Here is a 57,671-nt window from a genome sequence, read left to right on the forward strand (position 1 = left end):
TATCAGCAGGGGATATTCTGTTAATTGATCGTGATGCACCACACAGCATTGAGGATACTGAAAAAGATGATATTATTCTAAATGTGTTGCTGAAAGAGGAGACGATTATGACAGACCTCATCTCCAATCTTGCCAATAGCAATAATTTGGTGACACAATTTATGCTTTTAGCGTCAAAAGAGAATGAGCAGCATGACCGCTACCTTATTTTTGCTAATTCTAGTAGCGATGTGTTGACCGGGCTATTGAATAATTTATTCTGTGTGTATTTCTCCGAATATTCCTTTAAAAAGAAGGCACTTAATTTATATCTATCACTAATACTGATTGAATTAACTAACATCCTTGAAAAAAATAACCTAGAGTCTATAGATAAAGATGTGAATCATGAAGTGGTCTCAATATTGGCGTACATCGATCACCACTATAATTCGGTTTCACTAGATGATCTATCGAAAATCTTTGGATACAACAAAAGTTATCTAAGTTTGAAGCTAAAAAAGGAAACCGGGAGCAGCTTCAAAGACCTATTAAACAGAAAGAAGATAAATGTTGCAAAAGAATTGTTGAAAGACACAAATATGTCGGTTGAAGAAATTGCGTTGAGTGTCGGTTATAACGAACCCTCGTCATTCTTTAAGTTGTTTAAAAAATATACACATATGACACCTAGGGAATTTCGTTAGCAAGACTAGGCCTACTTTTTGAAGCAGAACTGGCATCTGCACAAATCCCGACAGCAGAAGTGACTTAGGGAGGTGATCAAATCAAATGCTAAAGACGGCGGAATAGATGTGCGTGTTGAAGTGAAATCAATAATGGATAATGATGGTTTCATCCCGAGATCAAACACGGCATTCCAAGTAAAGAAACTGAAAAGTATGCTTCAGCTTTTGGAAAACCAGCATTAACCGTGGATTCTCTGAGACATTCATTTGCAACGCGTTACCACTTAGAGAACAATGATGTGCCTAGATTGAAGAACCAATTAGGACATTCTCAATACAAACGACCATGATCTATACACATTTAACAGATGAGGAAATGAGGAAGGCAGTCAATAATATGGATAAGTGATGTAGAGCTCGTCAAGTAAGTGACACAAAGTTGCCAACCTGACTGGGAGAATGACACAAAGTTACCTACTTAGTTTGATAATTAAAAAAATCACTTCATTCGCTTGGAGAAAAAGAACTAAGTCACTCAAAAGTATGATTTAACTACTAAAGTAGGGAACTTTGTGTCAATTGTCGGATGATAAAAACATTATCTCATTTTCGATTTTGACAAGAATATTATCTTATTCCCAACGAGCCAATTCGGGTTATTGAGCCATTTCACGATAGGAGCAACCTTAAAATAACGGGCTTGATCGTTCATAGCCGAGAGTGAAGATATATAATCTTAGGATGTATTGAGAAGCGCACAGACGATGAAGACTTTAAACATTTTTGCAATAAGAAACGCACCAGTTGTCTTCTGTCGAAAACCTATAAATTGTAAAACAGAACATAATCTCATCGAAAGTCGCTATCTTAACGACTTTTTTTGTTTTATCGGTGCAAGTTCTTGTCCCGAGTCGAGGACAAACACTTGCAATATTGCTGAAAAGGACAAGAACACAGTATCAATGTTGATTTGGTATTTGTCTAAACAGGTTAATTCAGCTCATGTGTAAGAAAAATGGACGTATCAGCAGTTATTAATAAGTATCTTTTCCGATGATTTCCTTAGCAGTATCATAAAGATTATCATAATGCAGAAGTTCAAGACTGGTCTGATTGGCTCGAATCGTACTATACATCTTTTCAAGAAGCTATTTTGGTCGCTTGCAGACTAAAGGGCAGGATAGTCAATTTGAACCAGAATGGAGAGATTATCTATATAATTCAACTCAATTGAAGATTCATTTCAAAATGGAGGTGGTTTACACTAGTTTCACTTTTACTTGCAGCAAATGAATCTACATCTGCACTGAACAGCTTTTTTTTAAGCAATGATGGTAGGGTTTTTACTTATTGACTCTGCGAAAGTTGAGTTATTGATAATAAAATACGCAGACGATTGGACGTTCTCGCAGCGGAGTCAGCAACCTCTGGTGAATGATATAAGTAGATAGTTTGGCTAAGCCCCTATAAAAATGATTTGTCGGTTTGCAATTGCGCTGACTAATGAAACCGCTTTATTGACCATAGGCATTCCGGCTTCTCTCGATACTGTAAACTGACAACATAGACGAACTATATCTATGAGTGGGAAGCTTGTGGCAATTACCACTTTTAAAAAATGCTGCCGGGCTTTGATCGACCGACTGGTATATCGTCGCCCGGCATGTTTCGTATATGTCATCTTTACGCTTTCTGACTGATGCATTGAGTGTGTGGCACAACACTCTAGTTAACGGGAGGAGTTATTGATATGTACCGTCGTACACCAATTATATTCGTTTTGATTTTGATGCTGCTGATCACCTCGTCCTGCGAGTTTGGTGAAGGAAAGCAGTATCAAGTGATCTACTCTTCGGATACAGAGCAGCAGCTCGCTTCCGATACGAAGGAAGAATCTTTCGTGTATACCATTGGTATGGTCCCTAAAGCAACTGAGAATTCGTACTTTAACCAGGTGGAGGACGGTGCCCGTGAGGCGGCAAAAGACCTTGGCGTCCAACTACTTTATGAAGGCTCTCCGGTTGCTGATACGGACCAGCAAATTCGCTCCATCCGAAATCTCATGGCAAGGGGTGTCGATTTGCTGGCAGTTTCGGCGAACGATTTGCAGAAGCTGGCTCCGATACTTGAGGAAGTCCGAGCACGTAATATTCGGGTAATTACATGGGATTCGGATGCTGTACCAGAAGCCAGAGAATGGTTTGTCAACATGGTTGATCCAGAAACACTGGGCCGACATCTTATGGATTCACTTGCACTTCAGATGGGAGAGCAGGGACAGTACGCCGTTCTAACCGGTATGAAGGGAGCGTCAAACATGGACGAATGGACGAAATGGATGAAGATTCAGAATGAGGAGTATTATCCTCACATGACGCTGGTACAGACGGTTGCAACCGATGACGACTCGCAAAAGGCTTACAGTGCCTCAGTGAGACTGCTGCAAGATTATCCGCAATTAAAAGGTCTAATAGGAAGCTCGGCAGTAGCGACGCCGGCAGCCGCACAGGCGGTTCTCGACGAAGGAGAGACGGGTCAGGTTCGCATCGTCGGTTTGTCTACCCCTAATTTGATGCGCTCCTACCTGCACAATGGGATCGTAGAAAACGTCACTCTTTGGAGTCCGAAGAAGTTGGGTTATTTGACCGTAGTATTGGCCAAAAACCTACTGGATGGAGTGAGTCCCACTAACGGGGAAACCATCCACAATGTGGGGGAAATACGGGTAAAGAATGACACAGTAATCATGGGTGAGCCGCTGGATTTTACGAAAGCGAACGTGGATGAATATGATTTTTAAAGGAAGAAACTTTCGCTTCCGGGACTTCAGTCTAAGCATAAAGTTGATTATCGTGTATATCGTCCTGACAGTAATCCCCATATCCGTTCTCGGCGTAATTGCCTACCGGCAATATACTACCTCCATTGTAGAGCAGATCGGGGAGTATATGCCGAGATTTCTCGATCAAGCCAATCTGATGATCGAACAGCGAATCGACCAGTTGACGTCGCTCCCAGAGCAGCTGTTCAACTCGGGAGAAGCAGTTCGAATTTTGAGGAAAGGATCGTATCAAAGCAGTTCGGATCTGAATAACGATAAATATGTAATGAACAATTATCTGTCAGCAACTTATCTGGAAAGAAGCAACCCAGACGTGCTCGGGGTCTTTATCTATTCGAAAAACCGTTTGTTTTCTGCAGCGCGGATGGACTTTTCAGGAATGAATGAAGACAGCCCACTGATCCCTTATGGCCAGGATCTTGACTTTCGGGGAAAAGTAAAAATGCTACTCTCGACCGACTTCAGCCTGAAGTTTCAAAGCGGCGAACCATTTCTCATTATCATGAAAGAGATTGGGGATGTGGAGAACAGAACTGACCTAGGTACCATGTTTATTGCGGTAAAGTTGTCCTTTATTGACGACGTTCTGCTCGGATTCGAAAAGAACGAAAATGCAGTGTTCTGGCTGATGAACGATCAGGGAGAAATTTTTTACAATACCGACCGAAAGTTGATCGGAACGTTTGACCGCGATCTAAAAAAATACCCGATCCTTGAGGGAAGTTTTCTTCAAACGCTCGCCGAAGAAAGCACGATTATGAGCATTTCCCGATCCCCTTCTTATAAATGGCTGCTCGTACACAGCACTCGTCTTCAAGACATGACCCGAAGATCAGAGCTCGTATGGAAGGTGACCAAATACCTGTACGTTGGTTTAGCTATCATTACCATTGTTATTTCCATTTTGTTTTCGCTGCGTGTTACCCGACCCTTGGAGAAGCTGAGCAGGCTGATGCGCGAGGTTGAACAAGGACACTTTAACGTCGATCCTGGCATTCATACTAAAGACGAAGTAGGCATGCTGGCGAGCAGCTTTATTTCTATGGTGACGACGATTCAAGACTTGATCCAGCGCAATGTTCAGATTGAGTTGAGTCAGAAGGAAGCCGAGCTGTATGCTCTGCAGTCTCAGATCAATCCTCACTTTATGTACAACACGCTAGAAATGATCAGTATGGCCGTCGAAGAAGGCGAGCGGGAGAATGTGGTTAAGATGGTAGCACTGCTCGGACGGATGCTTCGTTTTTCTGTATCCAATAAAGCACGATTTGTTCCCATTGGGGAAGAGATTGCCCATGTTAGGGATTATCTGACGATCCAGAATTTTCGATTCGAAGATCGCCTGTCGTTCGAAATCATCGAAAAGGGAGAGGTTGGTCTTTATACACCAAAATTTATTCTTCAGCCCTTGGTTGAGAACGCTATTAAATATGGAATGGAAACAAGACAACAGCTGCACATTCGAATTGAGATCATCAAGACAGGTGAATGGGGAGATGTCGGTGCCAACACGGAGTTTAGGATCATCGACAACGGTCCGGGAATTCCCGAAGACAAACTGGAGGAACTGCATCGTCAGCTTAAGCAGTCTGTAACCGAGCGGAAGGATTCCGGATTCGGATTGAAAAATGTGCATGCCCGCATTCAGTTTATGCTTGGCAAGGAGTATGGACTGCGACTAGAGAGCCAGTACGGTCAGGGAACGAATATTATCGTGCATATTCCGGTACTTGATCTGAATTCAGCTTACATATTGTCAGAAGGTAAGAAATAAGACACAAGGAGCACGAGTTATGGACCCTATTAAGGTGTTGATCGTCGATGATGAGCCTCGTATCTGCCGAGGGGTAGAACGTCTGGTAACTTCTCTAGGGAAAGAGTGGGTTGTCACGGGGGCTTTGGGAGATGGAAGACAGGCACTGGCATTTTTGGACAGTTGCGGTGGAGATATCGATCTGCTGATTACAGATATCCGCATGCCGGAGATGGATGGATTGACAATGTTTCGAGAAGCGATGAAGCAATATAAATTTTTCACGATTTTCCTCACCGGCTACGATGATTTCGAGTACATGCAATCCGCCCTCAGGAGCGGTGCAGCCGATTACCTGCTCAAGCCGATCGACCGCGAGCAGTTTGCCGTTTGTCTTGAGACGATGAAGACCAAAATCAAAGAGCACAGTCTGGAAAGGTATAAGCGACTCGACCTGGAAAAGAAGGGAGAACTGCTGGTTCAGACGAGGCAGACCCAGACTCTAGCCTATATCACGGCAGCGGATACGGATCTGACTCATCTCGGGTATTGGGTAGATATGTTTCCAGAAGGGTGGTTTTTGCTTTTATACACTAGCCTTGACGCCATGCCAGTCAAGACGAGAGAGTTCGTTGATAGAGATTGGAAAGCGTACTTTTACGCACTTGAGAACATCATTACGGAAGTGACCGAAGAATCACAAAAAGAACTCGGCGGATTAAGCTGGGTATGGAAAGGGCAACATTCGGAGTTCTGGGTGCTACTTGCTCTGCCAGATAAGGAACCAGCCGAATGGATACGTGAACGGGTAGAAAAAGCTGCCGAAAGAATATGTCAAGCGGTCAGAAAATTCACGCCGTTTACCGTATCGATTGCCTACAGCGATTGGATCGAAGATCTGTATGTGCTGCCCATAATTAAGAGGCAGTGCTTGGCGGCCATTCAGCAACGTCTACTTAAAGAAGGAAATAGGGTTTTTCGCTTTGAGAACAGTGGAGAGAAGACCTGTATTCGAAATGAAGGAGAAGACCTGACCTCTTTGTTGCAAAGGATCAAGCGAAGCATCGAACAGGCTGACGTAGAGCGGACAGAAAGCGAATGCCGGCAGCTTTTCAAGCGAATTGAAGAATACTCTTCACCATACCGGATTAGGGAGACAGCAGCCAATCTTATGCTGTTGATTCACTCAACTCTGCTGGAAACCTGTGGAGAGCAGAACTCTGCAAAATCGGTCGAAACCATCCTGCAGGCAATACAGGATGCAGTCAATCTGTCGGAATTGCGCCGTTTGATAATTATGGAAGCATGCTGGGCCGCAGAAGTGCTGGCTGAGGCACGTACTAAGCAGAACGTGAATCCACTCGAAGCGGCCAAGGCATGGATTCAGGAGAACTTAGGGAGTAATATAACGATCAAGAAAATCGCTGATGCTGTCCATATGAATCCCACCTATTTCTGCGAATATTTCAAGCTGCAGACTGGAGAGACAGTGCTTGAATATGTGACCTGGATACGAATGGAGCAGGCGGCAAAGCTACTGCAGGCACCGAAGAGCAAACTACAGGAGGTTAGTTGCAAAGTCGGCTATCAGGACGTCAAGTATTTCAGCCGGCTGTTCAAACGGCATTTCGGACTACTGCCGTCACACTATCGTGATTCTAGAGCTTATGAAATAGGAGAAACAGCAGATTCAGGCGAACAGATGTAACTACTTTTTTAGTTTGGTAACAGGCATTTCGCCAATAGCGAATTGCCTGTTTAGTCTGAGGAAACCTCCGAAAAATGTCTACCCTAACTGAAAATCCTCTCCTAACCGCATTAAGGAAACCGTTTTATAATACTATGTAAGCGGTACCAAATATAAGGGAATTTTACACATGAAGAGGAGTGAATGAATTGATACGCAAAGCCTCAATAATGAAAGTTTTTGCAAACTGTCATGAAGAATACCGTAAGCGTCACGATGAGCTTTGGCCGGAGATGGAGAAAATGTTACTCGCACATGGGGTAAACACCTATTCCATATTCCTGGAATCTAATTCTAACACCTTATTTACTTACTTGGAGATTGAAGATGAGGGCCTATGGGCGAAATCCGCTGACACGCCAGAATGCCAAAGATGGTGGGATTATATGAAAGATATCATGGAGACAAATCCGGATCATAGCCCGGTGTCAACTCCGCTTCCAGAAGTGTTCCATTTGGAACAGCGGTATCAGGTAAATAGCGGAGGTGTACGATAATGCCAGCTCATGCAGTAAAAAGTAAAAAATCAAATATGAAATCGACCGTAACTGTTGCAATGTCGAACTATCTCGAAGCAGGTTCTATCGTTGCAGGAGCGGGAGGATTATCTCTGTGGGTTGAGTATCTACACCTAGACGATTTCAAGGTCGGTTTGTTGGGTGCGCTGAGTGCAAACGGCTTCGGTTCGGCCATTGGCGCTCTCATTGGGGGTTATCTGGTCGATAAATACGGTCGCAAGTTGATTTATAAATACGATCTACTCGTTTATATGCTGGGTGTACTGCTAGTAGCTCTGTCATTTAACTTCCCTATGCTGCTGATCGGTTACGTTATTACAGGAATCGCAGTAGGTGCAGCTATACCAGCCGCGTGGACCTATATTTCTGAGGAAGCGCCAGCGGACGCCCGAGCATCCCGGGTCGGAATGGGACAGCTTGCCTGGTCGGTCGGCCCTGCCATCTCGCTGCTGCTCTCAGTTGTGTTGGCCCCGTTGGGTCTTTTGGGCAGCCGTATTATTTTCGGACAGCTCTTTGTTATCGCTCTTATTACCTGGATCATGCAACAGCAAATCAGTGAGAGTAAAATTTGGGAGGAAGAGAAGGCGAAAGCGAACAAGCTACAGGCCAAGGGAGTACATGTATCGAAGAGTTCCGTCAAAGAGCTGTTTATGAACAAGGCTAACTTGAAAGCAATTATCCTGCTAGTCGGAATCTATTGCTTCTGGAATCTGGTTGCTGGTGTAATGGGATATTTCATGCCTTACATTTACCAACAAGTAGGTGGGCTCACCGCGGCTCAGGCCAACCTGCTACAAGCCTTCCTCTGGGTATTGACCATAGCTTCTACTTACTTTGTCTTCATTAAACTTGGGGACAAGATGAACCGTAAGCTTCTTTTTGCGATCGGCGCATTCATGGGCATTGTGGCCTGGCTTGTTCTGGCATTAGGCGGTATGGGCTTAGCCGAGTTATTCATCTTTGTCATACTATGGGGCATCGCGGCTGGTTTCGGCGCGCAGGCTTTCTACGGACTGTGGGCTGGAGAACTATTCCATACCAAGTATCGGGCCAAGGCGCAGGGATTCCTATTTAGTGTAGCACGCGTAGCGGTCGGTTTAATCTCACTGGTCGTACCTGCAATGCTGACTTTGATTGGTTTTCATATGTCGGGATTAATAATGGTTGCTTTCCTGCTCATATCCGCTGTGATTGGCATTGTGATGGCACCGGAGACGAGAGGAAAGACATTAGAAGAAATTCAACATGAACGCTACGGTGAAGAAGGAGTAATAGTTAAGGAAACAAACCGACCGATTGATTCGGCAACATAAAGTATCCGGTAAAATCCATTCTATCATTTTAAATTCGCCTACTATAGGCGAATTCTTTTATTTTTGACTGTAATAATACTCATCGGATATAATTACAATTATATGGGGAATGAGATAATGTTCTTGTCATTTATGAGATAATGTTCTTGTCATCCGACAATGGATGAAGAATCCACGTTGCTATGCGGGTTTTCTAAGACATCTTCACAAAACCCGTATTTTGTACATATGTATATATAGATAATGTGGACTTCTGTTGTACATTGACACAAAGTTACTGTTGATTGACACAAAGTTACTGTTGATTGACACAAAACTTCCCTTGTTTTTGACACCAAAGCACCCTTTTTAACTTTATTCTTTGTGCTAATCATTGAAAAATCATTATATAATTACATGTTGGATATAAAATTGCGTAGTTCTCACTTAATCACTTATTATAGTGGGAGTTTTGTGTCAAAGCATCCACGCATAATGGTTGATTTGTGTCACTAATTTTGTGTCACTAATTTCGTGTTTCTTTACGTTGGAAGTTGGTCATTTATCCATATTATTAACGGCAGTTCTCATTTCTTTGTCAGACAAATGTGTATAGATGTCCAGTTACACAAAGATGCACCCCTTAATGACACAAAGTTGATCCCTTTATAAGTTATTGACACAAAGATTAACCCTTCTAACATTTATAGAAGGCACAAATAAGCCATGTTTAAGAAAGTTGTGTCACCGTATCCTTCAACGGGTCAAACTTTGTGTCAATTTCCCCCAAAGGGCCAAACTTTGTGTCATTTTAATATTCAAACTTATCCATATTATTAACGGCAGTTCTCATTTCTTCATCAGACAAATGTGTATAGATCATGGTTGTTTGTATCGACGAATGCCCTAACTGATTCTTTAACCTAGGTACGTTATTGTTCTCCAGGTGATAACGAGTTGCGAATGAATGCCTCAAAGAATGCACCGTCACTGCAGGTTTGCCAAATGCCTTTGCATATTTCTCAACAAGCTTTTCAATGGACCTAGGTGTTAGACGTCTACTTACTCCTTTTCTACCAATTGGCGCAGCTATAAAAAGATAGTTTTCTGATTTTTCAGGCATATATCTAATGGCCCTGATTTTCAAGTAATCCTGCATATCAAATAAAGCTTGCTGACTAAAATATACGTATTGTTCTTTATTTCCCTTACGTAGAACGCGTACGAGGGCTTTATTCATATCAATATCATCGAGATTAATACCCGCTACTTCTGACAAGCGAAGTCCAGATCCAAGTATCAGGGATACTATGGTTGTATCTCGTTCACGATTAAACTCATGGAAATGGATTAATCTTTTATTTGCTCTATTGACCTCACCGAAATCATGGGCCACAAACTGACGAAATTTCTCGAAATCGTCTTCCCGAAGTATTTTTCCTTCTATACGATTGGCAACTGTTTCTTGAGTCTCCTTACTGGTATTAAACTCAATCTTAGCCATCACATTCCGCTGAATATATGGTTTGAGATCCTGAGTCTCAGCCTTGTTTTGCAAGTAATTAAAAAGGGATTTTAATGCCGATAGCTTCCGGTTAATTGTAAGTTTTGTATTTCCCAAATGATATTCCAAAAAGGATAAAAAATTCTCTACTTCACGAACAGTTAGCGCTTCTAAAACTGAAAGTTCAATTTCCTTACGACAGTCAGCTGCAAATTTCTCAGAAACGAGCCAGTCAAAAAAAATGATGAAATCATGGCAGTAGTTCAGTAAGGTTGTGTGTGACAGCTTACGTTTACGAGTATCTATGTATTCAGTAACATACCAGGGTAGCTCTTCACATTTTTCATCAATACGTTTTATGTAATGAAGTCGCATGTCTTTATTCATTTGATAATCAACCTCCTTAATATTAAAATAACCCATCCCTAAATATTCGTCAAATTATTATTTTACGTAATTATATTATACCGCGGGTGCTACTGTGACCCCCTCTATAATAATTTTTAGATGATCCGTATCTTCCGTTTATTAAATTTAATATATGTATTGGACCGATCTTATCACGATATGAAAAAATCGACCAATCGAATCTTCACATTAGAGTAAAGCTGCTCACTAAGCTATAGTTATTTATCTTCTTCAAATATGCTGAACAAATCTCGGGCCTCATGAAGTGCTCTTATGTTCTTTTGAAACTCCAAAGCCTTTTCATACGTCTTAAAGTATCTCATCGATCGAAAGCTTTTCTAATCGGACTTATTTTCAAGTATACATTCCAACTTACCTGGCTCTTTTTTACTAGGAATTATATCTGAAATACGCAAATTATATACGCCTATCACTGCAAACAATTCCAGATCTACACCGAGTAAATTGATATTCTCAGGCTGGAAAAATGTAAAACCAGCGGCTTGACTAATTAACCGATCTTTATCAAAATTCTCAGGAGGATCGAATGTAATCGAAGTATACTTAATATTTTCTCTGAATGGCTCTTCCTTAACAAAGGATGAGTACAGTTTCATCAACCAGATGTCTTCCTCATCACTTAGTGGCAAATCTAATGGGCTAGCCGAATTCATCCCAAAGAGCCCATGCCGTTTCTGGAATTTCAGCCGAAGGTATACCACCTTTAGGATCATAATCGATACCAGGTATCGAAAATTTTCGATTTCATAAGTGGTTACTGTATTGCGAATACAATGCAAAACATCGTCTTTGTTATATTCTTTATTTACACAGAGGTGATGACCTAATATTGCTCGAGTTGCTACATCAACTATTACAAGAAGCCATACCCGCTCCACAACTTCAGTAAATAAGTCTCCTTCAGGGTTTTAAATGTGATAGTAAACATCGCATCAATCTTATGCCCATCAAACTGAACGCGTTGAAAAGGCCTTTTTAATATCAGTTCGTGTGTTGGCGTTGTTCCCATCCGTGCTTGTCTTGCTGCTTCCTTTCCGTAACGTTTTGCACCTTCTGAAAAATAATTATTCTCAATTTTTTTAAAGAAACGATATAGTGATCGGTATCCTTTATCATTGGTATTAAAAGGATAGTCATGTAATCCTAGACCATTCTTTTCGCATAAACTTAGGAATGATCTATGGATCCCATCAGTTGAGATTATGGGCATCGTAGAACTTTTTCCTTTCCGTTTTAAATATGCTGAAGTGATCTTTTCCTTAATCTCTGGATATTGTTCAAGGAGTTGGTTGAAGGCCCCACTGAATCTTGGTCTTTGCTGTTGTGGTAAAAAGGTTGTGCTCGCACTCCTATCATATTTTTTAGTTCTCTTATGAGGGATTAATGCTCTAAATCCCCAGATTGCTTCAGTTATTGGCTCGAATTCTAAACATTTTTTAATAAATATGATCAATTCTTTCTTACTTACGCCGGTTTGTTCTGTGATTTTTTCCAAAGTTACTTCTTCATGAAGCATGTATAGCTTTACTGCAGCTTCTCGTTTTTTGAATATCTCTCTATCTTCAGGTTCAAGTTGCATGATATTAACAATTGGCCAATTTGAGATGTCTTTATGTTTTGGATCGATATTTATACTATCTAAGATACGTCTTCTCGACATTCAACTGCACCTCCGTCAAACCACAAAGTAAGTCCCTGTCTTGATTAAAAGTAAGAATCCCATGGAGGATTAATGCAAAAATAGAATTTCTAATTGTGACAGGATGATAGTTAGATTGAATGGATTTTTCTAAATCACGAATTGTCATAGGGCCCTTTAAAGATGATCTATAAATCAGCTCATATACTTCTGGCTTTATCTCAGAAAGCGGGATGAAAAAAGGAAGCAAAGTTTTTTATTTTCAATAATAGTAGGGTTATGTCGTATATCTTCTTCAGTTAGAACACAATGGGTCTTATTATTCTCTGCAAACCATATTTTTTGAGCATACATTTCATAAATCGCTTGTTCGCTTGAACGTTTAATATCTGGATCTATTTCATATGAGTAACGTATAAACACAAATTTTTCTTCAATTTCTGATTTAATCCACATATCAAAAACTGTTTCAACAACTTTACCAGCAACAGACACTTTTATCTCTAACGGCCTTTCACAGTAGTTCATCACTGAAACATCAGATTCCGTTAGAACCCAATGATCATATTTCAGTGAATTGTAAAGTCTAACTTCTCTATTCAGCCTTCTACTAAAAACAAAAAATCTATTCCTGCCCATTTCATTTTTTTATCCTAATGATTGGTGAATACAAGTGCTAATCCTCCAAAAATTATAATATTGCTACAATATTTTATATTCAACCTCATATACTGTATTCCTCTGTCTAAAAAACGCTTGTTTTGTCGAACTATAAATGGATTTGGAATTGTTTTCTCATACAAGTGAAACAATGAATAGATTTCTTAGTTCTTTCCTCAATCCTTACTTATCTCACTGTTGTTGGCTCAGTGAAACTACAAAGAACTTGAGTTAAAAGTAATTCTAGGATAAACATGCTACTGTACGACATTATCCTTAAGTCTACCGACAGTTCAATGAAAAAATGAGCAGTCTGCAACCCTGCAGACCGCTCATTACTCATATCAGTTTAATGGACTAAAGTAGTAAATGAAGGAGGTGTTTAAAAATAGAATGCAATTATATGCGTCTCATCACACACTGTTTATCTCAATCAGAAGTCTAAAAGAGTAAAAACGTGCATTTAGATTTCTGTTATTGCTTTGGATGCGGCAATCGCTATTGTTCTGAACTTGCCAGCAAGTGATATGATGTTATCCGGATGACTTGGTCGAATGCACAGTAAAAATGATATAATGTGCCTTCATGATAAACAACAGACGGTTTATGGGCGTAAATACTATCCAAACTCTCGTTTGGACCAGGTTCGATAATAGGATTAGGCTGCTTGATCCAATGAACTGTCTTCCCGTCAAAGTCAAAACAAGACATCACCCAGTGATCCCGATGCTTTAGTACGCAGGGATCACTGACAAATTTACTTTCCCATGAATTTGGAGTGACTTTCAGTAACAGATTTTTTACGGGATTTCCTCTTGGGAAAGCCGGTAGCCCGGCGTTTGAAGAATTGTTGGTACGCCTTGTTCAAATTACACGTTAGCGAGTGCCCAGTTGTCGACCTCTTTCAGAAACGGAAAATCGTTTTTGTATCGAGCAGGCGTAGGAAACTTGATTTTCTAGCCGGTTGCGCTTTAGATTGAATTTGATGGGTGACCTCTAATTATCAAATACTTACGCATATAAGTCTATTTGCGACATAATTTCATAAAGTCTTTGTTCAGAGAGATCTCTTTCGAAATTTTTTAAAGAGTCTTTTATTGACTCACCAATTTTTTTTAACTCTGTACCATGTTTTTCTTTTAAGACTTCAGTAATAATTCGAGCGTTATGCTTTTTGCACTCATCAAAAAAGTAGTTCGAAAATTCCTCAAGGAAATAATCATATACCTCTGAATCAATTTTGTGGAATCGTTCACGGAAGTTTGAGCGATCATTAAGCCAATCACTCCTTTGCTTATCATGTACACTCTCTTTGAGCTCATTATCCTTATAACTAGATAAAAGTATTTGCTTAAAGCATTTATCTAGATTACATTCTAAACATAACGTTGGTTCAACTGGAAATCTAAACAGTTTATGTTCTGGACAACTCAAAAAATGCGTAGAAAAATTATTTAATAGTTGCTGTATTGCTGCAGCATCATTCATTTGAGGATCAGTGTAAAAGAACAGTGCAAAATCATCAGAGGACAACTTAGAAAATACTTTGTTATATGCATCAAAAAATCTCCAGTTCCATACATCTCTATAGGTGCCCCAATATCCAAGTACATTTCGATTTAAACGCTCAATGTTAGCGGTCTGTGTTCTCCAGTGCCCATGTCCCGAGCTCCCAATAAACCATGTAATACTTGCAACATCAAACATTTCTTCCAATAGAGACATTAATCTATCTTTCAGTTGTGGAGGTTGAGTGTTGGCGTTAAAATTGTGTTCCATTTTTTTAATATTAATGTACCCAGTACCCAAATACTCTTTTCGAATAATAGACCTCAATAACTCTTTTATATGAAAAGTATTATTTCTAAGATACTGAGAACGTTCACTATCATTCTCATTTGAACAATACGGTATTAGTTTATCCTTGATTACTTTATAAATATTATCCGCTAGTTCTGTCGAGACACCGTTGTCTTTTAAAGCCTGTTGAATAGGATGATCTTCGTCAAAAAATCCTGTAATTCTAGAATTAAAATAATTAACAACATTTATTTTGTTTTTTTTATTTAATGCCCAGAGATCTACAACAGGGTCTTTGCTCATACTGTTAATCACTGATTGATTCGCATCTATGTCAGTAAAAACCATATAAATTCTGAAGTTTGGATTAATATTATATATGGTTGGAATTGCTAACTCTAGATCAGAGGGAGAATCAGACCCTAGCTTTCTTAAATAGAACACCGTATTCATTTTGGGGTAATCTTCCATTAGCTTAGGCAGTCTTTTTTCTAACAGGTCCTTACTCAAACTAGTAGCATGATCTAACCCATAAGTATCCACTAAAGTTATCTTGGAAATATGTAAATCCTTAAAAACCTTAATGTAATCATCGCTTACTCTATCTTTCACAATGACTTTTTCAATGAATCCCGTATAGGATAAGTACTTCTCCCCTTCATTTTCCATCACCTTTAATGAACATTCTAAAAAATCTTTTTCCTGCTCATTCATATCAGGATGAAGTTTAATTGTGACTTGATTTTCCTTTGAAAATAAAATGCTATGTTTTTTCTTTAATGCGCTAATTACCACATCGTATACTTTTTCAAATAAAACTCTAACTACATCATCAAGATCATAATCATTCTTACTTTTTTCTGGATCTTTTTCAATCCCTAAATGTCTAATTAAGTGAAAATATTGATCTATTGTATATTTTACAGGAATGGTATTATCTGGATCACCGCCAAACAGGGTCTTAAAAATATATTTTATCTGATCAGGGATGCTCTCTTCTGTGCAAAAGTCCAGCTCTTCATAATTGAAAAAGTCCGGATTACGAATGGTACTGTTTAAAAGTTGAGTTGGTTTTATTGAATACTCGGATAAGTGAAGGATGCCTTCTTCTTTAGTTTTTGTTTTTTTATTATCAGTTGTTTCATCTAAAATTTGATAGCACTGAGTAATGCGAAATTTAACAAAATCCTCTTTATTAAAAAAATTAATTTCAACATTAGGCATTTTTAGATCCTGAAAAATTTCATATTCAGTACTTGATCGTGTAGTTCGGCCATTTCCGGTAGAATTAATTAGATCTGAATGTTTTAAAAACGTTTTAATGAAAGCAGATTTTCCGGCGCCGCTTCTACCAATTAATAGAGAATAAAGTTCATTATTACCCATAATTGCAGCAGAATTCTCTTCTTTTATTTTCAACCACGACATCCCATTTTCAAAACTCCCGTCTTCAAAATAAACAATATCGAGCTCTCGTAACTCATCAATTATTGCTCTTACAGGAATAACCTGAACTTCGCTGTAAGCACCATCAGGAAGTGAAGTTCCAATAAAAATGCCGACAAGCGCCTTATTCTTTGAAACTAGAAGTGGGGAGCCGGACATACCTTCAAGCAACTCTTTCTTAGAACGATCGAAGCTATCTGAAAAATCGATGTTATAGGTCATTCTTTTACTCGTTAAGCTCGTATTCCCCTTAAAATTTGTCTCTATGCATTCGAAGGTTGCGTCAGTATCTTTTTTTAGATACGGAAAACCACAGAGTAATGAATTCTCATTATTAAAATCTCCTAGCTTAAAAGGGACATTACTCGCCATTCCTTCTGGAGCTTTTTTAATAATTATGGCTCCAATGTCCAAGTTATTAAGAATATGTATAGCAATTACTTCTAAATCAATGCCAAAAAAATCAAATTGTCCTTCAGTCGCATTGAACAAACAATGACCTGCTGTTAATATCATGTCATACTTATCACTGTTCATTTGAATTATAATTCCGCTTCCATACTTAGATTCTGATTTGTATGTATAGTTGTAACGGATGCAGTGTGGTAGTTCCTTTGACGTGCACATTCTCTCTATTCCTCCAATGCAATATTTGATGTCACATATTCGTATAAGTTATAGAATGTTTTTTCTTCAGTATTAAAAAGCCCCGGGTGCTCGTAATTATAATAAAAAGAAACCCTTTGTTGAGAATTAATAATCTTTGCCAAAGTCTCCTTGTGTGGACGATTACTTTTATTTGTTGATATTAAATAACGGGAACAATCCAAAATTGATAGTAACTCCTCGGAAGTATTGAACTTACTTCCGTGATGAGATAGCTTTACACAATCTAATTTAAGTTTATTTTTGGTTGAGTACCCCATGCTCTTTAAAGAATTCGCTATTATTAAAGCATGAGCATCACCTAACATTAGAATGTTTTTATCAGAGTATTCAAAAAGAAAAGCAATACTAGATTTATTTGCAAGTGATCTATCTTCACAAAATGGTTTTTTGAATAAATCTTCTAAAGTGTAGTTATAATCATTATTATTACCACCACACTCGGTATCGCTGTTTTCTTCTAGTTCCCAGTTCTTATTTAATTCTTTAAGTGTATCAATCGTCGGAGATAAAATGGTAAGTTTAGCCCCAGATAAAAGAAATTTATCTTTGAATTTTATTATTTCATCATTCCAAATGTTATTTTTTTCAAGATAGTCTTCTAAACTTTTCCCCTCTCGATAAGAACACTCAGAGTTTAACGGCGATAAGGTCAGTTCTCTACTTTTTATAATATCTGTGTTGAAGTACTTTGAGAGAGAACTAGCCGAATTGAACAGAACTTTTCTTATCAAGTGGTGGTTCATGTCTTCATCTTGAAAATATTTTAGTATACCACCGATATGATCACTGTCTGTATGAGTTAAAATGAGTAAGTCTATTACTTCATTTCTTTTTTCAATGTCCTTTATTTCTTTTTTTAAAGTACGATATGTTCTAGCAATTCCACCGTCAATTAAAATATTTGTATTTCTACCATCTCCATTATTATATGAGATAATAAAACTATCACCACTGAATGCTTTTAACATTCTTATATTAAGCATTGCACTCATCCTCTTTATGGCTTTTTAATTATAATGACTATTCGCAAGCCTAACATATTCTATTTAACGATAAAAGATGTACGGCGCATGACACTCCTTTAAAAAAAGCAACGCAGATGTATCAACAGATTTGAGAGCACTTTTCCAAAGCCTCCTGAAATCTTCTTCACTTAAATAATTCATTCGTTCTCCTCCGTTAACGTATTCTGCTACCATATTCGCATTACCAGATAAATTGATAATTCCTGATTTTAAGAGGGAGGACACGAAAATTAAGACTCCTCTATACATCTAATTCGACTTTCTCGACACGTTGAAGCGTCCGCACCAGGCGGACGCTTCTTCGCCTTTCGTTGTTAAGTTTGCGAATATGTTTTGTTAGGTCTTTTTTTCTTATCTTGAAAAATCCGAAGCGTTCAATTTGCCTCTTTTGACCCCGATCGAATAGGTCGTTCCTTGTGTTCTTAGGTTCACATCCAAATATATTCCCACTTCGCTCGTTATTTTGGTGTTGATTGATATGAATCTCCCACTGCTTGTTCGCCTGATCCACGAATTGTCCTAGTGGCTGGTTTGATACCGCTCAACAACAATGATTCTAGCAACCGGTTTAACTTAATCATCGGGCAAAGAAAATATAAATGATCTCATCTCAAAGATAAATTTAATACCATAGCCTCTATTCTCTTTCTACTTTGAATAGATATATCCCTAGCCTGCACACTAAATAACTCCCTTGCTTTCTGAATAGAGTAAGTTGGTGCCTTTCCCGCTCTGTAATCCCACTCTTTTTTCCACTGTGAACACTGATACCAGCCTACAACATACATACCGAAATCACAATGATGTTGAACCATATACTTATTAGTAAGCTGGTCTAGCATGGCAGTCTCCAAATCTTCATTCCAGCAACCCTTCACTTCAATATACACACGTAAAGTCCTAGTGCTATTTGTTCCGGGAACCTCAACCTTAATATCTAAAAGAGCCCCGTCTTCGCCTCCTTGTTTACGAAGAACCTGCACTTCTCTATTTGCTATCAGTCCTCTTCTCAGCAGATCTTTTGAAATGAAATATTTTAACGTGTCCGATAGTAAATTTTCGTCTTTTGGCCAATATTGATGCTTAAAGCTTCCTTTATTTTGGTTCCAAAGAAGTGCAACTAATGGATTCTCATCACCATTCCATTCAAGTTCAAAGCTTCTAACGTTCCCCGAAGAGCCTCAATTAATTGATATTCATTTGTAATGGGCCTTGATTCAGCATTTTCCGTCATATGTAGCAGTCCTTCTATGGAAGGAGCATACCAACTTTCCCGTTGGAACTGAACTCTGATCATTTCCCAATGATCGCGCACAATATCACAGTCTGGAATTAGTTGTTTTAATTGCAGTACATGCCCCGGTTTTAAGATATCAATAGATTTCGTTTCATTTAGGATATATGATTTCCACTCCTCAATCCTCACGCTCCATTCCTTCTTAAATAGATCAGCATTTTTATGAATCCAACTATATAATTCTATCAACCCTTCGGGGGTCCATTTATTTCGAAAACTAAAATCGGATCTGTCTTTAGAGTATAGTCTCAGAACGTTGTATACAAATTTAATATCTGAATTCTTATTTGATTTCAGTAAAATTGTAATTATTTTTTCTCCACCATCTTTGGCAGAATCCAACATTTTGGAAGCTAATGCTACAGCTTTCTTCCATAAAGAATAGCATTGGAATCGTTTTTTTATGATATGCTCGCAAAAAGTCAAAGCAGTATCTTCTTCATGTGAATATAAAATTCCTAATAAATCTCTAGCCGAAGTTCTAGGTAATACTGGTTCCATCAAGATATGTTGAACTTCTTTATTTATCTTCTCATCCCAAACGTGATTGATTCTCTCTGTTGCTATGGACCGATTTCCCTGCCAAGATCCTATAGAACGTCGTTTCTTTAAAAGACAAAGAAGAGGTTCAATAATTTTTTTGGATTTAGCTCTTTTATAGGCAAAACGAAAAATATCCTTACCGCTATCGTACGAATCCATTTCCGGATGAACCATATATGGAATCAAAAGATGTAATCTTTCATTTGACAATTGTTCAAATAATTGCGGACGCAATTTCCATATTAATTGCAACGCTGAACATATCGTGGATAAATCAGATCTCCAGTACTCATTTGGGTAATACTTTACTTCAAATTTATTAATGAATAAATTTGCTGTTTGCAGCAATCTTTCTTTTTGTTCATTTGAAAAAAGAGGCCAAGCTCGAGATTTAGTTATGCAGTGCTCATATAATTCAAGTAAGTCTGGTCTTAGCTGCCGAGCAATCAGCGGCCAAACACGTGTTACATCTTCTTTCTCTGCCCTAAGCAGAATTCCTACACGTTTTAAATATACATCTTTTCAAGAAGCTATTCTAAAGTACAAAAACGCGGCACAACAATTACCTTTAGAATTTATGGTACCCGACAGGACGAGAATCCATTTCGTCGTTGTTGCAGGTCGTCGGACAGACTTTAAGGAAAAAACTTACCGAACTAAGCGTCGTACAAAAACGGAACAAAATATTGAACTTCTGCATTATGATAATCTTTATGATACTGCTAAGGAAGTTGTTGGAAAAGCAACTTATTAATAACTGCCGATACGTCCACTTTCTTACGCATAAGCCGAATTAAGCTGTTTAGGGAAATACCAAATCAATAATGACACCATGTTCTTGTCCTTTCAGCAACAGGTACAAGTTTTTGTTGTCGTCTCAGGATACCGACTTGTACCAGCAAAACAAAAAAACGCCAAAATAGAGACTTTCGATGATTGATTCGTTGGGAATGGGATAATATTCTTGTCAAAATCGGAATTGGGATAAAGTTCTTGTCATTTAGTTTTGACAAGAATATTATCCCATAAAATAAAAAAGCCGCGATTTTCGCAGCAATTAATGAGATAATGTTCTTATCACCCGACATCGTTTGTTTTCTTCAAACTTTTCACAGACTGACTCAATTGAACAACCCCAAATAAACTATCTGGGACTTCAAAGCCCGGCTTATCTAAAGATAAAGATTTAACTTATCAATTGCGACTTGGACCAAATCATCCGGCAACAGTTTATAGACATTGCCATCGATCACGTACATCTGCTTTGTCTTCCTGTGCTAACCAATAATTAAAATAGCCGAATAGTCGTTTTTTTCCCGGCTTTGATAGCTGGATCCAATGTACATGGCAAGTTCCATTTCCTCAAACTCAGGCAACCTGTCCTAATACATGAGATTCTGAAATATGTATTCATCGCTTGCTGCACATCAAATAATTATAGTCCAAATACTCGCTCCATATAATCAGCGATTCTGCAAATACCTTGGCATTGTCAAGAACTTCTTCTATATAGGTCACAAAATCTGGTTGTAGTGCTTCTCCAAGTGCCACAGCTTTTGCTGCAATGACATTCATAAGTGGGCTCCCCTTGTATCCCTGGGATCAACACCATAAGAAACAAAATTATAAAAAAGTTATAGGAAACTATTATGATATCGTTTTGGGACTGCAAACCGGCAGCGGTAAGACTCTAGTTAGAAAGGTAACCCCAAGAAAGTGATTTTCGAAACGGTTACGATTTCGCTGGCATTGGCAACATCCAGATAATCCGCCCCCAATGCCAGAATTAGATCGTATTGTTCCTCACGCGACGCTTTGCCCTTTCAATGTACAGTCGGCTGTGGATAATGGCTCCACTTTTGTGAACACCACAAAATCGACGCCAACTTCATTAAGTGATCGTGCTACTTTATCCCAAATTCCTATTCGTTTCGTGAAGGAGTGTCCGGTAACCATTATTAAATCAATCGTTCACTCTTTGATATGCCTGAATCCCAATCTTCAAGCGCTGCAATCCATCAACTAGTCGTTTTTTAGGGCAGGCGTAGTTCAATCGAATGAAATCGTGTCCATTGCCGCCATAAATGGCGCCCTCCGTGACATACAGCCCCGTTTCTTTCCTTATGAATTTACACAGTTGACTTACATTAGAAGTTATGTTCCGGCAATCGATCCAAGCCAAATAAGTCGCTTCCGAATGGATAATTTGGAGCTGCGGCAGTTCACTAGCCAAATAATGTTCGAGATATTGCTTGTTCGCCATGAGATATTCCAATAAGGCTTGCAGCCAGGGTTCGCCTTCCGTAAAGGCAGAGATTGCTGCTTCAATCGCAAAAAAGTTAGGTTCGGCCACTTCATCGGTGTTAATGCCACGGTGTACAAGTTTACGAATCTTCGAATTCGGCACGATAATACTTGAAGTTTGAATTCCCGCAAGATTGAAAGTTTTCGTCGGCGCCACACAGGTGATGCAATTTTGGACGATCTCTTCCGATACGGAAGCGAATGGAACGTATTGGTTGCCTGGGTGTGTTAAATCGCAGTGAATTTCATCGGAAAGAATAAGGACCTGATGCTTGACGCAGAGCGTGCCGAGTTTCTCAAGAACTTGTTTGTCCCACACTTTGCCTATGGGGTTATGCGGATTGCAGAAAATCATAAGCGTTGTGTCAGAATCGGCTAGCTTTTTCTCCACATCGTCAAATTCGATCGAATATTGATTGTCTTTGTAAACCAACTCGCTTACGAGAACTTCTCGTTGATTGTTCTTTATGGAGTTGTAGAAAATGTTATAGACAGGCGCAAGCACTAGCACTTTGTCACCGGCTTTGGTCATTTTTCGTACGATAGATGATATCGCCGGCACTACCCCCGTGCAAAACATAATCCATTCTTTTTGGATCTGATATTGATGTCTCTTTTCCCACCAATGGGCAACTGCATCATAATAAGTATCTGGTATCGAGGTATATCCATAAATACGATGGTCTAATCTCTTTTGCAGAGCATCGACTAAAGCAGGCGAAGTCTCAAAGTCCATATCCGCCACCCACATCGGCAGCTCTTCTGGTCCAACATCCCATTTATAAGAGTTAGTGGCCAAGCGCTTCGTCATTTTATCAAAATTAAAGGACAAATCGATCACCTGCTTTATCCAGCTCGTATCGGGTGTAGGCAGCGTTGATTTCTTCGTCATTGATGATGATTTCGCCGATATCCTTTGCTTTGATTTTCCCGGAGATTGGATTTTTCACGCTATTAATTGAGGTCTTGGTTTCCACCTCAATGGTTGAATATTCGAATGCCAAGTCGGTATTCAGAATCGTTCCGTTCTCGATTATGAGACGGTCCATGTAGCACATTCCCTGATTGCTTTCGATAGTGCAGTTGATAAAGGTGATGTTTTTCGAATTCCATCCTAAATATTCTCCGATGATCAATGAATCATAGACGGTGACATTCTCGCAATTCCAGAAGGCGTCCTTTGAAATAATCTTCGCATTGCGAATCTCCATATCCTTAGCCCCGTCGAATGCGTAGTTCCCCGCTAATCTGAAATCGTCGATAGTGATATTTGCGCTATTCATTCCAAAGTAATCACCTTTTGCGGTCACATGATGCAAGTGAATATCTTCGCAATTCCATAAGGTTTCTTGCGCGTTGGGTAGATCGACATACGTCAGTCGGATTCCGCTCGAACGCCGAAATGTCTTTGGCGCCTCTATTACGCTGTCATTAATGACAATTTGATGTGTATACCATATTCCCGATCGGGCCATTTCAAGGAAAGTGCTACGATTAACACAAATATTATTGCAATACCACAAGGGATACTTCCATTTAAAAATGCTATTATCGATAGTAATATCGTTGCTTTCCTTCAGGGGGGACTCGCCATCTGCAAAAATGGAATTAGTGACCATGAGGTTCTTTCTCTTGAAAAGTGCTCGTTCTCCGGTAAGCATTTGTTGATCGATCGTTTGCATAATACTGTCTCCAATCGCTCAGTACTAGCTTCAAATCTTCTCTGACCCCATAATTCGCAGAATAGCAACAGAGGGTTTCAGATTTATTAGAAGCTTCTATATAAACGGCAGCATTGACGGCTGCCGTTTATATGTGTTAATTCATTTACTAAAGCTTAATATATTCTTCATCCAATACGGGTTCTAACCAATCTGTTTGTCCTGGTGTAAGAGCTAAGTGAACAAACCAGCTATCCTTTGTAGCTCCATGCCAATGTTTAATGTTCGCTGGAATGTTTACCACATCGCCTGTTTTGAGTAATTGAGCTGGCCTTCCTTCTTCTTGATACCACCCCTCACCGCCAGTAACTAACAACACTTGCCCAGTATGATGAGAGTGCCAGTTATTGCGGGCACCGGGAGCAAAGGTTACATTCCCAATTGCTGTATTGAGTGGTGCTGGATCGGTAAACACCATTTGTAAGTACGCGTCTCCGATAAAGTTTTTTTCGACTTTTTGACCCAATGGGAAGAGTGTGCTATGGCTTAAGTGCTCGTTTTTCATTTTTCATCTCTACTTTCTTATATTTTTAACGTTATCCAACTTGAGCTGTTGGTCGAATGATCATCTCATTGATGCCCACATCCGATGGTTGTTCGATGGCAAAGGCAATGGCACGTGCGATGCTGTCTGCACCGATTGCTATCTTGTAAAAATCATTCAAGCCCGCTTTCGTTGCCGGATCGGTTGTCGTCTCCAGTAGTTCGCTGGTCACAGCCCCCGGCGAAATATTGGTCACACGAATATTTGTACCACTCATCGCTTCTTCTTGACGCAAGCCTTCAGAGATTGCTCTTACGGCATGTTTGGTACCACAATAAACTGTCCCGCCTGGGTAGATGTTGTGTCCGGCCACGGATGAAAGGTTAATAATATGACCTGATTTCCGTTCTCTCATAGATGGAAGGACTGCCCCGATTGCGTACAATACCCCTTTGATATTGACATCGATCATTCGGTCCCATTCATCAACCTTTTTCAAAGCAAGAAAAGCCTGCGGCATGATTCCAGCATTATTGACTAAAACATCGATTTTTCCAAACTCGTTAAGCGCATATGCAGCAAGATCTTCCATTTGTTGGTGTGAACTTACATCCGTCACTTTATACACAACTTGTCCGCCGATTTGTTCAATTTTATCTTGTAGTTTCTTTAACCGGTCTTCGCGGCGAGCGGCAAGAACCAATTTTGCACCTTTGGATGCCAGTTCTTTTGCAGCTGCTTCTCCAATACCGCTGGACGCCCCTGTAATAATAACTACTTTTTCTTGAATATTTGACATTTTAGATAAACACCCTTTCTTACTTTTAGGTATACTTTCATCTATAAAAAAATCTATTTCTTGGCTTAATTTTCTTCTGCTATTCTGGAATGATTTCATTCACACAACTCAAAGCATTTAATGTTCTCGGAAAACCCACATAAGGAAGGCAATGAGTGATGGCAGTGATCATGATATCCTTGTCATTGCCTACATTCAGGTTGCCTTGCACATGTGCCTTGACTTGATTTTCACAACCGCCGAGACTACTCACGATACAGAGGGTCAGCAACTCCCGTGTTTTCAGATCAAGGCCTCCACGAGTATAGAAGTCACCAAAACAGAAGGCAGAAAGATAGTCCTGCATATGCTTTTGATTGTATGGAACATTCCCCCTGTTCTTTTCAATGATATCGCCAAAGATTTTTACCTGCACTGCAAGGCCTTTGTCTAACCGATTCTCTTCTTCAACCTGCTTTTGACTTTCGAGAGGTAACTCGATATTTCTGGATTGGAAAACCTCATTAATCTCCGCGATGGCATTTAGCGTTTTAGGGAATCCTAAATAAGGCGCACATTGGTAAATGGCCTCTTTGATTTCTACCGGTGTCAGCCCAACGTTCAGAGCAGCATGAGCATGTGCCTTGAGCTGAGGTAACGTTTGGTTCGTTACAAGTACCACTAGAGTGATAAGCTCACGTTGTTTATCGTCCAACGTACCTTGATAAAAAACTTCCCCAAAAATAAAACGGCTCAGGATGTCCTGAAAATCAGGATCAGTAGCGTATGCCGCTGGCACTCCATCACCAAATAGCTGATTAAACGTTTCTTGGCTCTTTTCAATTCGATTCATAACTATGCCTCCTGCTTGTTTTTTTGCGGATGAATAGGACCAGCCGAAAGAATGACGATAATGCGACGCAGTAACCTCCAATTCCCGTCTTTATGATGAAGCCGACAGGCTTATCATCACCATTCTTCTAGATATGTCCCACAATGGTATGTGGGATATACGATTCTTCTAAAAATGAAATTTCTTCAGGTGTTAGCTTTATGGAAAACGCAGCTTCGGCATTTTCGAGATGAGAAATCGTCGTTGCACCAATTATTGGTGCTGTTACGGGTTCTTTATGCAAAAGCCAGGCAAGCGCAATTTGCACACGAGGAACACTGTGTTGCTCTGCCAGAGTACCCACACGCTCGATCACCGACCGGTCTGCTTCCATTGTTGAATCATATTTTGATTTTTGCGCTTGGTCGGTTTCGTAACGATACGTTGTCTCCGTCCAGTCCCGTGCTAATCTACCAGATGCAAGTGGGCTGTAAGGAGTCACTGCAATTTTCTCTTCTTTACAGAGCGGCAACATCTCTCGTTCTTCTTCGCGATAAAGGAGATTGTAATGGTTCTGCATGGAGACAAACTTGGTCCAGCCATGTTTCTCCGCTACGTGATTCGCCTTTAGAAACTGCCATGCATGCATGGCGGACGCACCGATATATCTTGCTTTCCCTGCCTTAACAACATCATGTAATGCTTCCATAGTCTCCTCAATGGGTGTATGGTAATCCCATCGGTGGATTATATAAAGATCAATATAATCTGTCCCAAGTCGATTGAGACTTTGATCTACTTCATGCATAATGTTCTTTCGGGACAATCCAAGCCCGTTTGGTCTCTCATGCATGGGGAAATATACTTTGGTAGCAAGCGCAATTTCATCGCGGCGTGTATATTCTTTAAGTGCTCGCCCGATAATTTCTTCGCTTACTCCAATGGAATAAACATTCGCTGTATCGAAGAAGTTGATCCCTATTTCCAGAGCTTTTCTAATAATAAGGCGACTTCGCTTCTCATCGAGCACCCATGGGTGAATCCAATTCACAGGATCACCAAAGCCCATACAGCCAAGGCAAAGCGGAGACACGTCTAAACCGGTATTTCCAAGCTTTACATATTCCATTTACGGATCGGTCCTTTCTTTTTCATTAAACAGGTACCTTTAGGAGTTAGGGATGGTATCTGCTTTGAATGGAATGATAGGATCTTTTAGCTGAAACTCATATGTTTCCTCGTCAACAATACCTACAGCCTTGTCGCTGTCATAAGGTCTAACATGAAACCCGCCATTTCTTTTGAGGTATGTTGGAACTCTTCTGCTGTCAGAGTGATCTCGGTGGCTTTAATAGCATCCTCTATATGGCCCAGTCTGGTAACGCCGATAATAGGTACAGTTCCTTTGGCAATGGACCAAGCAATTGCAATTTGTGCAGTTGACGCATTATACCTATTGCCGATTTCTCTCATTACTTGAATTAAACTCTCCAGCTTGACGAGCACTTCTGAATTAAATGCTTCGCCTCTTCTAGTCCCGCTCGGAAAAGGATGTTGCGTACTGTATTTGTCGGTTAATGCGCCCTGCTCCAATACCATATAAGAAAAGAAGACAATGCCGTTCTCCTTGCAGTAATCAATAATCCCTGCTTTTTCAGATGAACGATATAGCCAGGCTATAGTGGTTTTGTACAGCTGAAAATTTTCAAACCTTCTCCCCTCAAGATGCTGGCTGCCCTTTTAATTTCATCCAGATTATGATTGGAGACACCTACATATTTAACTTTTCCGCTTTTCATTAAAGGAATCAGTCTTGGTGTCCATCTTTTCACATCTGCGGGATTGTGTATCCAATAAATATCCGCATGGTCCCCGCCAAGCCGCTTTAAACTCCCATCTAAAAGTTCCTCCACCGCATCGTCATGATCCCCTGCGATTTGTGGAGTGAATTTCGTCGAAATCACTACATCTTTGCGGTCTTGGGTAAACCTCCCCAAAATCGATTCTGAGGCACCCATTCCATATACAGCCGCTGTATCCCATAAATTAAATCCGGCATCCATCGCCGCTTAAAATACCGGCTTTAAGTCGGCTTCTGTAAGATAATTCCCGAACACAGCATCCCCGCCAGATTGGCCGGTGCCCCATGACCATGTGCCAAGAGCTATTGAAGGGATATCTTCATTTTGCAGTTTAACGCTTTTCATTGTTTCACACCTTCCACAGATGATTAAAGCAACGCAAGTTTAGGGTTCAACGCATAAGCCACATAATCCTTGGCACTTTGCTCTAGCTCCTCGTCTGACAGGTGTTGCATTACGCCATACAAGATATATGGTGTCAAATAGCGTGTTCCAATCAAGTTACTGGTTGCCTGAAGAGGTCGCAGCAGCTCGGAAACGGTATATTTAAAATTACCTTCTGGTAAATAGTTTTCTTTAGCAGCGCCGGTAGAAACGGCAATCAGCAGCTCTTTTCCGTGCAGCTTGTCCCCTTTACTTCCAAATGCCCAGCCATGAGTTAGGACTACATCCTCCCATTTTTTCAACAATGAAGGCGTACTGTACCAGTAGAATGGGAATTGCAAAACGATGCGATCATGCTGCTCCAATAGACTCTGCTCGGCATCGACATCGATCTTCTCATTCGGGTATGCCTCATAAACATGGTGAATTGTAACACCAGCTTGCTTCTCCATTTCTTCCGTTAAGCGACGATTAACACGGGAAGCAGTTAAATCAGGGTGAAAAACAAGAACGAGTATTTTCATTTTAAATTTTCTCCATCCAAGAATATTTTTTTCTATCTTAATTATTTAAATGGATACCAAGTTCAAGAGCTAGTTTAATAATTGGACGACTGTGTTCTTTATCTAGTACCCATTGATGGGAATCACGACCTGGCTCACCAAAGCTCAAACAGCCAAGACAAAGACGATGTACTTCAAATCCGGTATTACCAAGTTAATTATTTTACTCCTCACTGTTCAGTGGATTATTTACAGCTTTGTCCGCTAAAATCCGTCCTGCAACTCCTATATTATCTAGTTCATTTTCCCTTACGAAAACAAAGAATGCTTGTTCAGGTATATTCATGATAGTTGAAGCTGATGTGGTAAGGTCTTTTACTAACTTTCTTTTTTGCTCTTTAGTTAATTTAGCTGCTTCAATTGTAATTACAGGCATAGTTTATTCTCCTTTATTGTGAATTTATGTCTAATGACGTCGAGCTGACACAAAAACTCATATGCATCTCTCTTGTTAAAGAGACCGTGCGACTCCAATTTATATGAATTTAAAAATGACCAACGATTCGGTGCGGTACATATGGTTCTTCCAAAAACGCAACTTCTTCAGCTGTTAATTGAATAGATAGAGCAGCTTCTGCATCTTCGAGTTGGGATATTTTTGTCGCACCTACAACAGGAGCGGTTACCGGTTCTTTGTGCAGAAGCCACGCAAGTGCGATATGAACCCGGTGAACACCATGTTTTTCTGCCAAACTCGCAACCTGGTCTAGCACCAATTGATCCGCATCTGCTGTTGCATCATATTTTTGTTTTGCTATTTCATCAGTTTCGGCACGATGTGTTGTTGTCTCCCGCGCCAACCTTCCTCCTGCGAGCGGACTATAAGGAATGACCCCGATTTTTTCTGCCTTACAAAGTGGGAGCATCTCTCGTTCCTCTTCGCGGTAAATGAGATTTAAATGATTCTGCATTGATACAAATCGGGTCCACCCATTTTTCTCAGCTATATGTAAAGCTTTCTGAAACTGCCATGCCCACATGGCAGAGGCTCCGATGTATCTCGCCTTACCAGCCTTGACTACATCGTGCAGTGCTTCCATCGTTTCTTCGATGGGCGTGTTGTAATCCCAACGGTGAATTTGATACAAATCGACGTAGTCGGTTCTCAATCTCTTAAGGCTTTTATCGATTTCGCTCATGATCGCCTTGCGGGAAAGCCCGGCTCCATTGGGTCCTTGATGCATTCGTCCATGTATTTTAGTCGCGATGACAATCTCATCACGGTTCGTATAATCCTTTAATGCACCTCCAATTATTTCCTCACTTGTCCCGTCAGCGTACACGTTTGCAGTATCAAAAAAATTGATTCCAAGCTCCAGAGCTTTTTTTATGATTGGACGAGCGCGTTCCCCATCAAGCACCCATCGATGATGACCTTTTTCTGCGTCTCCAAAGCCCATACAACCAAGACAAATCCGGGATACATCCAAGCCAGTATTTCCAAGTTTCGTATAATCCATTTCATGGTTCCTCCCTTTCTTATCCTTAAAAATTATATTGATACACATCAGGCGTTGGCTTCGTGTGGTGCGATCTTGACTTACCTCAGAACGGGCACGCGTGCTGATCATTAAGTTTAGATATGGACTGCCTTCTTTTATAAGAGTGCATCAAGCTCGAATATAATATTTCCAATAACTCCAAACAAAAAAATGAACATTGATTGTTTAATCAACTTACGTTTATAATTCTAAACGGAAACAAAATGCTTGCAATAATCAATTTCTCTCGATGTGTAGATTACTCAACAAATTATTAATAATTGCCGATTATCTCAGTAAGGGGACTTTAAAAATGACTAAAGTGGACAGAAGGGTACTCAAATCTCAAGAAGCCATAAAGAAAGCAATACTTGAACTGATGACTGAAAAAAACTTTGATGACATTACAATTCGGGATATTTCAGACAGGGCAAATGTTAATCGAGGAACAATCTATCTCCATTACATGGATAAATTTGACTTGCTAGATAAGATAATTGAAGAACATATAAACAATCTCCGTGAACTTTGCCACTCAGCATCTGAAATGAGTTTCCAAGAAGGAAATTATGTCTGGTTCGAATACTTTGCAGACAATCATTTGTTCTTTTCAACTATGCTTAACACGAAAAGTTCAGCTTATTTTCGTAGTCAATTCCTTGATTTAGTCGTCCAGGAGTACAAGGTTGAAGTCGATGTAACAGAAGGAAAAAATCAAGGCTTAAGTGATGATGTTATTCTTCAATTTTTTGGGGCTGCGGTCGTCGGGATAGTAGAATGGTGGTTCAGGAATGGAATGTCAGTCCCCCCTCGTGTTATGGCAGAACAAACTGGGATATTGTTAGACAGAAATTTTTAACTCGCATTCCCAGCGAATTCTAATAAAATCGAGAACTCGAGGTTATTTAAACAAAATTCTCATCCTGATTTCGTGATGAGGGTTATGTTTAGCTTTATATTGGGAAGGGGGCTGGCTCTACCATTCAGGAGTGTTATAAATTTATACGGAGACAAATTGTATATCATTGGGATAGCCTGAAATTCGAAAGAAACAGGTCCTTTTTAGAAAAATGTGAAAAGGACTCCGGCTTTCTGGCAGATTGGATTTGTCCAGAACAGCATCACCAGAGAAGGGAGCACTTTTCAAGTATTTATTTTTAAAATCAGCCTTAATTAAGCGCCAATCTGCCGATTAGTGCCAAAATGAGCCAGCATACAGATTCCAGTATGAAATTAAGTAGCAATTCGAGCAGCAGATTATACTGAAAGACTCATGAAGACAACTTTTCCAAAACAACTCATCAGCTTGACATTGTGTCTTTCGTTGCGTTTTTCCTTCAATTAACTCATTCGCTAGCCTCCTTCAGAGTTTGAGCTATCTGTCTCTTATTCTTTCAGAATTAGTTTTCACTTTTCAATGTTCTAAGAATATAATGATGAAAAATTATTTGGCTTTTGACTTAATTATCCAGGTCATAGCATTTGGATTACCGATAAATCCATGTTCATTATAATGTTGAAACATCCTTAATAGAGTATTGACTTGATAGTCTCCTAACTCCAAGATTTTTTAATTGTGCGGCGAACATTTCGTCTAAGGTGTTTCAACTTTAATCTCATGGACAAAATGCTGCTCCATAGCCGCGATCATATCAGACAAGGATAAATTTTCAGGTCCACAAAGTTCATAAGTAGCACCAATATGTCCTGGACCTGTGATTACCATCAAACTAGCTTTGGCTGTATAAAATCAAAGGTTTGTTCTTATTAATTGGCAGACTTAATCTAAATCTTCTCCATTGCTACTAATTACTTTCTTATACCAATTAAAGGACTTTTTCCTACTACGACTTAACGTACCATTTCCCTGGTCATCTTTATCCACGTAGATGAAGCCATATCTTTTGCTCATTTCTCCAGAGCTTGAGCTTACTAAATCAATGCATCCCCAGGCTGTATATCCTAGCAACTCTACGCCATCTTCTTTTACAGCAGCTTTAAATGCTTTGATATGTTCACGAATATACTCGATTCTGTAATCATCCGAGATCCATCCATTTTCATCAGGCTTGTCCGCAGCTCCCAACCCATTTTCGACAATAAATAATGGTTTTTGATAGCGATCATACAATGCATTTAATGTAATTCTCAGCCCGAGTGGGTCAATTTGCCAGCCCCATTCACTTCTTTTTAAATGGGGATTTCGTAATGTCGGAAAGAGATTGGCAGCGGTTTGAGTATTAACTGCTGGGTCAGCACTTGTTAATCGCGAACCATAGTAACTAAACGAAACGAAGTCAACTGTATTATTTTTCAGAAGCTCCTCATCACCATCTTCCATTTTCAGATGTATATCCATTCTTTCGAACATTTTTTTGGCATAATTCGGGTATTCACCACGAGATTGTACATCCACAAAGAAGTAATGCTCTCGATCCCTTGTCATGGCTTTCCATACGTCTTCGGGAGCGCAAGTATAGGGATAAGTGCTGGCACCCGCCAACATACAACCTATCTTGAATTCGGAATTTATTTTGCGTGCAATTTCAGTAGCTTTAGCACTCGCGACCAATTGGTGATGAGCTGCCTGATACTTCACAGCTTCTTCATTTTCATCTTCTTCAAACACCAACCCTGAACTCCCGAATGGTAGGTGTAATAACATATTGATTTCATTAAAAGTTAGCCAATACTTTACTTTATCTTTGTAGCGAGTGAATAGTGTTTCGCATAGTCTTTCATAATAATCAACCATTTTACGGCTTCTCCAAGAACCGATCGTTTTTACCAAATGCATCGGCACATCAAAATGAGTGATAGTTACTAAAGGCTCTATATTATATTTTAAACACTCATCAAAAACATCGTCGTAGAATTTCAAACCTTCTTCGTTGGGTAATGTATCATCCCCATTTGGATAAATTCTTGTCCATGCAATAGATAAGCGGAAGCATTTGAAACCCATTTCTGCAAATAAAGCAATGTCTTCCTTATAATTATGATAAAAGTCGATGGCTTCATGGCTCGGATAGAAATGCTCATCATCACATTCCATCATTTTCATCTTGCCTTTCATTACAGAAATGCGATCCTTTCCTGCGGGTATAACATCGACGATTGACAATCCCTTATTCCCTTCCAAATATCCACCTTCACATTGGTTTGCAGCAGTTGCTCCTCCCCATAAAAAGTCTTTGACTAAAGTCATTTATAATCCACTCCTTGAATTTGTTATGGTTACACTATTAGGACTAACAACTCATTGTTAAAATCAGTGACTGTACTACTGTTATTAGTTAGCACATCAGCATAACTGTAAGTATTCGTGACGATCACCGGGGTCTGAGTAACATATCCTTCCTCTCTAATTTTCTCCAAATCAAACGTGATTAGTGTCTGTCCCTTGGTAATTCTTTGACCCTCTTCAACATGAGCTTCAAAGTACTTCCCATTCAGTTTAACGGTGTTCAATCCTATATGGATGAGTATTTCAACCCCATCATCGGAGAGTAAACCGATTGCGTGCTTCTTTGGAAACAGCGAAACAATTTTCCCATTAAAAGGAGCGACCACTTTTCCTTCGCTTGGCTCAATGGCAATTCCTTTTCCCATTGCTTCTGAGGAGAAGGCTGCATCTTGAACATCCTTCAATGGAATCATTTCCCCTTTGATAGGACTCGTAATAACGGTATTTTTAAGTGTGATGATTTCATCGTTCGTGGTGACTTTATTCTGCTCAGACGTTTCTTTCTCATATTTCAAGGTTAATAAATAAGTAAGGACTGCAGTTATAACCGTTGTAATTAATAATGCGATGAGTATATTATAGAAATTCCAAATGTTTTCTCCAATATAAAGCGGAATAGCTGGAAGCCCTGATGAACCTGTTGCATAACGTGAAACTTCCATAACCCCTGCGTAAAGCCCTCCAGCAGCAGAGCCAATCATAGCCGCAACAAGAGGATATTTTTTAGGTAAATTAACACCGTAAAGTGCTGCTTCTGTAATTCCCATTAAGCCTGTAATTCCACTTGTAGTGGAGATTTGCTTGGATACTGTATCCTTTGTTCTCCAACTGACAATCAACGCGGCTACACCTTGCGAAATATTGGATATCATGGCTCCAGGTCCAATGATATTTTCATATCCCAATGTCGTGATTTGAGCCAATGATAACGGAACGATACTGTGATGAAGTCCAAACATAACAAGGATTGGCCAGAAAGTTGCAATAATGAAAATGACCACCCATGCTCCGTGCGATCCCAAAAAATTAAATCCCATTGCCAAATATGTTCCGAAGAAAGAACCTAACGGTCCTAGTGCAGTTAAGGAAATAAATCCAACAACCAGAATGGTAAACATCGGAACAAAAATAATTTTTACAGCGTTAGGAATGACTCTTTTAAAGAATGGTTCAATGTAGGATTGCGCCCACACGGATAATAGAATCGGAACAACCGATGAACTGTAAGCAACAAGTGTCAACGGCACATTGAAAACGCTAACATCATTGCCCGCAGTTCGCAATAGGTCCAGATTCGGATGAAGCAATATCCCCGCCAACACAAGTGCCAGTACAGGGTTGCATTTTAATTTGTTTGCAGCCGAATATGCTAATAAAAAGGGTAAGAAATAAAAAATGGCATCCGACATGAAATTGATTACATAGTAAGTTTGTGACGCTTTTGAAACTACATTAAATAAGATCAGCAAAGCCAATAGCGCTTTTATCATTCCCGCGCCTGCAATAGCCGGAACGATTGGACTGAATGTACCTGAAATAAAATCGATTAATTTGCCAAAAACGCTTACATTTTTTTCATTAGATAATTTATCATCTATATTTTCTGCATGTTTTATATATTTGACCACTTCCTCATATACTTCTTCAACATGGGTGCCAATAACCACCTGAAATTGTCCGCCGCTTTCAATCGCATCAATCACGCCATCTAAAGCTTTAATAGCGTCTTGATCGGCTTTTTTATTTTGGTTTAGTGCGAATCTAAGCCTTGTCATACAATGAGTTAGTGTTGATACATTTTCGCTACCACCAACCTTCTCTACAATATCCTGAGCTAATTTTTCATATTTTTTGCTCATTAGAAAATGCCCCCTCTTCTTGTTGTTGAACAATGAATTAGGCCTTAAACATAAACAACTTTTCCCACTAAATAAAAAAGTTATTTATCGGTAATATTTAAAGGCTTCATTCAAGCTGCACCTTTAAGATATCACTAGATAAATAACCATATCCAATACCTATAATCTATGTTCTATTATGCTTGTGAGGCATACTTGATTAATTGAATTAATTGAGAAGTAGCCTGGTTAAAAATCTTGTGTTTCTTCCAAACAATAACACAACTAAATTTGAGTTCTGGAAAAAATGGTCTGAAGCATAGATGTTTTGAACCTGTCATCGCAAGAGCTCCTTCAATACAAATAGCAGTTCCCATACCATTATCCACAAAATTAACTATGTTAGAAATTAAGTTGTATGTGGCTAGAACATGTATATTTTCATATTCATCAGCAAACCAACTAGCAATTTCATTTTGTACTGTTGGACGACTAGAAAGAAGTAAAGGAATTCCAACAAGATCATTGGGAGTAACATATTCTTTTTGCGCAAGAGGGGATGAAGCCTGTGTTAGAATTCCCCATCGTTCCTTTTGAGGCAATCTGATAAAATCGTATTTTTCAATATTTATGGGCTCTAATAAAATCCCAACTTCAAGTAATCCTTTGTCTATTTTTTCCTTTATGTCATCCCCTGTTCCGCTAAAAATATAATAATTAACCTGTGGATACTCTTCATGAAAAGCTTTTAATGTTTGAAATAAATAATGAGATGTTAGTGATTCGACGCTTCCTATAGAGATAGTCCCTCCAACCAGATTATTTTGATCTTTGAATTCTCTCTCTGTTTTATCCGCAATCGTTAGGATTTCTTCTGCCCTTTGACGTAAAAGCATGCCAGCATCCGTTAATGACACCTTTTTTTTCCCGCGAATAAGCAGTTGAGTTCCTAAATTTTTTTCTAAATCAGCCAATTGTCTGCTTAATGTCGGCTGTGTTACATGTAGTACATTTGCTGCATGTGTAATACTTTCCAAACGAGCGACTGTAAGAAAATAACGAAGTACTCTTAACTCCATGTTTCCCCCTGTTGATAATATGTGCTTGAGAATAGATTCAATATGTCCTAGTAATTAATTTATCGTCTTAAATACAGTTATTCCAGTTTAATTTTTCACATACTTCTCTATCATTATAACCATTAATCAGTTCTATATGCATATGATTATATGTGGAATTGAATCGATATATGGGAAGAATTTTGGTTAAATGTTAGGTGAACATAGTGTTGTTGGGTTTGAGTATTTTGTGATAAGGCCTCCCCAAAATTAGTTACGAAATTTCATGTTGCTGAGCCGTTCCACGTTTTCAGGATCGTGAAGAGATAAGATTAAGCTCTCTTTGGAATCCAACGTAGCAATCCTCTCCATATCGTCCCTACTCAATTCAAAGTTAAAGATATTGAAGTTTTCGATAATTCTTTCCTTATGAACAGACTTTGGAATCGCAACAATTCCTCTTTGTATCAACCAACGTAAAGCAACTTGAGCCACGGATTTATGATGTTTCTCAGCTATTGATGCCAATACTTCATTTTTGAAAATGTTATTTTTTCCTTCAGCAAATGGTCCCCAGGACTCAATCTGAACATGGTAATCCTTCATAAATTGAGTATTTTCTACTTGTTGTGTAAATACATGCGTTTCAACTTGGTTTACAGTAGGAACGATTTCATGATGAACGATTAGATCCATCAGGCGATCATTTAGGAAGTTACTTACGCCGATTGCCCTGATCTTACCCTCATGATATAATTCCTCCATCGCACGCCATGAACCATGGATATCGCCAAAAGGCATATGAATGAGATACAGGTCCAAATAATCCAGTTGCAGTTTTTTCAGTGATGTTTCGAATGCTTTCCTGGCACTCTTGTAACCTGCATCCTGAATCCAAAGCTTTGTTGTAACGAATATTTCCTCTCTGGGCACGCCACTCTGCTTGATGGCACGACCGACTGCTTTTTCATTACTATAAACAGCAGCGGTATCAATCAAGCGGTAACCTTCCATTAGGGCATTACAAACCGATTCTTCGCATACATTTTCATCATCAATTTGATAAACCCCAAATCCGAGTATCGGCATCTCGACACCATTGTTTAGTGTAACATTTTGCATTTTAGATCCTCCTGTTTTTTTAACCTCGATAACCTAGATAAAAGAAGCTCCGATAATGCTGGGGTCTCGTATAGATCTTAATGTTCGCTAGCGATTGGTTAAGTATTGGATTCAAAGCTATTTTTGGTGCCGGATAATTTTTTTATCCCTTTAACCAGAATGATATAGGTAATTATAGATAATAAACTTGTAGAAAAAATAATAATTCCAAAAGGTATAGCAGAATTTTCGCCTGCAATTCCCACAAGTGGAGACGTAACGGCACCTAATGCAAATTGTAAGGAGCCGAGCACGGCGGACGCGCTCCCTGCAATATGCCCCTGCGATTCCATTGCTAATGTAAAAGAGATGGGGCCAATGATCCCAATGGATAAAGCGAATAAGAAGATCGAAATAAACATAGCTGATAATACTCCATGTACTAGTACTATAAATAAGACTGCAGCAGAAGATATAAACGCTAGTATTATTCCGATCAAAAACAGCCGACTTTCCGTTACCCGGCCTGCAAGCAGTTTGACGAATTGAGATCCCAAGATAATAGCAAGGCCATTCAACGCAAAGAGGATTGAAAACAGTTGCGGCGACACGCCGTATATGTTTTGATAAATAAATGGGGTACCTGCAACATAGGCAAAAACACCTGCGAACAATATGCCATTGACTAGGGCATACCCCATAAAAGACCGCTTTCGGAATAAGCTATTATAATTTTTCATCAACGCACGGGGACTGCCTGAAATACGTTGTTGTACAGGCAAGCTTTCCTTTAACCCCCATATGGTTATTCCAGTTAACCCTATACCTAACACCCCTAAAAATATAAATACACCTGACCAAGAGCTGTATGACATAACCGTACTTCCAGCGGTAGGGGAAATTAACGGTGCCACATTGCTTATCATTGTCAGCAACGATATAAATTTAGTCATTTCAATCCCACTAAACCGATCTCGAACAATAGCGCGCGAAATAACGAGTCCAGCCGACGCAGAAACCCCTTGTATAAATCTTAAAGATATAAACCATCCTATGCTTGGTGCAAAAGCGCATCCAATAGAGGAAAGAACATACAGTATCATGGAAATCAACAAAGGCTGGCGTCTTCCATAAATGTCGCTTAAAGGTCCCATTATCAACTGTCCTAGCCCTAATCCTAACAGACTAGTGGTTAAACTCGCTTGAACCGCAGTTGCGCTTGTTCCAAAAAAAACAGCGATTTGCGGAAGTGATGCAAGATACATATCGACGGTAAACGGCCCCAACGCCGAAAATATGGCCAATATTAGAGCAAAACCGAGAGAATTTTTTTGGGTCTTATATTTCATTCCTTTAACTCCTATGATTGTTTTAATGCTTTCTTTAAGCTAACGCATTTGCTTTAGATGTTATGGTTTTATTACCCGGTGACATTATACCCATCCGATATGCAAATGGTCTTAGATAAATTTCGTAAGATAATACCTTGTAAAAGTTAGGAAAACAGTTGGGAACTTTGGCTGAATAGATTTCATGAGATGCCTCCCTTTTTTTCCTCATCCAAGTCTTCTCCAAAGTTTGAGATAAAACCGTTACTTCTGCCCCCATAGAATGAGCGATCTCACACCATGTGTCCGAGTCCACCAAATACCAACGACCGCTATATTTTTGCCGGAATCAACACCCCAATGGCGCAGCGGCGGATACGTTGTGATCCCAGTACATAAAAGTGGAGCGGCGACATCAAGATTAATGCCGTCTAGAATTCGAACCACGAAATCCTCCGTTATTACAACGATATGGGTGGAATAACCTCCCTGCGTATATTGTTCATATCTATCGATGACTCCGTAGTCCATTAAGACAATATTGCTCCTTTCCTCTACGGCAACTCTCCCACTCTCCACAGGAATCAACCATACAGCCAACTCCTACTCGGTCACCAACAGTATACTTTGTGACTTCCAAACCAATCTGGGCGACAATTCCAGCGTGTCCTGGAACGGGAGGATATTGGACTGGCCCTCAATCCCCACGGGCAGTATGGATGTCAGAGTGGCAAATACCCGCATACTTGATCTCAATGAGAATATTATGCGGCTTAAGATCCCTGCGCTCAACTGTAGAACCTTCTGGACCGAACACAGCACGTGCATTAGCATTAATCATATATAACCTCCAATGAATAGAATTTTTATCAGTTAGCTATTTAGAAATTAGTAATGATTATCCACACTTCTTTATTAAACACCATGTGAACACCCTCTTTTCTAAATTTAAGTTCTCCTTTTTTAGGTAAGTAAGCCACGGAGAGCGAATAAACAATACTGGTTGTTTTATCAACTTATGTCTATTATTATAAAAAAAGAAACCTAAGTTCAATGGTTAAAAAAGCGCAATTTGTTGAAATAGCAACATCATCACGAAAAGTGTTCATTATTTTGTAGATCAGGGGGAAAAGACAAGATGATTAAAGTGGATCGGAGAATCCTAAAAACGCAAGAATCCTTAAAAAAAGCCGTTATTGAACTGATGGCTGTAAAAAACTTCGATGACATTACCATTCAAGACATTGCAAACAAGGCAAACGTAAACCGCGGTACAATTTATCTTCATTATCAAGACAAATATGATTTATTAGATCAAATCATGGAAACACACATTAATGAATTAAAAGAAATGGATACGTGGGCATGTCAGATGGAGTGGGCTGATGCTCTTGTTCCATATTTCGAGTACTTTGAGAAAAATTATTTGCTTTTTTCAACCATGCTAGCTGCATCAAAAGGTACACCTTCATCTTTTAGAACGCGGCTACTTGCTTATTTCATGGAAGGGTTCAAAGGGGAGATTGACAAAGAAAGCGGGAAAAATACGGAATTAATCGAAGATGTGAGGTTGCAATATGCTGGGACTGCTTATGTAGGGGTCATTGAATGGTGGATTCGAAATGGAATGCCCTATTCACCGCAAGTCATGGCCACGCAAGTTGGCACCTTGTTAGAAAGAAGTTTTTAATCGGTATTATATTCTGTAAAGAAAATGGCCTTTTCCCTTTTCAATAAAGGTCACAGTATACAACGAAACACTAAAACAACGGCAGCCGATCGGCTGCCGCTTCTGCATGTTTTTTTCATTTATTATTAGAGTTTTTATATTCTTCCTCGGTTACATGTATCACCCCAGTGTGGGTACTAAGTATACAAATCCAACTATCCTTCGTAGCCCCATGCCAATATTTTACGTTCGGTGGAATGTTCACCACATCGCCTGTTTTGAGGAATTGAACTGGTTTTGCGTCTACTTGATACCAACCTCTCCTCCAGTAACTAATAAAACTTGCCCAACATAATGAGAGTGCTAGTTATTACGGGCGTCTGATGCAAAGGTTACGTTTCCGATAGCTTTATTGAGGGAGACAGGATTGTTAAACACCAATTGTAAGAAGGCGTTAGCGATAAAGTTTTTTCTTCTTTTGACCCGACGGTAAAGATGGTGCTATTTCTTAAGTGCTCGTTCTTCATATATGAATCCCCTACTTTTTATTATTATAATTAACTTACTTGAGGGGTATATAAATCATGAAAACAAAATGCCATAAGATAATCCAATATAAACTTTCGCTTGAATGGTGATTCTCCCTATTTATTTTCAACGATATCGCCTTCAAAGCACGGTAAGCCCTTTCTCCAATTAATGCCCTTCTTCAAAAGTGATAATGCTCTTCAAGATCTAAAATCCTACCTACAAATTCGAGAAAGTCGTTACAATGTTGCCGAACAGCAAACGGCTGTTTTCCTTTCTCTTCTGACTGGTTCATCCGGGAAAATAAATAGGTTGACGGTGAGAGCTGCCCAGAAAATGATGGAGCGCTACGCAAAAGCTTACGGTAAGCCTGGTGTATCTATGCATAAACTAAGACATTCTTTCGCAACGAAATTTAATAAGGAGAATAATAATTTAGAAATGCTAAAGGAACAACTAGGTCACACTGATGTCAATATGACTATGGTTTATACTAAGATAGGAAATGAAGTGAGTGGAAAATCGCTTAACGAGCCAAATATCTGAGTGTATTACGGAGTTTTACTCTGCGGTACTGCATATTTTTGCCCTGCAGCTCCTCACCTGCCCGATGGCCTAATGATCAAACTATGAGAACTGATCGGGTCGAGATGCGAAACAACAGCACGCTTGGGGCTTTTCATAACATTAATCTTCTATTGGGGAACCAAGGATGTATACCTGTCCAATCAAGTAGGCAACTTTGTGTCGATGTACAAAAAGATAGGAAATTTTCCACTTCACGAATCGCTAGTTTCTCCAAAGTAGCTAATTTAATGTTTTTACGGCTATCTTCAGTAAAATTTTCTGTAACTAACCAATCAAAAAAAATAATATAGTCATGGCAATAGTTCAGAAGCGTTGTGGGAGAAAGTTTTCGTTTTCTACTATCAATAAATTCCGTAATAAACCACGGAAGATCAGACAATTTTTCATCGATTCGATTCGATTCATGTAATGCATTTTCTCCAATGGCAGCATATCACGCCTGTCGAAGAAGTATTTCCCACAGAATTAATTATTCGACGCATCAACTAATATCACAATGTACTTCTAGCAAGGTATAAAAAGTCGAGCAAAGGGAATAAACTAACCCGCTGCTCGACTTTTTTATAATTAAATTAATTCACTTCTGCTCCTGAGCATCTACAATTTCTTATATCCTCCTCTTTCACTTCATAAAGACTCGCCGGAAATCAGATAATATTCTTGTCAAAATCGGAAATGGGATAAAGTTCTTGTCTTTTGAATTTGACAAGAACTTTATCCCATAAAATAAAAAAGCCGCGATTTTCGCAGCAAAAAATGAGATAATGCGCACAGCATGGCCGCGCCCATTTCGGCAATAAGTTCTTCCTTCGTATAATTGTAATCGCCAAATTCCCCGAATTGCTCAATGCCTGGACGATTCAGCCGCTTACAGTGTCCTGTGCTGTGAGTCATTTCGTGAAACCGGACATTATAATAGTCCTCGGCTTTGGGATAATCCTGTAACGGCGGTACGCTGATACTATCCGTACTCGGTCTGTAGAAAGCTCGTCCTGAAGCAAAACTGGTTGGCGGTCCACCCACATAACCATTTATGATCGCTTCAGCAGCGGCAATCGGGTCATGATGGAACGTTAGTTCCTGCCGTTTGCTTTGCAAACTTTCAGCTATTGTTTTCTCGTCTCATTAGGAATAGATTGAATAACATCTATATAGGATTTCGCCTTTGCAGTAATCTCCTTTTGTTGACCTTTATCATCTTTGTATAAAGCTGAGATATTCCCCTTATCATCATTAAACATCAAAATATCAGTTATCCATCCGACGTAATTATAACTTGGTCTTTGACCAGCACTGGATACAATATCATCCAGACCATTCCCTGATGTAAATTGCCAAACTGCCTTAGCTACTCCATCTTTAATTTCCACTAGCGTATTACCAACATTGTTATAATACATGTATCTGGATGAATCCCCTCTCGGGAATACATAAAAATAGCTTTGATTAGCCCCCGGTTTTTCTAAGGAAGAAAGCGATTTGAAGGAGAATTGAATCGGCAACGATATAGCAGCCTGACGGGCTGCTTGTAAATCTTCTGCCTGCAAGCTCTCTTGGTCTACCTTATAATTACCGTCTTGAATAAATAAAATAGACCGAGCCTTCTCATAGTTTGCCTTGTAACCAAAGTTCTCCGACACAAAACGAATAGGTACCAATATCCTTCCTTGAGTCATTTGGACAGGAACGTCTACCTGAACTGCTTGGTTATTTTTAAATGCTTCTTTTTTGTTGGCAGTCAGCTTAATTTGATCTTTGCCTTTTGTGATGAGAGCAGATTGACTTTTACTATCCCATTGATAGGTTACCCCAAGTGAAGCAAGCGTGCGTATAGGGACCAAAACACGCCCGTCCTTAATAATAGGTGAAACATCAGTTGCTATAAACTTTCCATTCACATTCACCGCGTTAACGGATATAGGATTGGCAGCATCAGCAATCGCCCAAGATTGAAACGTAAGTACGAAGAAAAACACAAACACAATAACCTTTTTCAAGATAAATTATCTCCTTTTCAATAAGTACCCTTACATAAGACGTATGAATTATCCGAAAAGTTTCTAATCCATACCAACTACTTAGTGCCCGGCAGGTTGAGGGGCGCAGCCGGAGGCTCGCCCTGCTGACGTTTAGTAGGCTTTGGCCGGGTTACCATGCGGAAGGCAAAAGGGAAAAAAATGCTTTCAATAAAAAGAACCGGCGGCTGCCGGTTCTCTCTTTTACGAATTATGCTTATTTTAGTAAACTCACACACAAGCATTGTATAATAATTGTATAACTGTAAATTTGGTGAAATCTGGCCGTCCCGTGTCTCAATTGTTGTGTCACAACCGTTCAAAGAAACCAACATATACTGATCCATTAAATGAAGTAGCCGCCAGTATTAGACCTTAAAACTAAGTTTTAGTGGACGCTACTGTTTAAATTAATGTTTCCTGTTAGCGCGTTTTTGGGAGTGTAGCTGTTGAAAGAAAATAAAGTATTAGACTAGAGTTGTTGATTTAGCGAGGTTTTTGAACTAAAAAATCGTCAGCTTTTGAAAAATAAGTTTTTGACTGAACAATTAATATAAAGCAGCGGCAGACCAAGACTTGATAAATAAAGCCTTAGACTGCCGCTGTTGTCATTTAACTAACGTTCCCCATTAGTTTAATAAACCACCTATTCTGAATTATCAGCTACCAATAACTTTTTCGATTCCATCCTCTTGTAAGTGTCGGATTAGACAAATGCACAATCAGCTGGACATCCCAGGTTCTCGAAAACTCTGCGCGCAGCAGAATCTACTGGCAGGAAAACCTCAATTTGCGGATATAAGCGGCCGCCTGCGGAAATCGAAACCTGTCTGTAGCGTACGGGAATAAGGTCTCCGGAGCTTTCCATTCTGGCTAGAATTGTTTGTATTTGATCAACATTTCCCCCTACATCCGGCACACTCAGATATTCGCACGCGTTATATTTCTGAACTCTATCCAGCAATTTTTGATACCACGCATCATAACGCGAGAGGATGTGCTCACTCTTAAAGGCTTGTATTCCGTTTATGATGTGCTCCTCCCACTGCTTAAACGACGCCTTGTCAAACGTGGAGCGGGAACGGATAGGAAAACCAGAATTAAAATGTAAATCGACCCTATTCATTAAACCGTCATATGAACGGTCGAGAGGGATTTCGAACAATTGATGAAAAGGCTCATTTAATCCCTTGATGTCCTGAGTATGTGTTACGACCATGGCGGGAAAAGGAATACTCCTCATCGCTTGCTGAGCCCACTCTACTGCACGCTCCAACGACCGTCCATACAATTCGGTCTGAATTGGAAGAAAACCGGCTGCCAAAAGCAAATCGTTACGCTCGTCGGATGTACACTCAAGATATTCTGCAATATTTATTATCGTCTGGCGGGTCGGTATGCGGCGGGTACGTCCAACCAGCAGATTTTTATACGAAGGAAAAGCCTCGTCGTTCAGCTCTTGTTGAGTAAATCGTTTCATGGACGGTTGAGGTCGATCGACAAGCTTTTGCTGGCGTTTTATCCGCAGGGCTTCAATTTCTCCCATTACGATTCTATGTCTAGAATTCTCCGTATCTATATCCATCTTCTCTTCCCTTCTCTTATGAAGTGTAGTTCTGCACTTGGGCCGAACCTTCATTTAAAGTATACTCCTCATTGAAATGAAGGTCATCTAATGACCATAACCAACATGGAGGAAAACCGATATGATTCGTACTATTGTTGTTGATCCGCATGCCCCGTCTCATTTGGCCTTCAAGGAAGTTCACGCCCCGCAGCCTAAGCCATGGGAAGCGCTTGTGCAAGTGAAGGCCGTCTCACTCAACCGCGGTGAAGTGAGTGACGCTAAAAATCAGGAAATATCTAGCCGTCCTGGCTGGGATTTCGCCGGGATTGTCATCGAGCCGGCAGAGAACGGCGCAGGACCGCAAAAAGGGGCCAGGGTTGTTGGTTTGCTCCCGATGGGAGCCTGGAGCGAGCAAGTGGCTGCTCCCGTATCGTTGGTGGCCGAAATCCCAGACAAACTCACTTTTACGGAGGCGGCTACCCTCCCCGTAGCAGGGCTCACGGCTCTTTATGCACTTCGAAAAGGCGGCATGCTGCTTGGCAAACGGATTTTCATTACAGGCTCTAGCGGCGGAGTTGGGCTATTCGCCCATCAGCTTGCAGTCCAATCCGGCGCATACGTTGTAGGTACGGCAAGCACGGAAGAGAAGGCTGAGCTTGTTCGGGAGGTCGGATCCGACGAAGTGATCATTGGATATTCCGCAATTTCATCAGCCAGCAAATTTGGGCCGTACGATCTGATCATCGATTCAGTAGGCGGCAATGCACTGGCGGCGTTGCTGCTGCAGCTAGCGCCCCAAGGGATTTGCGTTGCGGTAGGATTTTCCTCTTCAAATACCGCAATGATCGATATGAAGAATATGGTGACCAGCGGAGGAAGAACCTTGTACAGCTTCTTTTTAGGTGAGGAACTCACTCGTCAATCAACCGTGGACGATCTGAGTTTGCTGGCCCGGCTGGTCACAGATGAGCGGTTAATCCCACGAATCCAAGTGGAGGCGCCTTGGACCGAAATTGACACCGTTGCCCGTAATCTTATGGAACGGAAATTCTCGGGCAAAGCCGTGCTTCACTTAGATTGATTATATAGTTTGCAACTATAATCCCAGGAATCTAAAAACGAATCTGAAAAAGAAACGGCAGTAGTACACCCTTACTCGTTTGAGTGGGAGTACCGCTGCCTTTCAATGAACCCGGCTATTTGACCTTTATATTTCGTATAGTAATCCATCCAGCTTTAATAGCAACACAGTTATTCCTCTACCCTCAGTGGCACCGCTTTAAGAATGTTCATTTTCTCTCACTATTCTGCCAGTTGGCTTAATGAAGTGCTCACCAGTCTAATACTTTATTTTCTCAGTCTACAACTTTATTTGCCGAGTCTAACACTTTATTTTTCAGTCTAGAACTCTATTTTCATTTGACAGTAGCAAGCTTTGTTAAAAATACTGAGTGGGATCAATGACACCTTTATCATCTTCCTTCGCGTCCTCGATCTCATCTGCAAAGTCATGTTCCATTCCTTCTTCTCCATCATCGTAAAAACTTCTAGTATTGATAATGATATCATCGGTCTCGATATCGATATCTAACGGCTCAAGATTCACAACAAATGGGTAAGTGCTATCCATACGCACGCCATTTCCATTCTCGAAGTCCCGATCGGAGCCATACTGATGTTCGAATAGATGAGAAAAGTGATGACTATTGGTTAATTAGTCACCATTATTATGGAACTGCTGGTTTAGCTGAATTAACAGACAAATGTCAATTAGATTTAAATATTCATTAATGGGAACAAGTTCTTTGTTTAATAATTAACTTGTACCGATAAACTGTGAAAACGTTGCACTGTTATGACAGCAATTTTAAATTTGATATCGCAATATTGTACGTGAAACAAAATTATAAACTCCTCCACTGAACACTATTCATCTAGAAAAAGAATTGATCTCTAACTCTTTTCCTCTCCAAGACAGTGGGGAACTTCATGTCAAATTCCAGCCTGGTAGGGAACTTTATGTCACTAAAAATTGACAAGAAGTTCCCTACCCAAAACCAAGAAACCCCTTGTTTTATAAGGGGTTTCTTGGTTGGCGACTTTATGTCATTCTACATCCGGGATAAGAACTTGCATCAATAAAGCCAAAAAGCCGCTATTTAGCGACTTTTAATGTGATCATGTTCTTGTACCTCGACACCAAGCCAGTAATGTAGCCACTAATACAATCCCCTCCCATTCCACTGCTAGAGGGAAAGACTCGGAACGAGGAAGTCATCCTCTTCTTTATACAGGCTTTAATCAGGGTTTCAATTAATTCGAGCTCATTGTTCTCCATAACAAACCATTTATTCAGTATAGTTACAGGGTTACAGATGAATAATCTCTTAGATCGATTGGCGGCTTACCTCTAATAAAAACACTTATGAACATTGAGTAATGACTTGTAGGATCTCCCCCAATAATTAGCAAAATAGGTTCAGGGCAATTCATCGACCTATTGGAAGATATAGAGATCATTTGTTTGGAATCAATGGTACTCATCTTGCTAGAGGAAAAAGGATGAAAGTGCCACTCCCCCAGGTAAAATGCCTTCTCAACTTTCCATAACGAATCGAGCCACTCTTTTAAACCTTCAATACCTCTGTAAAATCGAGTTCTTGTGTATTTGGAGTCTCTGGGTGCAGCGCTGCTCTTTACAATAACGGCTTTTTTCAATGCATCATCATAATATCCAGCCAGAATGCCTCCAGTTTCTAGATACCCACTTGAACTGCACTGAGCCAATATAAACGCTAAGATTTCCTCACAGAACTCAACTTCAAGGCCACTCTCAATATCTTTATACTTATGAACGAGCATTAAAACACCTCGCGATGCTTCAATATAACACCTGCTGGCATGCCATTTAATTGTTGTTGTTCATAGACAGCGAATATGTTGGGACCGAATGGATTGAGCCACCATAGTTCCATCTCTTTTATTGCTAATCCAGCCATAACCCAAATATCATCTGACCGAGCTGGGAACAAAGGATGATAACATCCGATTCCATCTCTAGGTAAGATTTTATCCTTGTTTTCGTTTTGTTCTAACTCAATCCATCGTTTGATAAGATCATAAAAAGTTTTGCGAGGAAAAGGATGTTTGTTCGATAGGAAAATAAAAATCCTCTTTGCTCCAAACCCAAGGGATACAGAAACGAATCTTTTCGGTAGAGTCCAGTCGAAAGAGTACAGGTGATCAATAACTGCATCGCTACCTGTCGTATCAATAATTACGTCATATCCCTCTATTACATCCACCTCATCCTCAGACAAATTCGGAAAAGGTTCATTTATAGCCGAGGACCAGACGTGTATATTGTTATGATTTATCCGGTTAGATAAAGCCTCCGCCTTATTCATATATAGATGATTTATGCCAAGTGTATGCCGAGAAAGGTTACCGGCTTTTAGAATATCTTCATCACAGACCAGGATTCTTGATATACCGGTTCGGGATAGTAATTCCCCAATAGCTGAACCGAGTGCACCAGCACCGATTAAAACGGCTCCATCCCTCTGGACTTTTTCATCTAAACTCCCCCTGCTCAGAATTGCTTCCTTACTCCAGTTCTCTGTACGGACATATTTTAATTTTCGTTCAGGCTTTAACTGATTCAAGCGATCACGAAGGAAATAGTAATCTTTTGCTTTTCTAAATCCATTAATCTTTTTCACTTTTTTAGTTAACCTGCCGACTTCAAAACTGATCCAGTGGACGACTGTGTTTTCTCCCCCAACAAGTTTAGGGATTTGAAATCCAATTAATAAAAAATTCCGGCCCTCTAATCTGAAAATATTCATACGTTCATAAATTTCATTCCAGAGATCAAAATGGTGTTCTTTGCAGATTGTTTCCAGCTCTCTGAAGGTTCTTGGATAAGACCAAGGCTGTATTATTGGTTGAAACGGAAGGAGTACCCATATACCGTGGAATAGCTTATTTGAATCAGCTCTGATAAGTTTCCCCCAATCATATGTATGGATCACCTCTGACTTTTTACCAAAGAAAGCCGACACAAATAAGGTGTTACGATATTCATGTATCTCTTTAAGAGATACATGACCAGATTTAATTTTTGTTTCGTTCCATACTTGAATATGCTTTTGTTCTTCTGCAAAAACCACTGAAAAATTCGGTTCGAAATGAGAATGAGGCAATTCGAAATAGTCTCCTGGGATGGCTAAAGAATCAATTGAAGCAGCAAGCAGCCACTCTTTCAGTCGCTGGACATGCCAATTAATGCGCTGTTCTTCATCCATGAGCTCGTCACTATCAGACAGTAATTCCAGTTGACTGATATCCCAATCAGTGCAGATCTTTCCTAACCTCCAAGGAAGGTAATCCTTTTCAATGTTTTCGTTCATATGTTTATAGGTAAGGGTTATACTATTTACTTTATCAGGAAATATGCTTATCGATCCCCTCGGATAAAGCGGATCGATAAGCATATACCACTGCGTCGTTTGGGGGATTGATGAATTTATATCTAGCCCAGATACCTTTAAGCTAAAATGAAGAACCCAACTCTTAAGCCTTGCAATCCAATATACCTCTTCAAGCTGCTGGTACCCATCCATAATTTCAAGTTGAATACATCCAGTATTTATACGTTCAGGGACAGAATTAATCATCCGAAACGTCCACCTACAATATTAGGAGTTGTCGGATTATCTCTTTTTGAAAATCCAACACTTGCCCTGTTGTCCTTGTCGGTTGTTGCCTCTGATGTAGGGAATTTAGAGCCAAAAAGTTTATTCCATTCTTCTGCACTTTCTTTTACTGTGGTCGCATCTGTAGCCTTCCTAGCAATTACAGCTGCTTCTTGGATAAGCTTATAGAACTCATCGTATTCTTCATCAGTAACCCTTCCCATGACGTTATGGGAAGGTACACCATGGTCTGCCATAAAAGGCTTTGTTGGGTGATCGTTAACAATGGCCTCTAAGACTTCAGTTACTCCTTGTCCGACACTACCGATATCATCAGGGCAACATAAGCCTATCAAATGTTCAAAAGGATAACCCTTTGGATATTTCGGCAAATGATTCAATCTTCTCCACCACTTTAAAGTCTTAACTACATTAACATAATGACGATTGCAAGATTTATTTTTTTCTTGTGTCCATTTAATTTGAGCTAAAGGGTCTGTTTGTTTCCATTCTTTAGCCTCTCGATCAGGTATCCAAAGAGGAACCGATTTCCATTCAGGTTCATTTGCGTTGGAATAGGTCTTCCATACAGAGCTTGAATCCAACGTTTCACCAAGGACTGCCCATGACTTCTTTAAGGTCCATGTTTCAATCTCTTCCAGTGCACGAGCATCGGTGACACTATTTGACTCCAGAATTCCTTCTTCACTTTCTGAAGGTGCTGCCGTAATGACGACATCTAGGTCAACATAACTTAAAGAGATTCCTATTGAACGACCTTGAATTTTGTATTTACCAGCATAGTGCTTCTCCATAAACGGCACAAAAACTTGAAGAGCATCTTCTGGATTGCTGTATTCCTCCATACTCAATTTTGTTACTACAATGACATCCACATCGGAGCGGCTTTCTCCTTTTGGTCGAACAGCGGTTGATCTTCGATAACTTCCCTGAAGAAACGTACTTACAATTATCTTCGACATTTCTTCGTCTTCTTCTAATCTATTCCTTAAAGTGGTGTGACCTGTAATCAGATCATTCACTTGATTACCTGTTAGTCGAATTTCTTTAAGAAATCTCGCAAAATAAGTTGGAATATTCATTTCAAGACCTCCAATTTATTAGTAAGGGAGCAAAAAAGAAGGGGTATATGATCCATCGCCAGAAAAGTTATGTTCATATAGAACAATCTCCGGAATATTTGCAGCTTGTTGAGCAAGGAAGAAAACAAAACCATTAGGCGCTGAAATAAAAAAGTGAACTTTACCCTTTCTTTGATTTGGATTGCGTTTGTCTAAAGCTTTGATTACTTGCTCAGCTAGTTTCCAGGCATGCGCACCATCCTTGACAGCTTTAAATCCTTCTGATGGCATACGAAAATGATAAAAGGTCTTCACAGGGAGTTGAGTATTCTCAATATGCCACTCAACATGAGGCTTTACATCACGAGTTACACTAATGGCAACAATCGTATCTCCTTCAGTTGAAGTACTATCTAAAACCTCTTCAATGAAAGCTGAATAGCCTTGGTCCTGGCAATGTACATCCGGAATCCATGCAATTAAGCCGTCTCCGCGCTGAACTGGAAATGCTCTAACTCCTGATTTGGGATTTAAGGTTAACCCTAAAGCAAATGTTATGGAAAGGTGTGTGTTGAGTTGAAGTAAGTAGGCATTGCCTGGTGAAAATACTCCCTGTGTGAACTTTCTTAACTTCTGTGCAATATCATCGTTCCAGGTTTTTTCAAGTTTAATTAGCCGTCCATCGAAGTGGTCACAAAGACATAGTAAGTGACTAGTTTCTTCCTCCAATTTTTCTGCATGAGAAAGGAAACTGCGAATGCCCACAGGAATCTCGTCTATGATTAATTGTAGACCCGTATATAGTCCCTCTCTTTGGCACAAATTCAAGAGAGTTTCCTTGTTGAAACGCTTACTTCCTTTGCTTGCACAATTAACAATTAAATCGTTATAGGGATTTACGAGCACTTTAAAATCAATGGGTTTAAGCCCAGCGAGCATTAATTTTGAATTAAGTAAATCTCTGATTAAAATAGAAATGCCGGGTTTACTATGCTGAATACGAATACATCTCAGGATTTTCCGCAGCTCTTCTTCATCGTCTAAACCGAGGTGTTCCATCATGGCTCTTCGGGCTAGAGCTATTTTAGTTCTTGGTTTCCCATCAAAAAAAGCATTCAAATTTAATTTATTGTGATAATTATCCAATAAAGTTTCTAAAAGATCATCATTTTTTATGTTCCAGGGTGTTATTAAATGAAAACGAGCGTTGGTGTACCCTTTCGTTAGAGCATCGCGTACACGAGCTAAAAACGAGTGCGTGGAGGCGTTAATGAAAGAAGGATTAATGAGGTCTAACAATTCAATTGAATGTGTGTTCTTGACATGATATTTGACCTGATAGAAGTCCATGGTGATTTCGTCTGCAATATCATATTCCCCTGCTATAGGTTCGAAATACTCAACTACAACATCATCAAGAGATTTAACACGATCATCTTCGTAGTATACTTCTTTAATATTGGTATTGTTATGTAGTAACTCGGATGCAAAAAACCAAAAATAAAGATTTTGATACGTCATACCGGCATTAATTGCATCAATGGCTTTCCCCATGTATCACAGTCCTATTCTTATAATTAAGAACTTATGTTCTCGACATATTATCTCACATTAATCGTTCATATTCAATTGTCTTATCTTATATCTACTAACACTATCCCTAATTTAATTCATGGGTTAAGCGCTTTTTAAGCTAGTAAACACATGACTACAGAACATATTTTTAGGAACAAACAAGCTGGCAGATGAGTATTAAATTTCGAAAATTCTGATAGTAAAACTACGAAAGTTACTATTGATTTTCGAGATGTGTTGGCTCCTTAAACCGGCCTAACGAAAACATTCTTTTTCTAGCAGGTATGCAAGCTAGAAATAAGGATGATCAGATCGATCAGCATGTTTTTAAAACGCCCTCACGAAGAACAGCGTATTAATTGGCATGTCCAGCAATTTTTATTTCTCTCCGATTAGCCGAATCCAACTGTGATGAAGATGTTCAAGCAAATTTGAATCTTCCTTCATTTGAAAGTCTTTTGTTTGGTCGAGTCTAGGCATTTGTCTTGTTTTCGTAAGAGGTTCAAGCTGTTTCCATAATCTCAATGCAGCCAAATAATCAGCATCTGTATTATAAATCGTGAAACCTTGCTGTAAAGCTACCTGGACCCAAACCACTTCGAGTTGATAAGCTTCATATTGACTAGTTCGAGCCTTTTCAAGTATGACCAGCTTTGGCGATCTTCCACTTGAGATTTGTTCCTTCACCCATGCATTTGAAGCATGTTCTAAATGCTGAGCATATCGGCGCTCCACATTGGTTGTTTGACCAATATAGACTCCTGTAACTTCAGGTATCGAGTCAAACAGACCATATATGTAACGATCGTCGATACGATCCTTGTACCATTTTTTCATGCGAAATTTACCTCTTTTCTTCTTCCAGGTCGCCAAAATAAATGTATTTTCTCTTGGGAGGCTGCTTTAGAATTCATAATGTTATGTTATGTTATGTTATGTTATGTTGTTATAAGATTATCTTGTATTTAAGCTTTTTGGCTTTAGCTCGTTCACTGTCTCATTTTACATCTATACTGGAGTATCTTTCTAGTATAAAGAGATTGCACATAACACTATTGTAATAATTCCGAATTTATTAATTCAGCATGATTCATTTTGAAGGTTTTAGCTTCAACACCGTTTAAGAAGATTCTTAATGAAGACTCTATTTATGTCGATATATCAATAAAGGAGGTGCTAACATTGATATACACTTTAGGTATGATTCTAATACTTGCTATGCTAATAAGCGCAATGTTAAAACACGCAAAAAACATACCACTTGTACATAGTTATAAAATAAACTTTAGACAGCCATTGAAAAAACACATAAGAAAAACTTAAAATTTAAAAAGTAGCAATGACTTATATCTTCATTCAGATAAAATGCTTAATGTTCTTCTAGATTTCTATAGAAATGAATCATTAGATATCCTTACCCAAAAGCAGGATAGCATTAAATTCCTTATGAATAGCACTAGTATTAAGTCTAATTTAAATAATTCATTAGCTTCGCTTTTTATAAGTACCCTAGCGTTAATATTTTCTTTAATGGCCGTTTTCAATACTAAAATCAACTCATATGATGAGGGTTTTGTGATTTTAGGTGTAAGCTCATTGATCTTCACCCTTCTTAATGGATGCTTTGCTAGAATACATCCTTAAGTCTGAGACCATTTCTGATTTAAATAATCATTTAACGGCAATAACGTTATTTTAGGTTTGAAATATACTCATGCTGATAAATATAGTTTATTAAAACTAGACCTTGATAACGAAGCACTAAACAAAATAAGAATAATAAATAAAAAAATAAATATGTAGTATATTGGGCATGAGGTTACTAAGGACGGCATATGCCGTCCAAAGCCTCCGTGTTATCCACTTGTTCTTTTTTTTACTATCGGGACTTTTACAGATTCTCACACCAGACTTCTTGCTAGCCCCTTTAGATCCAGTCCATCTGCTAAAAATGCTCTTCGTATTAAATCTGGTGCTACAAACTCATCATATTTCCCTAAATACGGGGCTTCTTTGTCTTCGAGCAGTTGCTCCTCATTACAGTTCTTACATGCAAGGATCATTTCCCGTAAAAGTGTTGGCGCATCACATCGCCCAGATACAATCAAATAGTATGGCTCCATAGGAACGACTGATCGTAATGAAAGCCTAGTGGAAAGTGTATGTTTGATTAAACGCTCCATGGTCCGAAATTGCTTGCTTCCCACCCAGGGAAGAATGAACAAGGAATCGCCTCCTGCCGGAATCACAATCTCCTTGAGCAATCCGCTCTCTCTTGCCAGACGTCTGGCCCGCTCCAAACGATTCGCAGCTTCAGGTGAGAGATATGAGTAGATTTCCTCGCCCGCCAGCACATCCCTCATCTTTTGCGTAACCAGAGTATGAATATCTCCCCCAGATCCAAGCCATAACGTGTCTACCTTCCCTTTAGCCGCTTTGACGTATACAGCTTTGTGCTTTGTATCTACCTCCACTACCTTCCACAGCTTGCCGGCAAGAGAAAAACAATAACCTGGCGGTGGGACAGTGGTGATGGAACCAATTTCTTCAGACCCATTGTAGACGGAGTGTTCCTCATCATCCTTGAACACCGCATAGAATCGAAAATTGTTAACGATTTTCTCACCTGTGAGACCGATGATCAAGTTCTTATCCTCTGTCCACTGAATATGGTCTGTTTGAATCAAATAATTTAAAAAGGTCTTATACTGCTCTGGAGTTACTCCCCTAAAGAAAGGTAACGTTAATATCGCCCTCGCTAAGTCAGCAGGCTGGGCTTCTCCCATGCTTTTTAGGATGCTCATGGTCTGATGGTACATTGTCCCGATCGGGAGCCTGCGAGTCTCCAGAGGCTCTACCCACTTGTGCCGGACATATAGCTCGATGACGGCAATTGCCCGTAGCAAGGTCCAGGGAATTCGAGCCGGGAGTGGAGCCTCTTCGTCCTCTTCCTCATGAATGACAAACATCATTTCGGATGCCTTATCCTCCCTCCGGCCGGAGCGGCCAAGCCGCTGCACGAAGCTGGATGTACTATAAGGAGCACCAAGCTGGACAATCCGCTCTAATTCACCTAAATCAATCCCAAGCTCCAGTGTTAGCGTTGCAGCAGCTACAGCGGGGCCTGGATCGCTTTTCAGAGCATTCTCTGCTTCCTCTCGAAGCATGGCCGATATACTGCCGTGATGGACATAGAACACATCTGGTTGATGACGTTGCGCAGCAACCCTTCTCATTTCTAGCGTAGTCAATTCAGCATCTGAACGGCTATTGGTGAAAATCAGGGCTTTTTTGAGATAGGTGCTCTCGTAAATGTGATTATAGTAAGCTTTCTTAGCATTTTGCAGTTGTACTGCCTGTTCCTCATCACGGGCATCCGGGAATGAAAAATGGTCTACTCGTAGCCGCAGCTTGCGGACAGCTGAAGAGGACACGACTTCCACTGCTTGCTGGCTTCCAGCCCCCAGCCATGCTTTGGCTGAATCATAGTCGCTCAGTGTGGCCGATAATCCAATTCGACGTGGTTTCACACCGGTCATGCGCTCAAGACGGTTAATCTGGCTTAGCACCTGAATACCACGGTCTGCCCCCATAAAAGCATGTACCTCATCTACAATCACATACCTTAGGTCTCCAAAGAGACTAGGAATGGCACTGGGACGGTTCATCAGTAGCCCTTCCAACGATTCTGGCGTAATTTGCAGAATTCCGGAGGGACTGCGCACCAGCTTCGTTTTTTCGGATTGGGGTACGTCCCCATGCCAATGCCATACGGGGATAGGTGATCCCTGTATCAATTCCTTAAGTCTCTCAAATTGATCGTTTATCAGTGCCTTTAAAGGACCAATGTACAAAATGCCTACGGACCGGGAAGGTCGTTCATGCAATTCAGTAAGAGCGGGAAAGAAAGCAGCCTCTGTTTTTCCCGAAGCCGTTCCTGCGGCAATCAGTAGATGATGTGGAGTATCAAAACATATCCGGCACGCTTCTACCTGAGCAGCTCGTAGCTCGTTCCACTTTTTCTTATAAATGAACTCCTGCAAAAATGGAGCGAGCCGATGAAATGGATGTTGCGTCATAATTCAAACTCCGACAGAAAGTCATTGACTTCATCCGGATCTGATTCTGCGGGGGCAACTGACCTCTCCCCAACGAGCTGTGCGAACGAAACCTCAGGATTCTGGTGCAACGTATGAAGGAGATCCATAAAATCCCGGATTACCTCCCGTGGTGTGAGTAACTGGTCAGCACCAAGTCGTCCTACGGCTGTCTGCATAAATGAAATAAGGTCCTCATTCGTTAATGATGAGCTGTATCCAAAATGCTGACCATGAATTTGAGTCAAACGCTGCAGTAGAATAAGAATTTCTTCATGAGACAGCATTTCAAGCTTTAGAATCGGACCCGTATAGTTCAAGTAGCCTTGATTCGCATATCTTCCTTCAATCAGCCGGGAGCGAAGAGCTTCATAGCTGAATAGTCCCCTTCGTTCATCCTCTACGAATTTCGGCGTCCCGCCTATGAAAATCCCTAGATTTTCTGCTTTCCCCTGCATTGTGTCGTTAAACATAGTGAGTAGCTTCTCATAGTTGCTTTGTCGGGCAATACTATTGCTTATCTTGTATAGATTAACTGCTTCGTCTATAAAGAGAAGAAGGCCCTTATAACCGATTCGCGAAACAAATTCCGCCCAGAGTTTGATGTACTCATACCAGTTCTCATCATCAATAATGACACCCACATTCAGCTCTCTTTTGGCCTCCGTCTTGGTTGGAAATTCCCCTCTGAGCCAGCGAAGAGCAGACTGCTTTTGGTGATCGTCAGCAAGCTTGTAGCCATTCCAGTAAATGGACAATACTCGGGCAAAGTCAAATCCGTGCACTAGACTTTGCATCTCCGTTGTAATCTCGAAAATTTTCTGCTCCACCTCAACGTTCAAAGCAGGATCATTAGGACGAAGTGACTTTTCTATCATCACTTCTTGTTGGATAGAAGCTATCCACTTCTGAAGAATAGACTCCAGGGCCCCCCCATCTGGTCGTGTCCGCGTGGACAAATGCATCATCAGCTCACGATAGGTGGCTAGGCCCTGTCCTTTCGTTCCCACAAATCTTCGTTCTGGAGATAGGTCAGCGTC

At 40.0% G+C, this 57,671-nt stretch carries 47 protein-coding genes and 6 pseudogenes (2 of these 53 cut by a window edge); 12 read left to right on the top strand and 41 right to left on the bottom strand.

Annotated features, from left to right (window positions below; translation table 11 throughout):
• From ACYCS5_RS28000 to ACYCS5_RS28030, 7 genes and pseudogenes are all read left to right on the top strand, one after another.
• On the top strand, positions 1–686 hold the 3' portion of the coding sequence (locus ACYCS5_RS28000) for an AraC family transcriptional regulator (protein WP_459760498.1). It extends 277 nt beyond the left edge of the window; only the last 686 of its 963 coding nucleotides appear in the window; the start codon falls outside the window, past its left edge; its stop codon occupies positions 684–686.
• 179 nt (positions 687–865) lie between these two features.
• Positions 866–1,077, top strand: a pseudogene (locus ACYCS5_RS28005) (tyrosine-type recombinase/integrase); the annotation flags it as partial.
• Between the two features lie 1,341 nt (positions 1,078–2,418).
• Positions 2,419–3,468 (top strand): autoinducer 2 ABC transporter substrate-binding protein, encoded by a 1,050-nt coding sequence (locus ACYCS5_RS28010; RefSeq protein ID WP_459760499.1) that lies wholly within the window; start codon positions 2,419–2,421, stop codon positions 3,466–3,468.
• Positions 3,452–5,284 carry a sensor histidine kinase gene (locus tag ACYCS5_RS28015; protein WP_459760500.1) on the top strand — a complete coding sequence of 611 codons (1,833 nt, stop codon included), beginning with the start codon at positions 3,452–3,454 and terminating at the stop codon, positions 5,282–5,284. Before ACYCS5_RS28010 ends, ACYCS5_RS28015 begins: the two co-directional genes overlap by 17 nt.
• A 19-nt stretch (positions 5,285–5,303) precedes the next feature.
• Positions 5,304–6,971, top strand: coding sequence for a helix-turn-helix domain-containing protein (locus ACYCS5_RS28020; RefSeq protein WP_459760501.1), 1,668 nt, complete (start codon positions 5,304–5,306; stop codon positions 6,969–6,971).
• 188 nt (positions 6,972–7,159) lie between these two features.
• Positions 7,160–7,507, top strand: a complete 348-nt coding sequence (gene rhaM / locus ACYCS5_RS28025; protein ID WP_459761353.1) for an L-rhamnose mutarotase — start codon at positions 7,160–7,162, stop codon at positions 7,505–7,507.
• Entirely contained in the window at positions 7,507–8,841 is a 1,335-nt protein-coding gene (locus tag ACYCS5_RS28030; protein ID WP_459760502.1) for an MFS transporter, read from the top strand. Before rhaM ends, ACYCS5_RS28030 begins: the two co-directional genes overlap by 1 nt.
• 790 nt (positions 8,842–9,631) lie before the next feature.
• On the opposite strand, the gene xerS is transcribed toward ACYCS5_RS28030, so the two are convergent.
• The 9 genes and pseudogenes from xerS to ACYCS5_RS28075 form a co-directional block, all read right to left on the bottom strand.
• Positions 9,632–10,711 carry a tyrosine recombinase XerS gene (gene xerS / locus ACYCS5_RS28035; RefSeq protein ID WP_103744553.1) on the bottom strand — a complete coding sequence of 360 codons (1,080 nt, stop codon included), beginning with the start codon at positions 10,709–10,711 and terminating at the stop codon, positions 9,632–9,634.
• Between the two features lie 359 nt (positions 10,712–11,070).
• Entirely contained in the window at positions 11,071–11,406 is a 336-nt protein-coding gene (locus tag ACYCS5_RS28040) for an abortive infection system toxin AbiGii family protein (protein WP_459760503.1), read from the bottom strand.
• 200 nt (positions 11,407–11,606) lie between these two features.
• Positions 11,607–12,413 (bottom strand): hypothetical protein, encoded by an 807-nt coding sequence (locus ACYCS5_RS28045; protein WP_338533676.1) that lies wholly within the window; start codon positions 12,411–12,413, stop codon positions 11,607–11,609.
• A gap of 195 nt (positions 12,414–12,608) precedes the next feature.
• Positions 12,609–13,031 (bottom strand): hypothetical protein, encoded by a 423-nt coding sequence (locus ACYCS5_RS28050; protein WP_459760504.1) that lies wholly within the window; start codon positions 13,029–13,031, stop codon positions 12,609–12,611.
• A gap of 820 nt (positions 13,032–13,851) precedes the next feature.
• Positions 13,852–14,008: pseudogene (locus ACYCS5_RS28055) on the bottom strand (RNA-guided endonuclease TnpB family protein); the annotation flags it as partial.
• A 55-nt stretch (positions 14,009–14,063) separates the two neighbouring features.
• On the bottom strand, positions 14,064–16,835 hold the full coding sequence (locus tag ACYCS5_RS28060; RefSeq protein ID WP_459760505.1) for a hypothetical protein: 2,772 nt from the start codon (positions 16,833–16,835) through the stop codon (positions 14,064–14,066).
• 95 nt (positions 16,836–16,930) lie between these two features.
• Positions 16,931–17,950 (bottom strand): ComEC/Rec2 family competence protein, encoded by a 1,020-nt coding sequence (locus ACYCS5_RS28065; RefSeq protein WP_459760506.1) that lies wholly within the window; start codon positions 17,948–17,950, stop codon positions 16,931–16,933.
• A 647-nt stretch (positions 17,951–18,597) separates the two neighbouring features.
• Positions 18,598–18,975, bottom strand: a complete 378-nt coding sequence (locus ACYCS5_RS28070; protein ID WP_459760507.1) for a hypothetical protein — start codon at positions 18,973–18,975, stop codon at positions 18,598–18,600.
• A 137-nt stretch (positions 18,976–19,112) separates the two neighbouring features.
• A complete protein-coding gene (locus ACYCS5_RS28075) occupies positions 19,113–20,180 on the bottom strand; it encodes a hypothetical protein (protein WP_459760508.1) in 1,068 nt (355 codons plus the stop codon).
• Here ACYCS5_RS28075 and ACYCS5_RS28080 point away from each other — a divergent pair.
• Positions 20,155–20,586 carry a hypothetical protein gene (locus ACYCS5_RS28080; RefSeq protein WP_459760509.1) on the top strand — a complete coding sequence of 144 codons (432 nt, stop codon included), beginning with the start codon at positions 20,155–20,157 and terminating at the stop codon, positions 20,584–20,586. The two genes, ACYCS5_RS28075 and ACYCS5_RS28080, sit on opposite strands and share 26 nt — an antisense overlap.
• A gap of 323 nt (positions 20,587–20,909) precedes the next feature.
• Here ACYCS5_RS28080 and ACYCS5_RS28085 read toward each other — a convergent pair.
• From ACYCS5_RS28085 to ACYCS5_RS28150, 14 genes and pseudogenes are all read right to left on the bottom strand, one after another.
• Positions 20,910–21,428 (bottom strand): annotated as a pseudogene (locus ACYCS5_RS28085) (hypothetical protein); the annotation flags it as partial.
• 367 nt (positions 21,429–21,795) lie between these two features.
• Positions 21,796–22,947, bottom strand: coding sequence for a MalY/PatB family protein (locus ACYCS5_RS28090; protein WP_459760510.1), 1,152 nt, complete (start codon positions 22,945–22,947; stop codon positions 21,796–21,798).
• 10 nt (positions 22,948–22,957) lie between these two features.
• The gene (locus tag ACYCS5_RS28095; protein ID WP_103744570.1) at positions 22,958–23,818 is read right to left on the bottom strand and encodes a DUF3737 family protein; all 861 of its coding nucleotides are present in this window, start codon (positions 23,816–23,818) and stop codon (positions 22,958–22,960) included.
• Between the two features lie 148 nt (positions 23,819–23,966).
• Complete coding sequence (locus ACYCS5_RS28100) at positions 23,967–24,362, bottom strand: cupin domain-containing protein (protein WP_103744571.1); 396 nt, start codon at positions 24,360–24,362, stop codon at positions 23,967–23,969.
• A gap of 31 nt (positions 24,363–24,393) precedes the next feature.
• Entirely contained in the window at positions 24,394–25,140 is a 747-nt protein-coding gene (locus tag ACYCS5_RS28105; RefSeq protein WP_459761354.1) for an SDR family oxidoreductase, read from the bottom strand.
• Positions 25,141–25,219: 79 nt separating this feature from the next.
• A complete protein-coding gene (locus ACYCS5_RS28110; protein WP_103744573.1) occupies positions 25,220–25,972 on the bottom strand; it encodes a carboxymuconolactone decarboxylase family protein in 753 nt (250 codons plus the stop codon).
• A 127-nt stretch (positions 25,973–26,099) separates the two neighbouring features.
• A complete protein-coding gene (locus ACYCS5_RS28115) occupies positions 26,100–27,080 on the bottom strand; it encodes an aldo/keto reductase (protein WP_459760511.1) in 981 nt (326 codons plus the stop codon).
• A gap of 122 nt (positions 27,081–27,202) precedes the next feature.
• The gene (locus ACYCS5_RS28120; protein ID WP_219818461.1) at positions 27,203–27,646 is read right to left on the bottom strand and encodes an aldo/keto reductase; all 444 of its coding nucleotides are present in this window, start codon (positions 27,644–27,646) and stop codon (positions 27,203–27,205) included.
• Positions 27,628–28,014, bottom strand: a complete 387-nt coding sequence (locus ACYCS5_RS28125; RefSeq protein WP_103744575.1) for an aldo/keto reductase — start codon at positions 28,012–28,014, stop codon at positions 27,628–27,630. Before ACYCS5_RS28125 ends, ACYCS5_RS28120 begins: the two co-directional genes overlap by 19 nt.
• Positions 28,015–28,020: 6 nt before the next feature.
• A complete protein-coding gene (locus ACYCS5_RS28130) occupies positions 28,021–28,158 on the bottom strand; it encodes a hypothetical protein (RefSeq protein ID WP_219818460.1) in 138 nt (45 codons plus the stop codon).
• Between the two features lie 23 nt (positions 28,159–28,181).
• Positions 28,182–28,721, bottom strand: coding sequence for an NAD(P)H-dependent oxidoreductase (locus ACYCS5_RS28135; RefSeq protein ID WP_103744576.1), 540 nt, complete (start codon positions 28,719–28,721; stop codon positions 28,182–28,184).
• A gap of 49 nt (positions 28,722–28,770) precedes the next feature.
• A pseudogene (locus tag ACYCS5_RS28140) lies at positions 28,771–28,869 on the bottom strand (aldo/keto reductase); the annotation flags it as partial.
• A 54-nt stretch (positions 28,870–28,923) separates the two neighbouring features.
• Positions 28,924–29,136: a 4-oxalocrotonate tautomerase DmpI gene (gene dmpI, locus ACYCS5_RS28145; RefSeq protein ID WP_103744577.1), complete on the bottom strand. Its 213-nt coding sequence runs from the start codon at positions 29,134–29,136 to the stop codon at positions 28,924–28,926.
• Positions 29,137–29,245: 109 nt separating this feature from the next.
• A complete protein-coding gene (locus tag ACYCS5_RS28150) occupies positions 29,246–30,220 on the bottom strand; it encodes an aldo/keto reductase (protein ID WP_459760512.1) in 975 nt (324 codons plus the stop codon).
• Between the two features lie 334 nt (positions 30,221–30,554).
• Between ACYCS5_RS28150 and ACYCS5_RS28155 the strand changes: the two genes are divergently transcribed.
• Positions 30,555–31,100, top strand: coding sequence for a TetR/AcrR family transcriptional regulator (locus ACYCS5_RS28155; protein WP_103744579.1), 546 nt, complete (start codon positions 30,555–30,557; stop codon positions 31,098–31,100).
• A gap of 921 nt (positions 31,101–32,021) precedes the next feature.
• Here the strand turns inward: ACYCS5_RS28155 and ACYCS5_RS28160 are convergent.
• The 6 genes and pseudogenes from ACYCS5_RS28160 to ACYCS5_RS28185 all read right to left on the bottom strand — a co-directional run.
• The gene (locus ACYCS5_RS28160) at positions 32,022–33,449 is read right to left on the bottom strand and encodes a 6-phospho-beta-glucosidase (protein WP_103744580.1); all 1,428 of its coding nucleotides are present in this window, start codon (positions 33,447–33,449) and stop codon (positions 32,022–32,024) included.
• Positions 33,450–33,478: 29 nt separating this feature from the next.
• Positions 33,479–35,347: a beta-glucoside-specific PTS transporter subunit IIABC gene (locus ACYCS5_RS28165; protein ID WP_459760513.1), complete on the bottom strand. Its 1,869-nt coding sequence runs from the start codon at positions 35,345–35,347 to the stop codon at positions 33,479–33,481.
• A gap of 176 nt (positions 35,348–35,523) precedes the next feature.
• Entirely contained in the window at positions 35,524–36,405 is an 882-nt protein-coding gene (locus ACYCS5_RS28170) for a LysR family transcriptional regulator (protein ID WP_103744581.1), read from the bottom strand.
• 249 nt (positions 36,406–36,654) lie between these two features.
• Positions 36,655–37,506 carry an aldo/keto reductase gene (locus tag ACYCS5_RS28175; protein ID WP_459760514.1) on the bottom strand — a complete coding sequence of 284 codons (852 nt, stop codon included), beginning with the start codon at positions 37,504–37,506 and terminating at the stop codon, positions 36,655–36,657.
• A gap of 98 nt (positions 37,507–37,604) precedes the next feature.
• A complete protein-coding gene (locus ACYCS5_RS28180) occupies positions 37,605–38,834 on the bottom strand; it encodes a multidrug effflux MFS transporter (RefSeq protein WP_338533664.1) in 1,230 nt (409 codons plus the stop codon).
• Between the two features lie 151 nt (positions 38,835–38,985).
• A pseudogene (locus ACYCS5_RS28185) lies at positions 38,986–39,654 on the bottom strand (alcohol dehydrogenase catalytic domain-containing protein); the annotation flags it as partial.
• A gap of 297 nt (positions 39,655–39,951) precedes the next feature.
• Between ACYCS5_RS28185 and ACYCS5_RS28190 the strand changes: the two are divergent.
• Complete coding sequence (locus ACYCS5_RS28190) at positions 39,952–40,503, top strand: TetR/AcrR family transcriptional regulator (protein ID WP_459760515.1); 552 nt, start codon at positions 39,952–39,954, stop codon at positions 40,501–40,503.
• Between the two features lie 115 nt (positions 40,504–40,618).
• Here ACYCS5_RS28190 and ACYCS5_RS28195 read toward each other — a convergent pair.
• Positions 40,619–41,009, bottom strand: a pseudogene (locus ACYCS5_RS28195) (cupin domain-containing protein).
• Positions 41,010–41,109: 100 nt separating this feature from the next.
• Here ACYCS5_RS28195 and ACYCS5_RS28200 point away from each other — a divergent pair.
• The gene (locus tag ACYCS5_RS28200) at positions 41,110–41,556 is read left to right on the top strand and encodes a tyrosine-type recombinase/integrase (RefSeq protein WP_459760516.1); all 447 of its coding nucleotides are present in this window, start codon (positions 41,110–41,112) and stop codon (positions 41,554–41,556) included.
• 756 nt (positions 41,557–42,312) lie between these two features.
• On the opposite strand, the gene ACYCS5_RS28205 is transcribed toward ACYCS5_RS28200, so the two are convergent.
• The 3 genes from ACYCS5_RS28205 to ACYCS5_RS28215 all read right to left on the bottom strand — a co-directional run bounded on the left by ACYCS5_RS28205 (position 42,313) and on the right by ACYCS5_RS28215 (position 45,198).
• Positions 42,313–42,696 carry a zincin-like metallopeptidase domain-containing protein gene (locus ACYCS5_RS28205; protein WP_103744584.1) on the bottom strand — a complete coding sequence of 128 codons (384 nt, stop codon included), beginning with the start codon at positions 42,694–42,696 and terminating at the stop codon, positions 42,313–42,315.
• Between the two features lie 8 nt (positions 42,697–42,704).
• Positions 42,705–43,595 carry a copper amine oxidase N-terminal domain-containing protein gene (locus tag ACYCS5_RS28210; RefSeq protein WP_103744585.1) on the bottom strand — a complete coding sequence of 297 codons (891 nt, stop codon included), beginning with the start codon at positions 43,593–43,595 and terminating at the stop codon, positions 42,705–42,707.
• Positions 43,596–44,319: 724 nt separating this feature from the next.
• Positions 44,320–45,198, bottom strand: a complete 879-nt coding sequence (locus tag ACYCS5_RS28215; protein WP_459760517.1) for a hypothetical protein — start codon at positions 45,196–45,198, stop codon at positions 44,320–44,322.
• Between the two features lie 121 nt (positions 45,199–45,319).
• Between ACYCS5_RS28215 and ACYCS5_RS28220 the strand changes: the two genes are divergently transcribed.
• Positions 45,320–46,261 (top strand): zinc-binding dehydrogenase, encoded by a 942-nt coding sequence (locus ACYCS5_RS28220; RefSeq protein ID WP_459760518.1) that lies wholly within the window; start codon positions 45,320–45,322, stop codon positions 46,259–46,261.
• 357 nt (positions 46,262–46,618) lie between these two features.
• On the opposite strand, the gene ACYCS5_RS28225 is transcribed toward ACYCS5_RS28220, so the two are convergent.
• The 8 genes from ACYCS5_RS28225 to ACYCS5_RS28260 form a co-directional block, all read right to left on the bottom strand.
• Positions 46,619–46,810 (bottom strand): hypothetical protein, encoded by a 192-nt coding sequence (locus ACYCS5_RS28225; protein ID WP_103744588.1) that lies wholly within the window; start codon positions 46,808–46,810, stop codon positions 46,619–46,621.
• Positions 46,811–47,541: 731 nt separating this feature from the next.
• The gene (locus ACYCS5_RS28230) at positions 47,542–48,042 is read right to left on the bottom strand and encodes an MPN domain-containing protein (RefSeq protein WP_459760519.1); all 501 of its coding nucleotides are present in this window, start codon (positions 48,040–48,042) and stop codon (positions 47,542–47,544) included.
• Positions 48,042–49,859, bottom strand: a complete 1,818-nt coding sequence (locus tag ACYCS5_RS28235) for a ThiF family adenylyltransferase (RefSeq protein ID WP_459760520.1) — start codon at positions 49,857–49,859, stop codon at positions 48,042–48,044. The genes ACYCS5_RS28230 and ACYCS5_RS28235 overlap by 1 nt, the downstream gene beginning before the upstream one ends.
• Complete coding sequence (locus ACYCS5_RS28240) at positions 49,856–50,980, bottom strand: SMODS domain-containing nucleotidyltransferase (protein ID WP_103744590.1); 1,125 nt, start codon at positions 50,978–50,980, stop codon at positions 49,856–49,858. Before ACYCS5_RS28240 ends, ACYCS5_RS28235 begins: the two co-directional genes overlap by 4 nt.
• 18 nt (positions 50,981–50,998) lie before the next feature.
• The gene (locus tag ACYCS5_RS28245; protein ID WP_459760521.1) at positions 50,999–52,513 is read right to left on the bottom strand and encodes an SAVED domain-containing protein; all 1,515 of its coding nucleotides are present in this window, start codon (positions 52,511–52,513) and stop codon (positions 50,999–51,001) included.
• A 399-nt stretch (positions 52,514–52,912) separates the two neighbouring features.
• Positions 52,913–53,371, bottom strand: coding sequence for a GIY-YIG nuclease family protein (locus tag ACYCS5_RS28250; RefSeq protein WP_459760522.1), 459 nt, complete (start codon positions 53,369–53,371; stop codon positions 52,913–52,915).
• A 1,064-nt stretch (positions 53,372–54,435) separates the two neighbouring features.
• Positions 54,436–56,613, bottom strand: a complete 2,178-nt coding sequence (locus ACYCS5_RS28255) for a DEAD/DEAH box helicase (RefSeq protein WP_459760523.1) — start codon at positions 56,611–56,613, stop codon at positions 54,436–54,438.
• On the bottom strand, positions 56,610–57,671 hold the 3' portion of the coding sequence (locus ACYCS5_RS28260; RefSeq protein ID WP_103744610.1) for an ATP-binding protein. The gene runs 258 nt beyond the window's last position; 1,062 of the gene's 1,320 nt are visible here — the last part of the coding sequence; its start codon lies off the right edge, out of view — the gene reads right to left on this strand; its stop codon occupies positions 56,610–56,612. Before ACYCS5_RS28260 ends, ACYCS5_RS28255 begins: the two co-directional genes overlap by 4 nt.

This window comes from Paenibacillus sp. SEL3 (genome assembly GCF_054602585.1).

Excerpts from the sequence above, each read along its gene's own strand:
- ACYCS5_RS28010 (WP_459760499.1), top strand. The coding sequence starts at position 2,419 with ATGTACCGTCGTACACCAATTATATTCGTTTTGATTTTGATGCTGCTG.
- ACYCS5_RS28015 (WP_459760500.1), top strand. The coding sequence starts at position 3,452 with ATGAATATGATTTTTAAAGGAAGAAACTTTCGCTTCCGGGACTTCAGT.
- ACYCS5_RS28020 (WP_459760501.1), top strand. The coding sequence starts at position 5,304 with ATGGACCCTATTAAGGTGTTGATCGTCGATGATGAGCCTCGTATCTGC.
- ACYCS5_RS28030 (WP_459760502.1), top strand. The coding sequence starts at position 7,507 with ATGCCAGCTCATGCAGTAAAAAGTAAAAAATCAAATATGAAATCGACC.
- xerS (WP_103744553.1), bottom strand. The coding sequence starts at position 10,711 with ATGAATAAAGACATGCGACTTCATTACATAAAACGTATTGATGAAAAA.
- ACYCS5_RS28040 (WP_459760503.1), bottom strand. The coding sequence starts at position 11,406 with ATGAATTCGGCTAGCCCATTAGATTTGCCACTAAGTGATGAGGAAGAC.
- ACYCS5_RS28045 (WP_338533676.1), bottom strand. The coding sequence starts at position 12,413 with ATGTCGAGAAGACGTATCTTAGATAGTATAAATATCGATCCAAAACAT.
- ACYCS5_RS28050 (WP_459760504.1), bottom strand. The coding sequence starts at position 13,031 with ATGGGCAGGAATAGATTTTTTGTTTTTAGTAGAAGGCTGAATAGAGAA.
- ACYCS5_RS28060 (WP_459760505.1), bottom strand. The coding sequence starts at position 16,835 with ATGAACAGTGATAAGTATGACATGATATTAACAGCAGGTCATTGTTTG.
- ACYCS5_RS28065 (WP_459760506.1), bottom strand. The coding sequence starts at position 17,950 with ATGCTTAATATAAGAATGTTAAAAGCATTCAGTGGTGATAGTTTTATT.
- ACYCS5_RS28080 (WP_459760509.1), top strand. The coding sequence starts at position 20,155 with ATGAATAAATTTGCTGTTTGCAGCAATCTTTCTTTTTGTTCATTTGAA.
- ACYCS5_RS28090 (WP_459760510.1), bottom strand. The coding sequence starts at position 22,947 with ATGACGAAGCGCTTGGCCACTAACTCTTATAAATGGGATGTTGGACCA.
- ACYCS5_RS28095 (WP_103744570.1), bottom strand. The coding sequence starts at position 23,818 with ATGCAAACGATCGATCAACAAATGCTTACCGGAGAACGAGCACTTTTC.
- ACYCS5_RS28100 (WP_103744571.1), bottom strand. The coding sequence starts at position 24,362 with ATGAAAAACGAGCACTTAAGCCATAGCACACTCTTCCCATTGGGTCAA.
- ACYCS5_RS28105 (WP_459761354.1), bottom strand. The coding sequence starts at position 25,140 with ATGTCAAATATTCAAGAAAAAGTAGTTATTATTACAGGGGCGTCCAGC.
- ACYCS5_RS28110 (WP_103744573.1), bottom strand. The coding sequence starts at position 25,972 with ATGAATCGAATTGAAAAGAGCCAAGAAACGTTTAATCAGCTATTTGGT.
- ACYCS5_RS28115 (WP_459760511.1), bottom strand. The coding sequence starts at position 27,080 with ATGGAATATGTAAAGCTTGGAAATACCGGTTTAGACGTGTCTCCGCTT.
- ACYCS5_RS28125 (WP_103744575.1), bottom strand. The coding sequence starts at position 28,014 with ATGGATGCCGGATTTAATTTATGGGATACAGCGGCTGTATATGGAATG.
- ACYCS5_RS28130 (WP_219818460.1), bottom strand. The coding sequence starts at position 28,158 with ATGAAAAGCGTTAAACTGCAAAATGAAGATATCCCTTCAATAGCTCTT.
- ACYCS5_RS28135 (WP_103744576.1), bottom strand. The coding sequence starts at position 28,721 with ATGAAAATACTCGTTCTTGTTTTTCACCCTGATTTAACTGCTTCCCGT.
- dmpI (WP_103744577.1), bottom strand. The coding sequence starts at position 29,136 with ATGCCTGTAATTACAATTGAAGCAGCTAAATTAACTAAAGAGCAAAAA.
- ACYCS5_RS28150 (WP_459760512.1), bottom strand. The coding sequence starts at position 30,220 with ATGGATTATACGAAACTTGGAAATACTGGCTTGGATGTATCCCGGATT.
- ACYCS5_RS28155 (WP_103744579.1), top strand. The coding sequence starts at position 30,555 with ATGACTAAAGTGGACAGAAGGGTACTCAAATCTCAAGAAGCCATAAAG.
- ACYCS5_RS28160 (WP_103744580.1), bottom strand. The coding sequence starts at position 33,449 with ATGACTTTAGTCAAAGACTTTTTATGGGGAGGAGCAACTGCTGCAAAC.
- ACYCS5_RS28165 (WP_459760513.1), bottom strand. The coding sequence starts at position 35,347 with ATGAGCAAAAAATATGAAAAATTAGCTCAGGATATTGTAGAGAAGGTT.
- ACYCS5_RS28170 (WP_103744581.1), bottom strand. The coding sequence starts at position 36,405 with ATGGAGTTAAGAGTACTTCGTTATTTTCTTACAGTCGCTCGTTTGGAA.
- ACYCS5_RS28175 (WP_459760514.1), bottom strand. The coding sequence starts at position 37,506 with ATGCAAAATGTTACACTAAACAATGGTGTCGAGATGCCGATACTCGGA.
- ACYCS5_RS28180 (WP_338533664.1), bottom strand. The coding sequence starts at position 38,834 with ATGAAATATAAGACCCAAAAAAATTCTCTCGGTTTTGCTCTAATATTG.
- ACYCS5_RS28190 (WP_459760515.1), top strand. The coding sequence starts at position 39,952 with ATGATTAAAGTGGATCGGAGAATCCTAAAAACGCAAGAATCCTTAAAA.
- ACYCS5_RS28215 (WP_459760517.1), bottom strand. The coding sequence starts at position 45,198 with ATGGATATAGATACGGAGAATTCTAGACATAGAATCGTAATGGGAGAA.
- ACYCS5_RS28220 (WP_459760518.1), top strand. The coding sequence starts at position 45,320 with ATGATTCGTACTATTGTTGTTGATCCGCATGCCCCGTCTCATTTGGCC.
- ACYCS5_RS28225 (WP_103744588.1), bottom strand. The coding sequence starts at position 46,810 with ATGGATAGCACTTACCCATTTGTTGTGAATCTTGAGCCGTTAGATATC.
- ACYCS5_RS28230 (WP_459760519.1), bottom strand. The coding sequence starts at position 48,042 with ATGCTCGTTCATAAGTATAAAGATATTGAGAGTGGCCTTGAAGTTGAG.
- ACYCS5_RS28235 (WP_459760520.1), bottom strand. The coding sequence starts at position 49,859 with ATGATTAATTCTGTCCCTGAACGTATAAATACTGGATGTATTCAACTT.
- ACYCS5_RS28240 (WP_103744590.1), bottom strand. The coding sequence starts at position 50,980 with ATGAATATTCCAACTTATTTTGCGAGATTTCTTAAAGAAATTCGACTA.
- ACYCS5_RS28245 (WP_459760521.1), bottom strand. The coding sequence starts at position 52,513 with ATGGGGAAAGCCATTGATGCAATTAATGCCGGTATGACGTATCAAAAT.
- ACYCS5_RS28250 (WP_459760522.1), bottom strand. The coding sequence starts at position 53,371 with ATGAAAAAATGGTACAAGGATCGTATCGACGATCGTTACATATATGGT.
- ACYCS5_RS28255 (WP_459760523.1), bottom strand. The coding sequence starts at position 56,613 with ATGACGCAACATCCATTTCATCGGCTCGCTCCATTTTTGCAGGAGTTC.